This window comes from Thalassotalea euphylliae, assembly GCF_003390335.1.
In the GTDB taxonomy this organism is placed as follows: domain Bacteria; phylum Pseudomonadota; class Gammaproteobacteria; order Enterobacterales; family Alteromonadaceae; genus Thalassotalea_F; species Thalassotalea_F euphylliae_B.
The window spans coordinates 864,218-921,888 of sequence record NZ_QUOU01000001.1 but is presented as its reverse complement, the minus strand read 5'-3'; the positions used below and the strand labels follow the sequence as shown (position 1 = coordinate 921,888).

Genomic DNA, 57,671 nt, shown 5'->3' with positions numbered 1-57,671 from the left:
GAAAAGCTAACTGAAAAACCTAGCTGAAAAACATAAAAGCGTGGAAACCTTACGCACTTGCTTACAAGCTTCCACGTAAACTATTAATTTTCTTTAAAAACTGCTGCCAAGCATCATCATTGGGCATGTCGACGGCATATTTGCCGTGAAAGAGTAAAGTCACCACCACCTGATTAAACTCAAGATAGCAAGTGTAGCCATCGAAGTCGGCCCACGCAGCAAGCCCGTGCCAATGGCGCTTGCCATCGCTAATTTCTCCTTCGCTAATTTCTCCTTCGCTTAGCACCTTGTTAAACACAGACAAACAGTATTTAACGTCTAACTCGTTATGCATGGCAACCCCGCCCCAAATTGTTTGCTATTGTGACGATTACGAATTTAGCGAGAAACTGGCTCAATCGCTAAAAATGAACCATGGTTAATATAACTGCGTAATTTCTTTATAAACCAATCGCGCCTTTGGTTTAAGCAGTATCCACGATAACGACAACAAACGAGGGATATTATATGCCGACCAGTCAAACATCGACACAGCGTCCTGCGACTAATCGAGCTAGCGCTCGTGACCACCGCCAAAAGACGTTTGCCCGCACAATTGAAAGTAATAAAATCGCGACCTTAGCCTGCTTTCATTGGCTTAGCTTGGCATTAAAAGACTTTGCCAAAGCGCCGCTGATCAGCCTGATTTACGGGGTCATATTTAGCATTGTACCCGTTGCTATTTTTTACCTAGTTGCCAACACTGAAAATCATTTAATTATATTACCTGCGACAATTGCCTTCGCCTTAATTGGGCCAGCATTTGCGACCGGCTTGTATGACGTTGCATGGGAGCTTGAGAAAGGCCACCAGCCGACCATGAAGCACAGCTTGAAGTCGATGTTCAGAAATCCCGTCGGTGAATGGGGCTTTGCCATCCTATTAATGATTTGCATGATTGCATGGACACGTCTTGCCGCGCTGATTCATGCACTTTACCCCAACACCATTAACCCAACCTTTGAAGAGCTCGCCTTCTTTTTAGGGTTTGGTACTTTAGTTGGCGCCGCCATGGCGGCGGTCGTCTTTACCATTAGCGCGTTCACGCCACAAATTATGGTAGAGCGCAGAGTTGATATTATGACCGCTGTGGTCAGCTCAGCCAAAGCCGTCAACAATAACGTATTTGCGATGTTTGCTTGGGCAATTGTTATTCTGGGCTTTGTATTGCTAGGTTTTCTCACCCAAGGTTTCGGCTTTATCATCATAATGCCGCTGCTCAGCTATGCGAGCTGGCACGCATACATTGCCGTAATAAAAACCAAGCGCGAGCGAAATTACGAATAACCGAGTAGGTTCAACCTCAATACAACTGAAAACACTACCGACTACCAATCTAGTCGGTAGTAAACCACATCAACATCACCTAGCGGGTCTTTGTGAAGATAAGTTGAAGCATAGACTAGCCCCAGTTTTTTCATCACCCCGATAGACGCTGTATTATCTGGTAGCGCAATGGCTGAAATGCTTTTGGCGATGCCCAATGCCTTTACTGCAGTCATTACTTGCTTTGCCGCTTCGCTTGCATACCCTTTGCCCCAGCTAGCACGTTTGAATCGCCAACCAATCTCTAATTCATTCCATTTGGGTTGCTCGCCAAAAAAATCCATCGGCCGAATAAGGATCCAACCCACAAATGATTCGTCAGCCAATTTATTATCGGCTAGGTGGTCATGGCTAGCGTGCTCAAAAACACCCCATATCCCCCAGCCTTGCGATGGGTTCATGTACTTTTTTAGTCGCGGAATAAAAATTTGCTCAATGTCGTCCATGGTATTGGTTTTACCGTTACTAATGAATTTCATGACTTCGGGGTCTTGATCTAATTCGTACATCAGCTTGCCATCAGCTTGAGTCAGCAGACGATACGATAAACGCTTAGAGGGTGATACTTTCACAATGACATTCCTTTTTTGTCGAAATCAGCCGAAATAAGCAACGTAATATAGGTAAAAACAATAAAGCCCGCAAACGCAGGCTTTAAACTTTGTAATTGTTAATTTAGCACTTGATACCAAGTGATTGGCTTTGCACTAGTTAGTAACAGGGAAACCGCGATCGCGCATTAACGCATCAACCACAGCATCACGGCCACGGAAAGCGCGATAAGCTTCTGCTGGGTCAACCGCGTTACGCACGCTAAACAAGTGTTCAACTAACTTTGCTGCAACCGCTGGGTCGTAGTAACCACCTGGTGCTTCTTCAAATGCTTCTGAAGCGTCAGAGGTAAGTACTTCTGCCCACATGTAACCATAGTAAGCGGCAGAGTAACCTTCACCACTGAACACATGACCAAAGTGCGGGGTGCGATGGCGCATGACGATCTGCGATGGCATATTGAGTTTACCAAGCTCTTCACGCTCAAACTTATCAGGGTCAATACCAGCTGGGTCTGTTGTGTGAAGCTTCATATCAATAATGGCAGACGCTAAATACTCAGTGGTTTTGAAGCCTTCATTAAACGTTGCCGCTTGCTTAATTTTAGCCACGAGTGCTTTCGGCATTGGCTCGCCAGTTTTGTAGTGAACCAGGTAGTTATTGATCACTTCGTCTGTGGTTAACCAACGCTCTAACAGCTGTGACTGGAACTCAGTGTAGTCACGCACACCACCGTTTAGCGTTGGGTAATCAACGTTAGACGATAAGAAGTGTAACGCGTGGCCAAACTCGTGGAAGAACGTTTCGGCATCATCCCAAGAGATTAGCACGGGTTCACCTTCGTTGCCTTTAATAAAGTTCGAGTTGTTGGACGATAACACATTGGTTTTGCCGTCAATTGTGGTGTGGCTGCGATACGTGGTTGCCCATGCGCCACTGCGCTTACCTTTACGGGCATATGGGTCTAAGTAGAATAAACCAATATGCTCGCCTGATGTTTTATCTTTTACATCCCAAACGCGAACATCTTCATGGAAAACAGGCACTGAGCCGTCGGTGATTTCGCTAAAGCTGTAGTTGAATAAACGACCCGCGACATAGAACATCGCCTCTTGTAGTTTTTCAACTTGCAGGTATTTTTTCACTTCGCTTGAATCAAGCGAGTATTTGTCCATGCGCACTTTTTCGGCGTAATAACGATAATCCCAAGGCTCAAATGTTTTCACGCCGTCATGTTTAGCGATCTTCATCATATCAGCCACTTCTTCGTCAACACGGGCGATCGCGGCAGGCCACACTTTTTCCATTAAGGCGATCGCGTTTTCTGGCTTTTTCGCCATGCGATCTTCTAAACGCCATGAGGCATAGTTATCGTAGCCAAGTAAACCAACGCGCTCGTGACGGAGCGTTAAAATCTCTTTGATAATTTCGTTGTTATCAAATTCGTCGCCATTGTCACCGCGGTTGTAATAGGTTTCCCAAACTTGCTTACGCAGCTTACGCTCAGTTGAATACGTTAAAAACGGGTCCATAGACGAGCGGGTGTTAGTAAAGGCGTACTGGCCTTCTTGACCGCGCTCTGTCGCTGCTTTCGCTGCCGCAGCAATAATGGAGTCGGTTAAACCGCCAAGCTGGCTTTTATCAAGGTATAAAACGTAGTTTTCTTCATCCGCTAAGACATTATTGGCAAACTTAGTGTGCAACTGTGCCAAGCGCTGGTTGATTTCTGCATAGCGAGCCTTACTTTCGCCCGTTAAGGTTGCGCCATTGCGAGCAAAACCGTTGTAAACCAACCACACTAAACGCTGTTGTTGCTTGGTTAAGCTTTTCACTTCTTCACTGTTATAAACCGTTGAAATGCGTTGGAATAACTTGTCATTTTGGTTGATTTTTGAGAAAAATGCTGACAACTTTGGCGCCATTTCGCTCTGAATTTCTCTAAATTCAGCTGACGAGCGGTTAGCACTCCAAATGCCGTAGTAAGTGAAAATGCGGTCAAGCACTTTACCTGCTCGCTCCATTTCAACAATCGTATTCTCAAACGTTGCCGGTGCCGGGTTGTTGGCAATGGTCTCTATTTCCGCCAAATTCATTGCCATGGCTTGCGCTAGTGCAGGCTTTAAACCACTTAGCGAGACTTTGTCGAATGCTGGCACGCCTTGGAAAGGCCCAGTCCACTCGGCCATCAATAGCTCTGTTGCCGCTTTCACTTCTGCGCTGTTTTTCACAGCGGTTATTGCCGATGCTTCCGGTGATTGCGTCACGGCTTCTGTATTTTCAGTTGAATTACATCCTAAAAGCGCGCCAGACATCACCATGGCTGCGAATATTTTATTTAGTTTCATTCTTGGAATCTCTTTTTTATTGTTGTTGGTGAAGTTGGCTTCACCTTAACGTTGACGGCAATACTATACGAGTAGCGAAGCGAAAACGCCATTGCAACCATCGTAAAAATAATGTGAACTATCGAACTTGAGCGGTATTGCTAAGGTTATTTTTGGGTGAGCATGAACACAGTATTTCTTGATTTTGGCACTTTTGGCGGTACTTTGGGCGCTACTTCCGATGGTAACTTGCGGGGAGCATCAGGCACAGGACTTAACCCAAGCACACTTAACCTAGACTTAATCGAGCAGGCCGCTAGCTCATTAAGCGTATTTGATTTTACAGATCCATCGCAATTAATAGCACGTGCTCAACACGCCGATGTGATTATCACCAACAAAGTCATATTAAACGCTAAATCGCTCGCTCAGCTAACTAAGTTAAAACTCATTTGCGTGGCAGCGACAGGCACCAACAATATTGACCTAGTCGCAGCTAAACAGCACGGTATCACCGTTTGTCATGCGAAAGATTATGCAGGCCCAGCAGTCGCGCAATACATCTTCGCGCAACTGTTACAGCTTTTTCACAATATTCCTCACCACAACGCCAATACTCGTCAAAACCACTGGAGCCAGAGCCACTGGAGCCAAAGCCGAAGTTTTTGCCTACACAGCCAGCCAATTTATGAGCTGGCAGGGAAAACCATCGGCTTGATTGGTTATGGCCATATCGCCCAAGCGGTTGAGCACATCGCCAACGCATTCAACATGCGAGTGCTGATTGCTGAGCGCCCCAATCAATCACACATTCGCGGTGGTAGATTGCCTTTTGAACAGGTCTTGGCGCAAGCCGATGTGCTCACTTTACATTGCCCATTATCAGCCTCGACAGAGCACTTGTTCAACCGTGAGCGATTTAGCTTAATGAAGCCAAATGCGATATTAATTAATACGGCCCGTGGCGGGTTGATTGATGACAACGCATTGCTAGATGCCCTGACATCAGGCCAGCTCGCCCATGCCATTATTGATGTACTCGATCAAGAACCGCCACCAAGCAACCACCCTTTGCTTTCGAGCAAACTCGCCAATTTAACCATTACCGGTCACATTGCGTGGGCGAGCCAAGAGGCACAGCAACGCATTATTGATATCGTGGCTGCCAATATGACGGCTTTTGCCAACAACGTGCCGATCAATACGGTTGTTTCCGTATAATTAAGGCAGAAAATTCATAGACTTTTTATCAGTAGAATTTTATTCTTGAAAAAATTTTTTTACCTCCTTCTTTTCAACAGGGAACACGAATGAAAAAGTATTTCACGGCACTGCTTTTTGCGAGCCTTAGCCTACTCGTTGGTTGTAATGGCAGCTCGGGAGAAAACCCAACAGCTAGTGAAAACCAAACCGTTAATTCAATCACCCTCGCCATTCAAAATGCTTCAGGCCAAAATCAACAAAGCTTTCGGGCAAATGATGAAGTGCAGCTACTAGCAACTGTGCTAGACAGCAATGGCCAAGTTATTTCAGGCCGCAGCGTAGCGTTTGAAACGACGCTAGGCACGCTGACCGTTAATTCTCGTTTAACCGACAACAACGGTCAGGCAATGGTTACAGTCACTAATGTTGAACTTGCCGCAGGCGCAGGCACAGCAACAGCGACCATTAATGAAATTAGCGCCACAGGCGATTTCGAATTTTTACAAACGGCCGCGGTACAAGGCCCAAGCCTTGCCAGCCAACTACTTGTTGATGGCCGAGTGACAAGCCAATTTAGAGCAGATCAGCAAGCCCAAATAGTCGCCCGACTAACCAGTGACACTAACCAACCTATTGTTGGCGAAATCGTTTCGTTTACTGCCGATATTGGTAGCTTAAACACCGCGACGGCGTTAACCGATAGCCAAGGCGAAGCTAGGGTTACCCTAAGTAGTGGCGACCAAATTGGCGCAGGTGTGGTGGTGGCCTCGTTGGGAGAGAGCAGCGATGTTACGCCAAGCCAATTTAACTATGAAATTATTGCCGCTGATTCCGTGATTATCGATGAAGGGATCCGTATTGGTCATATTGACAGCAATGGTACCTTCAACGAAGGCGAGATTTTACTCGGCAGCCCTAATATTAGTGCCGGTGGTACACTGGGATTAACGGTTGATTTAGTCGACAGCCAAGGGAATCGTATTAATACCCCTACGCCGGTCAGCTTTTCGTCGAACTGTGTACAAAGCAGCGACGCAACAGTTGACGCATCAGTATTTACCATCAAAGGTACCGCTAATGCGACATTTGAAGACTTGAGTTGTGCCGGGAGTGCCGGCACCGATGATGCTATTGTCGCTTCCATCACAGTCAACGGTATCACTAGCATTGCTTCTGGTACGTTAAGTATTGCAGGCGAGCAACTAGGCTCAATTGAGTTTATTTCGGCAACACCTACTTCAATTGTGTTAAAAGGTACGGGTGGTCAAGGCCAACAAGAAACCTCAACTCTGACGTTTTCGGTAAAAAGTGCACTGGGTAACCCATTGGCACAACAAACAGTCGCATTTAGCCTAGACACTGAGGTTGGCGGTATGACGCTTAGCCCAGCATCTGGCCTGACTAATAGCCAAGGCATAGTCACCGTTAAAGTCACTGCGGGTACTGTGCCAACAGCCGTGCGTGTTTCTGCCAAGTCGACCATGGAAATTGACAGCGAAACGATCGAAGTTCAAACCCAGTCTGACTTATTATCAGTGAACACAGGTTTACCAGAGCAGCGCTCGTTAACGTTATCGACCGATATTCGCAACCCGGAAGCTAACAACATCAGCGGCGTTGAAGCGCGAATTACCGCCCGCTTAGCGGATAATTTCAACAACCCTGTACCCGATGGCACAACCGTTAACTTCACTACCGAGGGTGGTACAATTCAGCCGAGCTGTACAACAACTAACGGTGCGTGTTCGGTCACTTGGACGAGTTCAGAGCCGCGAGTTCCCGACCATCGCATTACGATTTTAGCGACGGCACTTGGTCATGAAACCTTCTTTGATACAAACGGTAACAACACCTTTGACGAAAATGACGGCACTGCAATTGTTAACGCAGCCGTTGCGTCAGGCTTTGGTCGCCAAGTCGCACAAGCCTCCGGCTTTGTCGATATGAGTGAAGCATGGCGTGATGATGATGAAGACAATCGCTATGACGCCGGCGAAGTGTTTTTAGATTTTAACAATGACAACAGTTTCACCAGCCAAGATGGCCTCTTTAATGGCCCGCAATGCCAAGGCGCCCGTTGTGCGGCAGAGGATAACAGAGCCATTCATGTGCGTAAATCAATCGTGATGATCATGGCCAGTTCGGGGGCATCATTTACGCTACGCGATGGAAATGACGATGACGAAATCTTCAGATCAAACATTGTAAACATTCGACAAAATGTTCCTCGAATTAGCGATGGTTTATCTCAGCCCTTTGAATTGTTTATTGCTGATACCGCTATGCAAGCTATGCCCCGTGATACCCAAGTGACGGTAACATCAACTGCAGGAGAGCTAGTTGGCCAAACGACATTTACTTTTGACGACAGATTAACACCTGTTACATTAGAATTTTTGATCAGTAATCCTGTTGGCGGCGATCCTCAAACAGGTGTATTGGAAGTCACCATCACAGCACCGTCTGGTGCAACAACCAGTATGCAGCCACTAACCATTAATCTTGATTAAACTGCTTGTTCGACGTTGATAAAAAAACCACGCAGCTGCGTGGTTTTTCTTTATTTACTTAGTGAAAACCTAAAAATACTTGTCTTTAACTTTCCCGTATTGGAAGTAACTCCATTGCCCTGCCCGCCTGAGTGGTGCAAAGGGAAATTTCGGTAAATGGCGATTAAAAATAGGGAGGTTTTGCAGTGAGCTTGGTAATGGCTGCTCTGCGACTTTTTCTGCTAAGCGTTTTCCCGCTTGCGCGGAAAACGATAGCCCTGCACCGCAATACCCCATCGCATAGAACACTTGTTGTTTTTCGTCGTGATAAATATGGGGAATATCGTCAAGCGACATGCAAATCCAACCTGCCCATGCGTAGTCATATTTGAGCTGTTCAAGCGCAGGGAAGCTCTGCTTTAAAACCGACAACAAGCGTTTGGGATAATAATCATGTTCTGCGCCTTTGCCCGTTATCGCACCACGTCCACCAAAGAGAATGCGATTATCAGGCAGCTTGCGGTAATAGTATTTAAGCGCTCGGGTATCCATTACCACGTTATTGGTTTGCCAATTACAAGCGTGAATTTGTGCCTCAGTCAGTGGCTCGGTAACAATAATTTGTGACAGCACAGGCAAGAAGCGGTTATTGACTAGCGGGTGAAAACCTTTCGGCGTATAGCCATTACTGGCCAGTACGACTTTTTTCGCTCGCACGGCTGCCTGTGGTGTAATGAGTAACTGAGTATTACGCTCGCCCCTCTGCTGCTGACATTCAACAACAGGCGTGCCAGTATAAATTTTAGCACCAGCCTCGCGTGCTAGGCGTTGATACCCCCACGCCAACTTGAGTGGGTTCAAGCCAAAGCCATCTTGATAGCGGATAGCGCCATACGCTTGTTGGTCATCCATATATTGCGCTCGCACTTGCTGCTTTGAGAGCACTTCAACCTGATAGCCAAACTGTTGACGCTGAATGTCAGCCAATGCAATGAGTTCGTTGAGTTTGCTGGGTTTGTGTGCCACTTTGATATAGCCCGGTGCTTGGCGATCACAATCAATCCCTTCGGCTATTAGGCTATTTACCGTGTCGACACCTGCCGCCATTTCCTGATAAATGCCGCGCATGACGTCTTCGCCCCAGTCACTCGCCATTTGAGTAAAAGATTTTCGACCAGAGCTTTTTAACACAAAACCGGCATTGCGCCCGCTACAGCCCCAAGCGGTTTGATTCGCCTCTAAGACAACAGCATTAATGCCATGAACTTTAGCAAGGTGATAGGCACAAGAAAGCCCAGTGTAACCAGCTCCAATGATTGCCACGTCAACGTCCAGATCATCACTAAGCTGACCATCTGTGGCTGGCGGCTGACCAGAAACATCGGCCCAATAACTGTTGGGATAGTGGAGGTTGATACCGGGAATGGCATCGTGCAGCGGATCGTACATAGGGCTATTACCAATGATGTGACAAAAAATAATATTAATGCAGTTAAATCAAAACAGTGGCAAACTATGCCATCATTTTAATTGGCGTGACAAGCAGTAATGACGACCATTAACTATCGGGCTTTAGCCCCAACAGACTTTGACAAAGTGATCACACTTGCTAACCATGTACATGGTGATGGCTATATGGATGAACATAACATTCAAGAATGGTATCAAAAAGGCTTTAAAAACGACATAAATGCGGGTTTCGTCGCCTACGACAACGACAAGCTCGTGGGCTTTCGCCTTACCTATGCCGCAGCTCAGTGGCATATCGACAAATGGTGTAGCCCCCAAAAATGGCGAGCTAACAAGGAGCAAGTCTGCTATTTCAAGTGCAATACGGTCGACGAACATTATCGCGGTTACGGTATTGGTAGCGAGTTACTCAAGCTGTCAATTAACGCGGCTCAAGCTCAAGGGGCCATTGCTGGCGTCAGCCATTTATGGAAGCAAAGCCCAGGTAACAGTGCCGTGAAGTACTTTACCAAGTGCGGTGGTGAATTAGTGCAATCGCACCCGGATAAATGGCGAGAAGAAGCGCTCAACGGCTACGATTGCATTATTTGTGGGTTTGACTGCCACTGTGAAGCGGCAGAAATGATCATTTACTTTGATGAGTAATGATTAGTTTGTGCCTACTGAGCTTACTTTAATAAGTAAGCTCGTAAAGCGTCAAAATCAGCGCCCATATCAACTGACAGTATTGTTTCACCAGCGCAATCTGCAAGCTCTTTAGGTAAAGCGATTGGCTGACCTAGTGTACTTTCGACAACCTCTTTAAACTTCGCTGGATGTGCCGTTCCCAAGAACACACCGAACTCGTTGTCAGCACAATGTGCTAACGCTTTGTATGCCACAGCGGCATGCGGCTCACTAATGTAGCCAAGTTTATTTAGCTGAAGCATTGTCGACTGTGTTTGCTCCTCATCGACCGAAATTGAGCTAACACACTCATCAACAATACCTGATTTCAGCATGTGTTCAACGCGCGGCCAGTTGTTTGGATTACTGACATCCATCGCATTAGAAATCGTCGCAACCGTAGGCTTGGGAGACCACTCACCGCTTGCTAAATAACGCGGCACTGTGTCATTGGCATTCGTCGCGGCAACAAAGCGTTTAACTGGCAACCCCATCGCTTTAGCAAACAAACCGGCAGTTAAGTTACCAAAGTTACCGCTCGGTACTGAGAAAACGATCTCATCTAACGGGCTGTTTTGGCGTTTTAACTGCGCAACTGCTTCAAAGTAGTAACATACTTGCGCTAACAAACGACTAATGTTGATCGAGTTCGCCGAATTAAGCCCAATCGCTTGTGCCAACGCTTTGTCATCAAACGATTGCTTAACCAATGCCTGACAATCGTCAAAACTGCCATCAACGGCAATGGTTTCAATATTGCCACCAAGGGTGGTGAACATTTTTTCTTGCAATAAGCTGATCTTACCTTTCGGGTACAAGATCACTACGCGAATATTGTCTAAGCCGTGGAAGGCATGTGCTACCGCCGCACCAGTATCACCGGATGTTGCCGTTAGTATCGTAATTTTCTGACCATTGGTGAATTTTTGTAGGCATTGCGCCATAAAGCGTGCGCCAAAGTCTTTAAAGGCAAGTGTTGGACCGTGAAACAGCTCTAATACTGAACGCTGCTCACCAACTGACTGAATTTGCGCGGGGAAGTTAAACGCCTTGGTAACGATTTCGGCCAGCTCATCTTTGTCTAGGTCACCCTCAACAAAAGGCGCTAAGACATGCACACTGCGCTCGACCAATGGCATTGCCAGTAGTTCATCTATATTGTCTAACGCTGGTACGTGCTCAGGAAAGAATAAGCCCTGATTTTTACCTAAACCTTGTTTAACTGCTTGAGCAAAACTCACTTGCTCCTGATTTTCTTTTAGATTGTAAAATTTCACCTTAACTTCCTTCCATTTACAGGCAGCGAGCGCCCTGAGTATCGGCTTTGCAGACATGCACAAAACCTAATTCTGTTGATAAATAGTTTGCGGTTAACCACTCTGCCGCTTGCTCGGCAAGCGCTTTGTCGTCGGTCACGGCAAATAATGTTGGGCCTGAGCCAGAAATGCCTACCGCCAGGCAGCCGGCTTGTTGCAAATGCACTTTCGCATCGCTAAAGCCGGGTAACAAGGCTTCGCGATAAGGCTCGGCTAGCACGTCTTTAAAATGACCAAAGGCTTGTTGTTTGTCTTGTCGATAACACGCATCGACAAAGCCTGCTAGGGTTTGACCGAATGCGATTGCATCAGCCTTTGAGTATTCGTTCGGTAGCACTTCTCGGGCAGCTTTAGTGGACACTTCAATGCCAGGGTAAGCCATAACAAAGTAGCAGTCATCAAAACTCGGCAAAGTACGGGTGATGATTTGCGGATCGGCAATCATTAATTGCAAACCACCGTAATAACATGGCGCGACATTATCATAGTGCAGGCTGCCGCTAATTTGCGCTTCCATCTCGCCCATCATCGCCAACATTTGTGCAGGCGAAAAGGGCTTATCGTAAAAGGCATTTAACGCCTCAAGTGCCGCAACAACAGAGCAAGCACTCGAACCTAACCCACTACCGACAGGCATTTTTTTATCAAGCGTTAGCTGAACCGTTTGTACTGGGTTTTCTTGGGCTGCCATTGATTTGTTATATAATTGATTAAGGGATTGATTAAACAGCTGCAAACAATGCCAAACAATGTTGTCAGTGGGCTCGCTTGGCAACTTATTGGCAAATTCGCCAATTACCGCCAAGCTGTCACTAGCACTTGCTTCAACCGTAACCACGTCGCCAAGTAAACTGCCGTCAATGGGTTGTACGGCAAGACCAAGCACATCAAAACCAACGGTCACGTTACCGATTGATGCCGGTGCAAAAACGGAAACGGCCATTAGTGTTGTTGCTCCCAGGCTAAGGTGCGTAATAAATCACCGAATACACCCGCTGCGGTTACCGCAGCACCAGCACCATAGCCACGTAACACAAATGGTAATGGCTGATAGTAACGGGAGTGAATTGCCAGTGCATTTTCCCCGTCTTTAATCACGTAAAGTGGATGGTCAGCAGCCACAGCTTGGATCGCGACTTTGCACTTACCCTCGTTGATTGTGCCAATGTAACGTAACACCTTACCTTCTGCCTTCGCCTTGGCAACTTGCTCAGCGACTTCACCGTCAAGTGTCGAAAGGTTACTCATAAACTCGCTAACATCGCCGCTAGCGTCGAAATTGTTGGGCAATACAGAGTCTACTTCGATGTCTTTTAGCTCTAGTGGCATGCCAGCTTCACGCGCCATGATCAGTAATTTACGAGCAACATCCATACCGCTTAAATCATCGCGTGGGTCTGGCTCTGTAAAGCCGTTTTCTTTGGCAATCGCTGTCGCTTGAGAAAGTGACATTCCCTCTTCTAACTTACCAAAGATGTAGGATAAAGAACCCGACAAAATCCCCTCAAAGCGCACCAACTCATCGCCTGCTTTAAGTAAATTTTGTAGTGTGTCAATAACCGGTAAACCCGCGCCCACGGTCGTTTCATATAAAAAGCGGCGATTAGTGCTTTGTGCAGCCTCGCGCAGCTTTTTGTAGTATTGCCAAGAATCCGTATTGGCTTTTTTGTTTGGTGTCACAACGTGGAAGCCTTCAGCCAAGTAGTCGGCGTATTCCAGTGCTAAAGCTTCATTAGAGGTGACATCAACTAACACCGGGTTGATCAGGTGATTGTCACGCGCAAAAGCTTTTAAATTATCAACCGTAAGTGGCTCTGGCGTGCCTGCAAGTGCACCTTGCCAGTTTGCTAACTCAATGCCCTCTTCATTAAATACCATGCCTTTTGAATTCGCTAAGCCATAAACTTTTAGCTCAATTTGCTGTGCTTTTAAGCTTGCTTGCTGCTTGGCGATTTGGCCTAGTAACTCACTACCAACCACACCACAACCAACGACAAACGCATCAATGGTTAATCTGTGTGAGAAGAAGTTCTGATGGCATACTTTTAATGCGTCGGTACATTTGCGCTGTTCAATGACCACAGAAATACTGCGCTCAGAAGAGTCTTGAGCAATAGCGACAACATTAACACGCGCCTGTGCGAGTGAAGAGAATAACTTAGCAGCAACGCCGCGTTGGTGATGCATACCGTCACCCACCAGCGAAACTATCGACAAGTTACTTTGCAGTTCAATGGGCTCTAACAAGCCATTTAATAGTTCTAATTCAAACTCTTGCTTTAAGCTTTGCTCAGCGCGGAAAGTATCAGCGGTGTGAATACAAAAACTAATACAATACTCACTTGAAGACTGACTGATCATGACCATCGAAATTTGTTCTCGACTGATAGCAGCAAACACACGGCTTGCCATGCCAACCATTCCCTTCATACCTGGGCCTGAAACATTTACCATGGTCAAGTTGTCAAGGTTTGAAATCGCCTTAACTTGTTGCTTGTCGTCGGTTTCGTTAGCGATGCGCGTGCCAGGTGCCGCAGGGTTACCTGTATTTTTAATTAAACAAGGAATGTGGAACTGCGCAATTGGGCCAATGGTTTTTGGGTGCAGGACTTTGGCGCCGAAGTAAGATAACTCCATGGCTTCTTGATACGATAAATAATCGAGCAACTTGGCATCTTTAATAATGCGTGGGTCAGCATTGTAAACGCCATCGACATCAGTCCAAATCTCGCAACATTCAGCCTGCGCGCAAACCGCGAGTACCGCAGCAGAGTAGTCAGAGCCGTTACGACCCAAGGTTGTGACTTCACCTTTACTGTTAACACCGATAAAGCCCGGCATGACGCTAATGCCAGACAGTGACGGGTAAGCGGTGCTGAATTTCTCTTTACAAAGCACGAGGTCGGCAACGGCGTTAAGTGACACGTCATTGGTTACTAAAAACTCTTCGGGAGCCAATGCAGTAGCTGTTTTGCCTTGAGCGGCAAGTACAGAGGAAAGAATCGCAACACTCAATCGTTCGCCTGTTGAAATGATGCGGGCACGGACATGGTCTGGGCAAAATTCAAGTAAGTGGGCACCTTGCATTAAGCGTGATAGCTGATGTTCCCAATCAGTTAACGCTTGCTCTGCATGATGTTTGTCAAAAGAAGAAATGCTCGCACCAAGGTCAGCAATAATGGTTTCGATGGCTTGCTTAAAATGAACGAGATCCTGTTGCATTTTCGCTTCATCGCCAATGTTTTCAGCCATCGCCACAAGGTGGTTGGTAACGCCTTGTGGCGCTGAGACGACAACGGCAACGCTTGATTCTTTTTCTTTGGCAAGAATGATATCTGCAACCGCTTTGAAACGCTCTGCCGATGCCAAGGATGACCCACCAAACTTTAATACCCGCATTTTTTCTTCCTCTAAAAACAAAAAAGCCCGTGACCTTGTTAGGTCACGGGCTTTGTAAAAATCTTTTTATATTTACACGTCAGCCAATGACCACCAACCCTCGAGGGTGGTAGTGGTAATAATGGTAATGATGTGGTTTTGAATATTTTTCATGGCTTAAACATGCCACTGTCATTTTAGAATGTCAACTCTAACAAGGTGAATAAAACCATCTAATTACGAATAAACTAATAGCTTTTGTGCATAATTAAGCAAAACGCTGATTTTTGTCGTTAATATCGCTAACACTCAACGCGAGTTAAGAGCATTCTGACAAGGTTGGTGTCACGCAAATTTTATCGCGTCCAGATGATTTCGCGCGATACAAAGCGCGGTCGGCATCAGCGATTAACGCTTCATAATTGCTCTGTTCACTGTTGAAAGAAGCGATCCCAATACTCGCGGAAAAATTGACTTCCTTGCCATTGTAAACCACAGGGCGAGCCGTTAACGCTTTCCTCACCCGCTCAGCGACTTCAACTGCGCCAAACTGATTCGTTTCCGTCAGGATCACCGCAAATTCTTCACCGCCGTAGCGACCAAAAATATCCGCATCACGAAGCAATGTTTTGACCCGTTTGGCAGCCTCGATTAAGACTAAGTCGCCGCATTGATGCCCGTAGCTATCGTTGATGCGCTTGAAGTGGTCAAGGTCAAACATCAATAAACTAATATCGCTTTGATAGCGCTTAGCTCGTGTAAATTCAAAAGCAAGAGACTCTTCCCAATGTTTGCGATTGTATATGCGCGTTAAACCGTCAATGCGAGTCGCCTGCTCCAGTTCTTGCATTGTCGCCTTGAGCATTGATTGGTAATGGCAAACGTCTGTCACATCCTCGATAAGAATCGACACACCTCTGAGTTCTCCAGCCTCAACATAAGGCAAAAACGTGCAGTTTTGTGCCATAAATTCCCTGTCAGTCGTGATCGGACGTGTATGTGGCAGTTCGAATAAATGATGCCGTTGTTCCCAACCACAATAACTGGGCGTTCCTAGCTGAATCACACTATTGAGTTTGCGCTCAAACCAACGCTTGGGTAATTCGGGAAAGACATTAAAAATAGATTGCCCAATCATGTCAGCTAATGGCTTATTGACGTGTACAGCGAAAAAACGATTCCAATGCAGTAACTGAAAATCGAGATCGACCAATAATACACCTGAGTTTAATTGGTCGATAATAGGACTATCTAATGCGCTTGTCATAATTAGAAGTCAGCCAGTATACGGTCAATGACGGCTTTAATATCGTCGATTGCCGCTTCCGGAATCAGCAAAATCATCTCACAATTAAAGGAGTAATCTGTGACTTGATAATTGATATTCACGGTAAGTGCAGTATCCCAATCGAACGACAACTGCGTCAGATGCGCCGCTAAGGTGCCTTGACTATCTGCCAGTAATTTGGGCGCGCTGTAAGACAATTGATTTTCGATTTGGCCAGCAAACACATTTAAAAAGGTGGTAGTTAATATCGAGCTGATATCAATTAATTGCTCTTCCACTGATAATTCATCAGGTTCATAGCCCAGTAAATCGCCGATGCGATCTGAGTCTTGGTGCTGATAAACTAATAGCGCTTCACCACGAATTCCTTCGTAGCCAAAAAAGCCTTGGCTGACTACCGTCATCGAGTGCTCATTGGCCACCAAATCATCACTGAGCTTTTGACCATTGACTAGCTCAATATCTGGCACGGTCAGATACACAAAGGTATCAAGATACCTTGCTAGCTGATCACTCGCTTGTCCCATGGCAACATTGATCAGTTCCTGCAAACAATCTTGTTGGTCTTCGTCTAATTCGTAGGCCATTAGATAAAACCGTTGTCTTGCAATGTCACTAACAAAGTGTCAGCACTGACGGGTTTGCGCAAAAATGCTTTTGCTCCCAACTCGAGCACCTTACTTTGCATTTCGGGTTGAATATCAGCAGAGATAACGAACACGTTTAAATCGATATTTTCTGCGTTGATTGCCTCAAGCACACCGACGCCATCTAACTCTGGCATGGTAAGGTCCAAGAACATCACGTCAACGGCAGAAGCTCGCAACACATCTAGGGCTTCAAGGCCGTTTTTAGCCAACTGGACATCGACATCCCAAGTTTTAGGTAAGCTTCTCAAGACTTGTTTTCGCGCGAGGTTTGAGTCATCACAAATAAGTACCGACGAACTCATAAATAGTTACTTCCTTTTGTTATTATTATTTTTGCTGCGTTAATCTAACGCAATTTTTGAGAATTGTTAATGGACAATACTTACTATTTGTAAGATTTTTAGACAGTTTTTTTAAAGATAAGCTGAAATGGGTGCTAAATACAGTGAAAAGCATAGACATTGCACCAACGTTGATGGTGCAAAAAATAGCGCTTGGCATAAATGCCTTTAAAACGGCAGCAGTAGCTTAATGAGCAACATTGAGACAATGGCTGATAGACAATATATCAGTATCATTTTGACAACATTTGTTGTTAGCTTCATAACGAGCCCTCATATTCACAACCTCGATTTACTGCATCCTTACCTCTATTTACTGCTTATGCATTCTTTGATCCAAAATTTGGCAAATAGTTCGAAATATTTAACGTTAAATTAACATCGCCTCATTGCTATATAACCGGGCGTTTGATAAAAAAATTGCAACTATGTACCAAAATGTACAAAAAAAATACGAATTGCTTCGCAATATCAAACAATGCGGTATGCCAATTAAGCCATTCAAACTCAGTCTGCTTTGTGAAGAGCAAATTCAGAGGGATTATTCGCAGGAGTTTTAGCGGCACTTCTACCTGAGTAAATGACACACTTATCATTAGCTCGTAAGCACATGGCGCAATGAGCAACATAGTTTACTCCCACAGAATGGCAGCTAAAAATGAAACTCTCGCTGATGCTGCTTGAGCCACTGTTTGGCCTGCGTCATATACGGGCAATATGAAGACACTAAGTGCCAAAATTGTCGGGAATGATTCAAATGAACCAAGTGGCAAAGCTCGTGAATAATCACATAATCAATGATCTCTGGCGGACACATCATTAATCGACTGTTTAAACTTAATACACCTCGACTAGTGCAGCTTCCCCAGCGTGCTTTGTATTTTTTGATCTGTATATCACAGGGGCTTAGGTTAGTCTCTGCTGACCAATGCGCGAGTTGCTGTGGCAGGTAGTGCTTGGCTTGGGTGAGCAACCAATCATCAAATAACTTGGTAAGTAGTTGATTAAGTTGTGGTGATGACAATGCTAGCTGGCGTTGCGTTAACTTAAAGGCCAGCGAGTGCTCTGCTAATTCGACAGCGGTCGTAAAGCCCGCGTGAACCTCAATGTGTCGCGCTTCACCTAAAAACAGTAACTGTCCGCCAGCTACTATCTGGAATCTGGGAGCTTGACCTTTAGATGCCTGTTGTTCTGCGACCTTTTGCTGTAGCCAATTGGCTTTACTCGCAACAAAGTGATCAACAAATGCTTTGTCGACAAACATCGGCGCTCGAACAATAATCTCCCCTTGTTTTACTTGTAAGCCAATGGTTTTTCGTTTGGCGCTGGGGATAAAAGTATAAGCTAACACCTCTTTTTCGGTGTTATGTAAATTACGCACGACTAGCTTGCTTGAGGCAGTGTCTCATCTTCGCTAGCGGCTGAGCTGCCAGCTTTCGCTTTACTCGTGGTTTTAGCTTTGCCTGATGCTTTTACAGGCGCTGCCTCATCGGTACTAGGCAAAGTTTTTCCCGCAGGCTTCGCTTTTTTAGCTTGTAGTGCAATTAACACTTCTTCTCGACGTTGCGCCAAGAAAATACTCAAATCTTCAATTAGCTGTTCAGAGAGTTCAATTGGTGCGTCTGATAACATGGCAGAAAGGTTATCAGCCATATCCAACATTTTGTCGTATTCATCAGCGGCTTTCTTATCCATAAACGTCTGCACCTCCACGCCATCTCTAATTACCACAAATCGACTTTCAACTGCCATGCGTTTCCCTCATTTACTTAACACTGTGAACACTTTCACAGCAAAACAAAAGACAATAAACTGTATAGATCAACAGTAACACAATTCATCATTTTCACCAACTATTTGTCAATTCCGTGGTACTTGTCATTTAGGCAGCGCCTAGCTTGGCGAGTGAATGTAACTAACTTTGTCAAAAATCACGATTCACATTTAACAATACTCATTTAATTTCAAAAGCTTAGCGATAGATACACTGGTTTTTGCGGTAAAGTTATTTACACCCCGTCGTTAACCATTAACAACTTTTCCAGCAAAAAGCGCCACTATTGAGTTGTACGAACCCAATAGTACAAACCAAGTTGTGCATTAATCATGACAACACATACTGAAAGCTTTTAATGATGACACCTAGGAGGTATCAAATGAGCACTAAAGTCAAAACAAGCGTAGTGGCGTTAGCAACGGGCCTATCGTTAATGTTGGCCAGTGGCGCAAGTAGCGCGATGGACAAACAAGTAGAGCGAGCATTAGTCAAAGTGTGTAAATCTGCGGCAAGCAATAAACCGATCCGCATGAAGGTCGCAATGGACGACTACAATTTAAAAGCACATGACGTGGCTTTAAAAGTGATGTGTAACGGCGATGATATTATCACCTTTGCAGAGAGTCGCGGTGCTTTTAAAACCGCTTCACGTTTGCAAAATAGCATTGGTGGTGTGGAAATAATTGATGTCGCGGCGACTGATAAAATCTACGTTAATTTCGTTGAATAAGTGACTCAAATCATGCCTCTGTTCAGCAAGCGGTGTGTTCAACACAATTCGATATCAATTGAACACACCGTTTCACTTTACTGAGTTACTGAGCAGAACTTTACCGACTCTGGCTAACTCAATTCAGCTTAGTTGCAACTAGTCAACATTAATGAGCACTTCACCTAGTATGTTAACTAAGATATTAAGTGATCAAATAGCTCAATGGTTACTGTTTCCCCTTGTTCTACCCTTCCTTGATCTTGTGCGAGCAAAATAAAACAATTGGCTTTGGCAATACTCGTTAAGATACCTGAGCCCTGCGCGCCCGTGCTTTCAACTTCTACCTCCCCGTTGTCGTTGAGTCGCCAAATACCGCGTTGAAAATCCATTCGACCAGGTGATTTTTTCAAAGTAGTTGCCACTTTCGCTGGCAGTTGAACGCGACTTGGTAGGTCGGCTTGCATCATTTTGTAAAGTGCAGGGACAACGAGCTGATAACAAGTCACCAATGCCGAAACGGGGTTACCCGGCAGCCCAAAGAAAGTACTGTTGGCAAGCTTGCCAAAGGCAAACGGCTTTCCTGGTTTCATGGCAATCTTCCAAAAACCAATTTGCCCAAGCTCTTGTAAAATCTCTTTCGTGTAGTCAGCCTCTCCAACCGACACACCGCCGCTGGAAATAATGATATCAGCCGTTAGATCCGCTTCGTTAAAGGCGGCTCGCAGCTTTTCTTTATCGTCAGGGATGACACCAAAATCAATCAATTTAACTGGTAACTTGCCTAGCATGGCATTCAGAAAGTAGCGGTTACTTTCAAAGATATCGCCATCACCTAGTGGCTCGCCCGGTTGCTTTAGTTCATCACCCGTGGCGATCAAAGCAATAGTCAATGGCTTAAAAACGGCGATTTTGGCGACGCCAATTGATGCCAAGGTGCCAATATCAGCGCTGGTAAGTTGATGACCTTGCGCAAACAACACTTGGTTGACCGCGATATCTTCACCACATCGACGGATATGTTGCCCTTGCCTCGTCGATTGTTTGAGTGTGATATGGCTCGCTTGTTTTTGCAGAGATTGTTCTTGTGGAGGTTGGACAGAGCCGCTTTGCTCAACGCCCGACTTTTCATCACGAGAAAGCTCAACATTTTCTTGCATTTCAACCGTATCACAGCCAGCAGGCACTTTGCCTCCTGTCATGATTCTTACAGCTTGACCGAGCTCAACTTTTCCTTGATAAGGCGCGCCCGCAAACGCGGTACCAGCCAGTGTCAAGGTATGATGTTGCTCAACACTTGCCTGAGCAAAGGCATAACCATCCATTGCTGAGTTGTCATGAGGCGGCACATTGACAGGGCTATGCACTTGCTGGGCGACAATTCGCCCAACCGCTAAAGCAATCGAGACTTCTTCTTGTTGAGAAATTGACGGAAGATTCTCAATGATAAGGGCTTTTGCACGCTCAAATGGCAATAACCCAGGTTGACTAAAACAATCAGTCATGACAAAACCTTATATAAATTTGCACTCATTCAATATACTGCCTTTTCCTTCGAGTTTGAAATCCAGCAGTTAATTGTTATGCTTAGGGGACAATTTAATTCGCCGAGCTTGTTCGCACTAAGTCCCGATTCTTTACTAAGTAAGTTGTTGAGCTTTTACTGAGTTATTTACTGAGTAAGCAGAGTTTAAGAGGATATGGCCAACAAGCCGTGGTTTACTTTTGATAAGCGCGTTTTGCACTTCGCTGTCAAGAAAAGTAAAACCACCAGGGTTAGTCAGGAAACGCGCTAGCCTCCCGCATTTGGAAAGGTGAGATGTTACAAGACTCATTTGGTCGTCGGTTTTATTATCTGCGACTATCAATCACTGACGTGTGCAACTTTCGTTGCCAATACTGTCTGCCCGATGGGTACACTTGCGAGCACGATCGCGACTTCTTAACGCTAGCTGAAATTGAGAAGCTCGCAGCGACTTTTGCTCAGCTGGGGACAGAAAAAATCCGTATCACAGGTGGTGAGCCTTCTCTGCGTAAAGATTTACCCGATATTATTCGCCGCTGTAAGCAAACACCGGGGATCAAGCAAGTTGCCATCACCACCAATGGGTTTAAGCTCCCTGAGCACTTACCCGCTTGGCTTGATGCGGGGCTAGATGCTATCAACATTAGTATCGACAGCCTTGATCCCAAGCAGTTTCAGTTGATCACGGGTCACAACAAATTGGCAACTATTTTAACCGGTATCGATCAAGCACTTGCAGCTCCTCACCTGACCGTAAAAGTGAACACAGTCTTGATGCGCGGTTTTAACGGCGATCACTTAGCGCAATTTTTGGCATGGGTAAAAGACAAACCTGTTTCGCTGCGCTTTATTGAATTAATGCAGACAGGCGACAATGCGACTTTTTTCGATCAACAGCACGTTAGCGGTGACACCATTAAACAAGCACTGCTCAATCAAGGCTGGATGCCAGCATTGAAAGACAAAACCGCAGGGCCTGCACAAGAGTTTTACCATCCAGAATATGCCGGTAAAATCGGGTTAATCATGCCCTATAGCAAAGATTTTTGCGCCAGCTGCAATCGCCTGCGCATCAGCTCATTAGGCAAGTTGCATTTGTGTTTATTTGCCGAGCAAGGCCATGAACTTCGCCATTTACTCGCCAATGAAACAGCAACAGCAATTGCTAGTGAAATCACCGCGTTAATGGCAGACAAAAAAGTGAGCCACTTTTTACAAGATAGGCTGACAGGCGCAACCAAGCACCTCGCTATGTTAGGCGGTTAATGATAATGCTGTTTACGGAGCTAACGAAACAACCCAAGTCAGCGGCACAGGTAAATGGTAATTCAGCCACTAATTTGCGTGACGGCCAGACAAAGTGTATTGGCATATTGCTCGCTGGTGGCCTGTCTTCACGCATGGGGACGAATAAAGCGCAGCTGGTGCGCCCAGCAATTAGCAATGAACATGGCACTAGGTCACAATCTTTCCAAGCACAGTCGATGTTAGCGTTTAGTGCACAGCTGCTGCTCGATGCTGGTGTTGATCAGCTAATCGTTAGTGCTAACGCCAGCCAAGCGGCTCAATTAACGAATGAAATTGGCCAGCTCTTTATTCGCCAGCACTCTATCATTCAAGCAGATACAAGCAGTCAAGCAGGCACAAGCCAAGTCGGAATGGGTGAACCCAAAGTTGTTACTGACTTAACCCCAAAGCTTGGCCCGCTAGGTGGTATTTATAGTGTACTTGAGCAAATCCCGTGTCAGGCGGCCCTGATTCTGCCTGTTGATCTACCCTTGATGACGTCAGATGCCTTGCGCACATTAAAGCAAGCTGGCGAGCTGAATCATCAAGCGACCATGTATCGCCACCACATGTTGCCACTCTATTTGCCCAACAATGGCTACACTGAATTGTTTTTTAAACAACACTTTCGTGCACTTGCCGCAAGCGCATCACAAGCGCCTGTAACTGACAATGGCAAGACAACAAGTCCAATCGAGAAAACCCAAGGGGCATCGATTAAAACCTTGTTATCTCAACTGCCACACCAAAGCATTGAGTGCACTGCCCCAAACCTATTAACGAATACCAATACCCCTGAAGACTGGCAACACGCGCAGTCTCAGCTGTTATCGCCACGCAGGAGTTTTTAATGGCAAAAGCAAGTTTACCTGAGTTTGTTCCACTCAATATCGCCGTATTAACCGTTTCCGATACCCGCACTCAAGAAACCGACACTTCTGGCACTGCGCTAGTTGAGCGCTTAACCTCGGCAGGTCACACACTAGCCGAAAAAGCCATCGTCAAAGATGATGTTTACCAGTTACGTGCTATTGTGTCGAAGTGGATTGCCAGCGACGATGTGCAAGTGGTGATTTCCACGGGCGGTACAGGTTTTACCTCACGTGACAATACACCGGAAGCGTTAATGCCGCTGTTTGATAAGCATATTGAAGGGTTTGGTGAAACTTTTCGTCATATCTCACTCGGCGAAATAGGCACATCAACCGTGCAATCACGAGCACTGGCAGGGATGGCAAATGGCACTGCTATTTTTTGCGTACCCGGTTCAACCAACGCCTGCAAAACTGCTTGGGACAAACTACTGGCAGAGCAATTAGACGCCTGCCACAAGCCGTGTAATTTTGCACCACACCTTAAAAATATCGACGTAAACTGCCATAGCCGAGGTTAATCAATGACAGGCGTTCTTACTCACCTTAACGCACAAGGTGAAGCCAACATGGTTGATGTTACTGATAAAGCCGTTACGCAGCGCCAAGCAACCGCGCAAGGTTATATCCGTATGTCGCCACAAACCTTGACGATGATAACTCAAGGTGAACACAAAAAAGGTGATGTTTTTGCGGTAGCGCGTATTGCGGGCATTCAAGCCGCCAAAAAGTGCGGTGAACTTATTCCACTGTGTCATCCGCTCATGCTCACCAAAGTACAAGTTGATTTTACGCCTGAGCCAGCGCATTCACGTGTCAAAGTAACGAGCTTGTGTAAACTCGCCGGGCAAACAGGCGTTGAAATGGAAGCCTTAACAGCTGTTTCTGTGGCTTGCCTTACGCTGTTTGATATGTGCAAAGCCATTGACCCCGAAATGACCATAGAAGGCATCGCGGTGCTGACAAAGTCAGGTGGGAAAACCGGTAATTGGGAGCGCGCGCAATCATGCTAACTGTGCTATTTTTTGCCCGCTTACGCGAGCAACTGGGGCAGTCACAAGTGACGCTACCACTCACCCAAGCAACTAGTGTCCGCCAAGTCGTTGAGCAGTTAATTGCTGAGCACCCACAATGGCAAAAGCCACTCGCGGCGGCTAATATCTTGGCCGCAGTTAACCAACAGGTGGTTACGCAAGATACGCTTGTGAACAATGGTGATGAACTTGCCTTTTTCCCACCAGTCACAGGAGGCTAGCCTTGAGTAAGCAAGCTAAGCAAGTAATGCAAGCACCGCCATTGACCACCAAAATACAAGTAAACGAAGCCGACTTTGATGCGGGTGATGAAATTGCCTTACTCCAAAGTGACAACCTCGATGATGGTGCAGTGGTAACCTTTACTGGCCGCGTGCGTAAACAAAACGAAGGCCAGCAGGTCACGGGTTTATTTTTAGAGCATTACCCTGCCATGACCGAACGCTCACTTGCCAATATTGTCGAGCAAGCACGTGCAAAATGGCAAATCAACAGAGTGACCGTTATTCACCGTGTTGGCCAGCTTAGTCTAGGCGATAACATTGTTTTTGTCGGCGTAACAAGTGCACATCGCACCGACGCCTTCCACGCCGCAGAGTTTATGATGGATTACCTGAAAGTTGAGGCACCATTTTGGAAAAAAGAAACCCGACACGACGGTGACGTCTGGATTGACGCTCGTCAAAGTGATCAAAAAAAAGCTATTGCTTGGTCTTAGCGCCAACTCTGGCGAGTTTCAACGCAATGGCAACTCTCTGCTTAGTGACAATTATCTGCGTAATGACAACGACCTGTGTAACGGAAAACAAGGCTTTATGGTGATCAAGGCTTTAATTAGTGCATTAGCTCACGCGTCAGCCTCGTTAAAAGCAACTCGTCCCAAACAGCGCACATTAAGTACTAAGCCAACAGCTAGTTTACTGCCAGCAACCGTGCTTGGCGTGATACTACCTTTACTAACGGTATTTGTTGCCACTCACGCCACTGCTCAAACGGTACTCAGGGCTGCGGTTGCCAGTAACTTTACCGCTAGCGCACAACAACTCGCGAAGCCTTTTGAACAAACACACAAGGTAAAAATTCACTGGATAAGTGGCGCCAGCGGCGGCTTGTATCAACAAATTCGCCATGGCGCACCGTTTGATGTTTTCTTCTCTGCCGATAAAGAGCGGCCAGCCAGGTTAGTTAATGAAGGCTTTGTTGATGCGGCCACGTTAGCCCCCTACGCGATAGGTCAATTAGCCATATACAGTGCCAACAACGCGAGTTTGACCGCCAATGATTTAGCAACAAGTGATGTATTATCCAAACCATTTGCAGCCAAACGTATTGCGCTTGCCAACCCTGATACGGCACCTTATGGCAAAGCAGCAAAATCATGGCTGGAAAAACAGGGGCTTTGGCAACATTACCGCACCAAAGTCATTGTTGGCAGCAATGTTAGCCAAACCTTTCAACAAACCCATTCCGGTGCCGTAGATTTTGGTTTTGTTGCCGTTAGCCAACTTATTGCGCACAATATAACAGCAAGCAAAATAACACTTGATGATCAGTATATGCTGAGCCAGTACGCTGGCGTTGTCACTCGTAGTAAGCAACAGGCCCTAGCAAAACAACTCATTGCTTATTTCCGAGCACCTGCGCAACAAAGCAAACTAGAGGCATTAGGCTACTTGCCAGTCACTTTAACTGCTAAAACCTTGCCTGCCCAAACTTTACCTGCTCAGCAAAACAAAGCCAGCACATGGAATTCAACAAAGGAGTTGCCCTAGCGTGAGTGAATACGATTGGCTCGCCACCTACACCACCATCAAACTGGCTGGTATCACCACACTTATCCTGCTGTTAATCGGCACGCCACTAGCTTGGTGGTTAAGTCAATGGCAATCGCGCTGGCGAGCACTCGTTGAAGCCTTGGTGGCACTACCTTTGGTGTTGCCCCCTACGGTTATCGGTTTTTACTTGTTAATCGCCTTTGCCCCAGATGCCCTACCGGGCAAACTTTGGCAAACAATAACAGGCCAGCAACTCGCTTTTAGCTTTTCTGCCATCGTTATCGGCTCTGTTTTTTATTCATTGCCATTTGTGGTACAGCCATTGCAAAAAGCGTTTGAACAAATTGACCCGCATATTCTTGCCAAGGCACGGATGTTAGGCGCTGCTAAACTCGATTTATTCGTTAACGTGATTTTTCCGATCACTAAGGCCAGCTTTATTACCGCCGCAACGCTGGGGTTTGCCCACACCGTCGGGGAATTTGGCGTGGTGTTAATGATAGGTGGCAATATTCCCGATGAAACAAGGGTTTTGTCGATTGCCTTATTTGATCATGTCGAGGCATTTAATTATCAACAAGCGCATTTGCTCGCCTCAGGGCTACTTATCGCCTCGCTGCTAACACTCGCGCTTGTCTATCTGCTCAACAACTACCACGAGCAAAATCAGCAACAAACTAGGAGCAGGAAGTCGGCGCAATGACAGCATTTAAACAGCATAGCACTTGCCATAAATGGGCTAGCTATGAGCGAGCTAGCGATGAATGATTTGCCTGTAACTAAATCGGCACCCAATAATCTAGCGACAAATGAACTAGTCATCAATATTCATGCGCCACTAGCCGAGTTTAACCTTGAGATTAACGAGGTATGGCCACTGTCGGGTGTGATTGGCTTGTTTGGTCATTCTGGCGCAGGCAAATCAACCTTATTGAAAGCCATCGCTGGTTTAGCAACGCCTGCAAGTGGTCGCATAACGTTAGCAGGTAAGCCTTTACTCGACAGTGCCAATGCACTTAATTTACCGAGTGCACAGCGCCGTATTGTGGGGGTATTTCAGCACGATGCCTTGCTGCCACATTTAAGTGTTGAAAAAAACCTTTATTTTGGCCGAAAGCGCTTGTCCTCTGCCACACTCGACGCTAAGCAAATTATTTCACAAGCAGGTTTATTACCGCTGCTTGGGCGAAGCATTAGCCAACTGTCGGGCGGTGAGCGACAAAAAGTCGCGTTAGCGCAAGCGATACTGGCTGAGCCGAGCTTATTGATATTAGATGAACCGGTAACGGCACTCGACCGACAAAACAAACTCAGTATTCTTGGCCTGATCAAATCATTACAACAAAGAACGGGGATGCCAATGCTCTTTGTTAGCCACAGTATTAGTGAACATGAATTTCTATGTGACCAAGTTTATGTGATGGCAAAAGGCGAGATCACGGCCAGTGGCAGCATCAATGACGTCGTCACTAAGCTGACCCAAGATCACGTAATTATTCCCCAAACCGTGCTCACATTAACGCGCACAGAGAAACCACCGCAAAATGGTTTGATCGAACTGACTAGCCCCTCGGGCATTACCCTGTACACCTTAGCTAATCGCTTGGTATTCGAGCAAGGCATTGCTGTTTGCAGTATTCTGGCGAGCGATATCAGTATTTGTACGCTCGCCCCAGATCACAGTTCCATCGTCAATAAGCTGTCTGGCGTGATAACTGATATTCAAGTTAATGAGCAGCAAGCGCTACTCACGGTCAACTGCCAAGGGCAAGATTTTTTTTCGGCGATCACTAGCTATTCACTATTGCAACTGGGCTTAACCGTTAACCAAAGCGTTTATCTACAATTTAAAGCAAGTGCGCTGGTGCAACTTGCACAACAAGGAGACTAATTTGCTATCCCCCGAAGAACACATACGTTATGGCCGCCAAATTATGCTCGAGAGTATTGGCGAGCAAGGGCAGCTGGCATTACAACGCGCCACAGTATTAATTGTCGGTATGGGCGGCTTGGGCTGTCCAGTCAGTCTTTACCTTGCCAGCGCAGGGGTTGGTAAGTTGTTACTATGCGATGGCGATCACATTGAAGCCTCAAATCTGCAGCGCCAAGTGCTCTACACGCCAGCCGATATTAGCAAAAACAAAGCTGAAATTGCCGCAGACAAGCTAGCAGCGCAAAATCCGCTGATAGACGTTGAAGCATTCGATGAAATGTACACGCCAGCATTGGCCGACGAACTGCTGCCTGAAGTTGATCTTGTTATTGACTGTACCGATAGTCTAACAACAAGGTATCTGCTCAATGCCAGTTGCCACAAACACAATATACCTTTGGTAATTGGTGCTGCGACAGGTTTTGACGGCCAAACCATGCTGATTAATCCACCACAAAACAGCGCCTGCTATCAATGTGTTTTTCCGCGAAATACATCTGGTGAGAGCGCCAATAACGAACCGCAAAATTGCCAGACACTGGGCATTTTGGGGCCTGTATTGGCAATAGTGGCGGGGATGCAAAGTTTAACGGCCATTAAGTACCTTACGGGTTTATCAGTCAATACCAACGAACTTGCCCTTTTTGATGGCCAACGCCAGCAATGGCAACACTTTACAGTACAGCCACAAGCCAGCTGTCCGGTATGTCAGCAATAGTGGTTGTACACGCGATGCAAGTTTAAGAGAGCACAGTAAATACGAAAAAAGCCGCGTAAAGCGGCTTTTTTCTGGAATCCTTGTTTTCCATGTTCTCTTGAATCCTATTGATAAGATCCGATGATGGAGTTTTGTAATTAGCGTACTACTTACTCTTTAAAAGCTATTTTAAAAGTGTTGTGTAAACAAAGGGAAGTGTTATTTGAATAACCCCATATTGCGGTCATTCACTGCGGCTCGCCAGCCGCCGAGCCATTCTGATTTGGCATCGATACTTTGGTAAGGACAATTGTCTCGGGGTTTACCACTCAAACCTGCTTGGTAACCATTTGCATGCGCTCTATCTAAACGATCTCGTTTTTGTCTTCTCATAGATCAGTCTCCGTAACTTATTAAAAGTGTTGTGGTTTTATTGACTTTAAAGTGACTAAGCGGTCGGCATTGAAGTTCAGCCGACGTTTCATTTAAGAACAATTATTTGAGGAATGCAATAACAAAAAGTTCATAAAAATGTCACTTTTACTAACTTATCGGAACAAGCCGTTTGCTATGGGATTTCAACAAGTTTAAAAACATTTAATAAAACAATTGCTTAATTCTTAACATTAGCCTTATCACCGCGACTCCCTCGCGTTTAATTTTTTAGCCGGTTTCGTTTACTCGACAATCAGGTATTAATGGATGTGAAAAAATTCATCAAAATGCCATTGCTAATCTCGAACGCTTGCGCTAAAAAACGATCGTCACCTTTATTTTTATTTTTTGAGTATGTTTATGAATGCTACTAGCGTCCCAAAAGATAGCTTTAAAGCTAACCGCAAATTTTACGACGACCGAAATTATCCACGAGGCATGAGTAGAAGTGGCGATTACACGCTACAAGAAGTGCAGATACTAGAAAATCACGGCATTGCATTGCGTGAATTAGCCGATGGTTCCAGAGCACCGGTTTCGGAGGCTGAACAACGTTTTATCGACGTTTGCCAAGGCCAAGCCAGCCCAGAAAGCAAAATCGAGAAGGCTTGGCTTAAATACCAAAACAAGGTGCTATCCCCTAAGCAATTTCACACCTTATTCGGTCGCACTAAGGTCGAGGCCAGTGACGAAAGCACAGAAACGGAGTCAATTGACTTAGACGGTGACTAACCTCAGGTTTGGATAATAAATAGTGAATAATAAACTAATTCAAATACTTATGTTTTTCGTTATCTTCTAGCGAGAAATTTTTGCTGATATCAAGGCAAATTTGCGCGTCAATAGCTAGCCTATTGCAAGTAAATTTAACGCTGGTAGCAGTAAAAATAGCCGCTAGAAGCCATTAGTTATCCAAAGCTGAGGTTGAAGCGTGTTAAAGTCACTCACTGGTTAACAGTGGCTTTAACATGCCCTCTAAGCCATTGAGCTTAATTTCGTAAACCAATGCCAGTTGCTCACCTAACTTCCCTTCTGGAAAACCATTGGCTTTAAACCACACTAAATACGGTTCAGGTAGTTGCAGTAACTTACGCCCAGCATACTTACCAAACGGCATCACTTGATTGATGGCACTGATTAACGCCTGCTTGTCATCTAACATATCGCGAGTACCTACCTTTACGCTGCTGCTTTTTACTCAATGCCAAGTTCCATTACCAAGTGTCATTGGCTTCCAGTAATTATTGATTAGCGGCAAGTTTACGCCCTCCCATTCTTGGATGCTAGCATTCTAGTTTGCATTTGGCGTGTCACAAAAAATTCACGAAGTTACGCAACTACTTGTATTGACGCCAGTAAGTACCTATCAGACCACTTTCAACTGGTTAACCATGCAATAAAAGTGTCATCTGCGCTTTCTATACTCGCCTCGACTTCAGTATTTACATGTTCAAGGAATTTATATGTCAATTATTCGCAAGCGGAGTGCAGCGCACAAAGCCTATATCCCGACAAATGCTAGAAACAATCATTACTTGCTTGCAGAATTTCCCCTGACTGACCGCATTGTCAACGCATTTTGCAGTCAGCCAAGTCAATCAGACAGCCCTTACGAGACTTTGTATCAATCACTGAGTAATAAACTCTTTGAGCTAAGCCAGTCATTCGAGATCAATAACTGCTTGTTGATTGCCAACGACAAATTAGCACGCGTGCGCTACTCACAAGAAATGCATCAATGGCAAACCAACCAACAAATCTTGTTTTATTACAATCCCAGTTATCATCAATTACAGAAATCATTTTTTGATGCCAACTACCGCGCGGAAAAAATAACCTTATTGTTTTTAGCGACAGGCACTGAGCTGCGCGTTAACGCCGCCAGCTTTCACGCTAAGGTCAGCCAGTTACTGCAAGAATTTAAACGAAGTTTAGGTCAAGGCTTGGATATAGGAACATTCAATTTTCGACTGCGCGATCATCAGCATTTGACCTACGATTTATTTGCGCGACAAAAAACGGGCAACGACTCTAAGGCTCATAAATTGCGGACGATCAAAGTGCGCTATGCCAGCCAGAATGTTGAATTGCCATCGTCACAGCGACAAATGACCTACGCAACGATTAATATCCCCGTCAAGCCTGACTTGGTCAGCTTAGCGGAGATTGACCACAGTTCTGACGATCCGTACAACCCACTTTATACGTTAGTCACCGATGCTTTCTCAAGAGCAGCCAAACGCTTTAATCTGAACAACGGTGCGCTAATCGCCAACGGCCTGATCCCAATAGTGAGACACAATGAACACGAAACCGTTTCTCGTATTGGAGAGCTGCAAATGCTCGGTTACAACCCTGAGCAATCACCTTGCGGCTTGATCAGTAAATGGGATGCCCGCCACCTTGTCGACAATATTCAATTGGTGTTGGTCGCCACTAAAGACAACCAAACCGATTCAGCACACGCAAAATTTCTCAACCAGATTGAGCAAGCCATTAAGCAAATGGCACAAGAGCTGTCGCTAACTCCTGAGCAAGACGAGGTGATCGTGCGCTTCCATCAGCACATTGCCTACAACCTAACGGCTGAGCTAAGTTGAATTGAGTTGTTATAAATCGCGCAGGCAGTCAGCACAAGCAAAAAAACATCTAGACGTCTAAACATCTGTAGTGTATCTTAGCGATATCTTTAGGTGTTTAGGACGTTAATCGTGACGACAAACTTTCAACAAACCACATTAGCCGGTGGTTGCTTTTGGTGTATTGAAGCAGCTTTCAATCAACTAGTAGGTATTGAGCAAGCAGTATCTGGCTACATGGGCGGCACGGAAGCAACAGCCGATTACAAAACTGTCTGTGAAGGTCATACCGATCATGCAGAAGTTGTACAACTCACCTTTGACCCTGAGTTAATTAGCTATCGTGAAATTTTAGAAATTTTCTTTGCGCTGCACGATCCAACGCAATTGAATCGTCAAGGAAACGATATCGGTCGCCAATACCGATCAGCCATTTTTTATCACAACGATGAGCAGCAACAAGCGGCGCAGGCGATTATTGACGAAATTAATGAAGATGCGATTTGGCCTGATCCTGTGGTCACAGAAGTCAACGCACAAATGCCGTTTTACAGCGGTGAGGCATATCATCAGGGCTACTTTAATGCCAACCCTGAAAATCAATACTGCCAAGCGGTTGTCTCGCCTAAGCTGGCTAAGTTTAAAAAGACATTTGCCAGTAAATTAAAGTAACGCCCGTTATTGCGAGTAGCCACAGCATTGGCTTATTAATGTAATGAGTCAACATGGCAAAGCACAGCGCTTATTTAAAGTGCTTACTTAGTGTGACAAGTCAGGAAAACAAAAGCCCCAGTGCGTTATAGACACTGGGGCTTTTTAGGATTTAGCTGCTAATTTTTTAAGTTAGCTGTTATCTTGCTCTGGCTCACCAATAATATCTTGCGTACGCAATTCAAAATCACTGGCATCGTGGCGCTCGTGAAGCTGCTCGTTAGGCTCCCCCCAAGCGCGGTTAACCATTCGGCCACGCTGCACTGCTGGTCGCTCAGCAACTTGGTTTGCCCAGCGCACCACATGGCGGTAGGCATTCACATCTAAAAACTCAGCAGCTTCATAGAGGCCACCTTGCACCAATACACCATACCAAGGCCAAATTGCCATATCTGCAATCGTGTATTGCTCACCGCAAATATAGGTGTTGTCAGCCAAGCGCTTATCTAACACGTCAAGCTGGCGTTTCACTTCCATGGTAAAGCGGTTGATCGGGTACTCAAACTTCTCAGGGGCATACGCATAGAAATGACCAAAGCCGCCACCTAAATACGGTGCGCTGCCCATTTGCCACATTAGCCAAGAAAAACACTCGGCACGAACTGACGGCTCAGTGGGAATAAATGCACCAAATTTTTCAGCGAGGTAGACTAAAATAGCACCCGACTCAAATACTGGTACTGGCGTATCGCCAGAGTTATCGTAAAGCGCCGGAATTTTTGAATTTGGGTTAATATCGACAAAACCAGAGCTAAATTGCTCACCTTCCATAATGTTAATCATGTAAGCATCGTATTCAGCACCAGTAATACCTGCAGCCAATAGCTCCTCCAGCATAATCGTCACTTTTACGCCATTTGGTGTCGCTAGTGAATGTAGTTGCAGAGGATGCTGGCCAACAGGCAGTGCTTGTTCATGTGTCGCACCAGAAATAGGACGGTTGATATTGGCAAATTTACCACCGCTTTCGCTATCCCAAGTCCAAACCTTAGGGGGTTCATAAGGTTTATCTGACATTGTCTAACTCCTGAATTTGTATTTTTTACTGATTGGTATGGTTTAAACCCTATTTAACCATAAGTTGCTAGCCAAGTGGCAATGTTAAATGACGTTGCTCCGATTAAGCTAAAAACAAACCCGATTGCGACCTGTGCGTTTGGCCTGATATAAGCACACATCGGCACGGTCAATAAACTGCGAGACCTGCTCGTGACCGCGAGCTTGCGCAACGCCTGCACTGACAGTGCGGTTTTTAATACAGGCAATGGGGGCCAACGCGATTGCTTTTCTGATTTTTTCCGCCACTTGTATTGCTCCCGTCATATCTGTTTCCGGACAAATAACTAAGAATTCTTCCCCGCCCCAACGCCCAGCGATATCCACTTCGCGAATATGAGTGGCAATAAGTTCAGCCAGAGCTTGTAAAACCTTATCGCCCGCTTGATGACCGAGTTCATCGTTGATTTCTTTAAAGTGATCTACGTCAATCATGATAATACTGCTACATTTTTGATATCGGCGAACACGGGTTAGTTCGCTGTCTATCGCTTCATTTAGCTTAAAGCGATTATACAACCCCGTTAATGGATCGGTTATTGCCCTGCGCTCTTGTTGCAATCGTTTAGCCGTTTCTTCTTGTACTTGTTGCTCTAACTGGTATCGCAATTTCGACAACTCTGTCACATCAGTAGAAAAGCCGATGTAACGATTCACCTCTTGGTTATCGTCAAAAAGTGGAATTTTAGTTGACCAGTAATACCTATCATCACCTTGGTCATCGACAATGTGCTCTTCACCCACTTGCTTTTCACCAGTAGCAAACAATTGGGCGTCCATGTGATTAAAGTTTGATGCTTGATCTGCAGGCAATAGATCTTCGACACGACAACCAATAAGCTCGCCCATGCTTTTGCTGAAGAGTTCGAGTGTCTTTGCGTTGGCATAGAGAAAGCGATAGTCAGTGTCTTTCATATAAACGAATGCATCGATATTAGACAATATACTGTCAAGCAACTTGTTGTTTTGCTGCACTTCCAACTCCATGAGCTTGCGCTCAGTGATATCCGTTGCAACACCGTACATACCAATGATGTTTCCCGAGGCATCTTTTAACGGCTTTTTAACCGAAAGATAAAAGCGCACATCACCCGTATCAGCGATAACGTTTCGCTCTTCAGCTGCAATCGTTTTTCCGTGCTCGAGCACTTGTTCATCGTTTTTCCTAATATCGTCTGACTGCTCAAGCGAAAAAAGGTGATGGTCATCGTAGCCAACAATTTCATCAACAGGCCGCTGAAACATGTCACAAACCAATTGATTAACATAGGTGTAGCAACCGTTAATGTCTTTAATAAAGACATAGGCGCCGATATTGTCGAGCACCAATTTCATTACATCGAGCTGCACAAGCGGATGCTGTGCGCTGGAGTCTACTTTGCTATCCATAAAGACCAATACCTTTAATTGTCGCAACATTGCGTCGCTTTATTATTATCAAATCAGGTGGTGGCTAGCGGCTGTACAATAACCGCGCTTCATTAGCACAATATTAACTATAGGCGAGATCTAACGATTGCTACAATTAAGCGATTGTCGGCCGATACTGTTTTACACTTTAGCTGTTTAGCTTTCAATTAGAGTCATTTAGTGCTCAATTTTTAGTGTTCAAGTAAACTTGCATAAAGCAACAATCGTTTCTGCGCTTGGCCGAATACTTCACGAGTGTCTTGCCATTGCGTCCCATTACCGGCGTAAGTAAAGGGGTAGCAGGTAATCAACACCAACCCAAGTTGATCTGGCCGAATGTTCAAGACACTGTGCTGCGGCACAATGTCATGTGCACTCACGCGATACCTAAGTTCATTACCATTTGCTGTGCTCAGCAATATTTCATCCCCCAACTGGACATCGGCAAGTAAAGCAAAGTGGCTGTCTTGATGACCCGCGATGGCGATAAGTGATGTGCTTTCGAGCCGATTAAAAGGGGCGACAGCGGCAGCGGAAAATGCCAGTGCAGTATTGTCGGCATGGCTTAGTACCGTTACTTTTTGCTCTAAACGCGTAAAATGTAATTGCGCAACTGCCGAGGTATCAGCCCAAGGCCATGGCTTTAAAGCTTGCCCCGTCGCCCGGTAATGTTGCCAGCTATAAGTAATTAGTTCGTGTGCTAGCCAAGCTTTCACAGGCAGCCAAAGTGCGCACATTGCCATCACGACGCTAGCAATCAGTGCACTCATGCTCAAGCCCTTGAGCAATTGCTGAACAGATAAATGATATTTTTTCACTTATCTGTGCTCGGCTTGTCTGTGCTCGACTTACCCATGTTCGGCTTGTCTGAGAGTCGCTCATCAATTGCCAGCTGGCTGTCACTATCAATATGGCTAACTCGCTGACGACCAACGGCAATGCGCTTTAATATCACAGCGCCGGACGATAGATAAGTTAACACAACACCTATTGCGGCAAGCGCTGCTGCCAACCAGAGTTGCTGAGCCCAGCCCAGTGATGTTTGCGGCAACATGAGTTGTAGGCTTTCTTGTGCCATCGTATTGCTTTTTGCCAGTCTGTCTATCAGACCATCTTTACCAGCGAGTTCAGGCGTTGAAAGCGGCTCGGGCGGTGATTTTTCGACAGCGATCAAACTGGTATAAGGAGATAAAATCTGATGCGCGAGTGAGGTGCTTGTCACCGCTTGTTTAACACTTGCTTGGGACTCGCCGGTAGCCAGGCCGTCAAGTAAGTCCGCTATTTTTCTGCGCGCCCAAAGCTTGGCTGCGCCATAGGTGTTGTCAGTATTTGATTGTACATCGTGATCAACAACCACAGAGCGATACCAGTTTGTCGTGGCCATTTTACCGCTGATTTCAAAACTGTTAATTGGCAATGAAGACTTGATCGCCACTTGCAGCGGCTGCTCAGCATGAAGGTCTGGTAAACGTTTGGGGTACATCTCAATATCAGATTGGACAGCGTTATCAAAGGACAAGCGCAAATTCGTTAACTGAGGTTTACTGATGCTATCCAATAGCGCCGTCATTTTTGTTAGCACATCTTGCTGTCGTTGTATAAAGATATAATGGCCTCGCCCAAACTGCGCCGCCTTTTTCATAAAATAACCATTGGGAGCGGCGCCAATACCCACCGTGTACAAGCGATAATTTTGCTGACTTTGCGCCAAGAGCTGCATTAACTGCAACTCATTAGTGACCGCGCCATCGGTGATAAACACAATCTGCCTAATCGCATCAACCTGCTGGGCGCTACTGCGGCGCATCACCAATGCTTGACTTAGCGGCTGATACATTTCAGTTCCGCCATCGGCACTCAGTTGACGCACAAAGTGTTGCGCTTTCGCTATATTACTTGCACTGGCCATCTCTGTTTGGCTAAACAAACGGCTGACGTTGCTGTCGAAGGCCAGCACATTGAAGCTATCGTCAGCATTAAGCTCAAGTAATGCATGCGCCAAGCTTTTCTTGGCTTGAGCCATGGAAGGCCCTTGCATTGAGCCGGAAGTGTCAATGATAAAAATCATATCGCGAGCAAGCTGCTGAATCGGTTTGCTGTTTTCGGCATGAATATGCTCTTGAGCATTTCGTTCAGCATTGGGCGGGTACAGCGTGAGTAAGGTGTAATAGTCCTCCCCGAGTTGTTCATGATAGCTCGCCAATTGCGGTGTGCTCGCATTGGCAATTTGCCACTGCAACTGAAAACTGCGATCGGCGGGGACATTACCGTCGGTTAATTTCACTTGATATTGCCCATGCGCGAATTGCCGGGTCGAAATTTGGTGACTTTCACTGGTAACATGGCTAAGCGTTACCCCAGCATCTAACAAGACGTCGATAGTTAATTTACTGTCAATTTGCCCACTCGCCTCCTGTGTGGGCTGCGTTAACTGATGTGCCTTTTCATTTGCTGATGATGATGCTGAACATGCAGGCTCACCATTGCACAAAACTGCTAGCGGTTGGTATCGCTTTGTCATCGCACTCGGTAGCCGTAAGCTGTAGCGCTGATTGTGAACCGTTACCGGCATCATTAACCGCACGGTAATAACCACCGCTGCGCCCGCAGGCACATTTGCCAACTCGTTAGTAAATAAATTCGGGCGCTTTTGATTGACCAAGCTCACCTTTTTTCCCGAAGCCTTTGCTTGATTAAACAATTTACGCGCTTGCGGCTTGGCCATAATTTTGCCCTCAATTTCTCGCGCGCCAACCTGCATATGCAAGTAGTGAATAGCCCCCTCTTCTGGCAATGGAAACTGATATTGGCCATCCAAGGTAACACTGTGAGGGTTAATAAATAACTGACGATACTCTGCATAGGCAATAAGCCCTTGCACTTTGACTTTGATACTCGTATCGACGGGCGTTGCAAAACGCAACTGAGGATCTGGATGATTGAAAACCAAAGTCGGGCTCAACAAGTACGGATTTACTGTCGATCTTGTCTTCGATCCTATATTCGAGCTTAAACTTGACTCAGCGGCCATCGACTGACGGGCATAGAGGATAGCCAAGAAAGTAACAACAGCGATTACCGTCGCTATAAACAGCTGCTTTAAGCGTTTTTTTCTGCGCTGTCGCCGCGCATTCGCATAAAAAAAAGAGGCATTGGGTTGTATGTAATCTCTTGATTTACCAGTAAACACAGGCTTTCACTCCACGTTGAACGTTATCCCCTCAGTTCAACACAGTAATCTGGGGAGCGAGTTGCCAAATTCTGGCAATGTTGCGATCAACTATGGCAATAAAATGGCAAACTGGCTCAAGGCAAAAATGGGAAATAGATAAAACCCAAGCTTGCGCTTTCCAAATCAATTACTTAACGTAAATTACAGACAAAACACAAAGGCAAAAAAGAAAAATAAAAGGACAGTAAATGGCAAGTATCAGGACAGTAGTACAAACCGACAGTGCGGCAATTGCCAAAATTTATAATCACTATATTGCAAACTCTACAGCGACATTTGAAGAAACGTCAATTAGTACTGCTCAGCTAGGCCAGCGAATAGCAAAAGTACTACACGTAAAATTGCCTTGGCTAATTATCGAAAATGATCAACAACAGCTAATGGGTTATGCCTACGCAAGTAAATGGCGAGGGCGCAGTGCTTATCGCTTTTCAAGTGAGGTTTCGGTTTATATCTCGCCTCAATATTTGGGTCATGGCTATGGTCAACAGCTCTATGAAGCCTTGTTTGAACAACTGCGGGCGTTAGGCATTCATCAAGCCATTGGTGGAATTACCCTACCAAATCCTGCGAGTATCGGGCTACACGAAAAGTTAGGGATGAAAAAAGTCGCCCATTTTGACAAGGTCGGCCTTAAATTTGGCCAATGGTTAGATGTGGGTTACTGGCAAATCGACTTGCAGCAAGCCGACACTCAATCGGAGTAATACCAATTGAACTGCTGATTAGACACGACGCTATCTACTAGAGACTATTGATTAGAGAGAAAGACACGAATTCGCTATAATCACGCACTTTAGCGATCACCCTCTTAAATCACAATGTCACTAAACACCAAACCAATCCACCAAGAAATCGCCACCATTGCCCTTGTCGTGAATGACTACGACGAGGCCATCGAATTCTATACTCAGAAACTCAATTTTACACTCGTTGAAGACACTCACCTCAGCGACAGTAAACGCTGGGTCGTGGTTAAGCCACAAAACGCGCAAGGCACCAGTTTACTACTCGCCAAAGCCACTGGCGACCAGCAGCTTTCAGCGGTTGGTAACCAAGCTGGTGGCCGCGTAATGTTATTTCTCAATACCAATGATTTTTGGCGAGACTACGACTACATGTGTGCCAATGGTGTGAAATTTCTTGAGCAGCCGCGTGAGGAAAGCTATGGCAATGTCGCCGTATTTGAAGATCTGTACGGCAACAAATGGGATTTACTTGAACGTTTTTAGAGCGAATTTTTTAGTTCTTGCTCATTTTTTGGGGTAATTGTTTTAGGCTTATTAATGTCACTACTTTAATGTGACTACTCTTTTGAGTACTTAGGCCTTGTTAATGGGAGCTGTAACACAAAGCTGGCACCGCCAAGCGGTGCCTCGACGATACTCACGCTGCCTTGATGTAGCTCAATATAGCGTTTGACAATAGCTAAGCCTAAACCAATACCACCTGATTTATGATCCTTGTGCTGATCTAACCTGACAAAAGGTTCAAACAGCGACGCTCTATCAGCTTCGGGAACACCCGGGCCATCATCTTGTACCGCTAATCTCAAGTGTTGCTGATCGCGTGAAACAGCAATATTAATAGTTGATCTCGCGTAGCGCACAGCATTGCGCACCAAATTGTCTATCACCCGAATCATCGCTTCTTTATCAACGAAGCAAACCATCGCCTCGTGTGGCCCCCCAGTTTGGTAAGACTTCCCATTTAATAGAAAGTTGATGTTTGGCTCAGTCAATGCAAAGCGATGACAAATATCATAGGCAAGCGTGTTGAGATCGGTTGAACTCAGCGCGAGTGTTGGCTCTTCGCGATCAAAACGCGCGTAAACCAATAGCTCGTCCACTAGGCCATCTAGTTCTTCAATGCTTTCATCCATGGTATCTATGTATTGATTGACAAGCGCCTTGTCTTCTTCGTCACGGATAATCTCCATGGCAAAACGAATGCGTGCTATCGGCGTACGCAGCTCATGTGACACGGCATGAGAAAGCTCTTGATGTGATTTGATCAAGCGCTGAATTCGCTCGGCCATGGCATTAAACCGCAGTACTAAAAGTTTTAGCGGCTTGGCGACATTAGCGTTTGCCCGCACGCTAAAATCACCACGACCAAAGACAGTCGCTGCTTTCGTTAACGACATCAGGCCGCGTGAAAGTGGCCACACCCAAACAAATACCACGAGTGCTAAGCCAATAAAGAATATTAAGGTATAAGCGGCGTCGCTCTGCGCTGCATTTTCAGTCAAAATAGGGCCTAGGGCGATAATTTGCGCTGCGCTGTTGACAAGGTTATCACGCGTTTCCGATACCGTTATCGGCGCTGGCGTTAACGCTTTAAAAAACCAGCTTTCACCTTCAATGTCGTCATATAAGGTCAGAATGCCACCCGCACTGAGGTAGGCTAATTGCGCTTGGCTCAAATCGGTTTGCGCATCGTTAAAATATTGGCGCAGTTGGTCACTATCAACCAATGAAGCTGGGTAGCCGAACGATGTGGTAATCGCAGTTAAGTGTTGTTGGCGCATTGGCTCAGGTTGGCGTTTAAGCTCGGTATCGAGCAGAAAAAATGTGCCTTTGTGCAGTTCAATATCGGAAGTTAGCTGCCGCTCTGCGACCACAGCTTTATTCAAGGTAGCGTTGTAGAGTATATCAATGCTCCACCCCAGCCCGACAAGCGTGAGTATCAGAAATAGGTATAGCCGAATAAACAGGTTTTTCATTAGTGCCCTAATACTCCACTAGCATTCCACGACCATGACCAGTAGACATGACTACTAAATAACTACTGCCAAGCGTCTGCGACAAACAGATAACCCTTTTTCCAGACCGTTTTAATCTTGGTTGGCTTAGTCGAATTATCACCAAGCTTTTTACGCAAGCGAGAAACCAACATATCGACCGTGCGATCTAACCCATCGTAACCAAAGCCCCGCAGGGTATTGAGTAAGTCATCACGGGAAAGAATTTGATCGGCATGGGCCGCAAATTGATACAACAGTTCGAGCTCATTGGTGGTTAACTCGATGGCTTGATCGGCCAAAAACACTTCTTGCTTGTTTTTGTTAACGGTTAGTGCGCCGCACTTGATAACCCCTGGCGCAGTCACTTGTGATGGCGCGGGCACAGCTTCCTCTGCCGATGTTTGGCTAGCAATTTTGGCTTCGCGGCGCAGCGTTGCATTAACCTTTGCCAACAGTAATCGAGGTTTTACGGGTTTACACAAGTAATCATCTGCACCGACTTCTAGGCCAACGATTTGGTCAATATCATCAGTACGCGCGGTCAGCATTAAGATGGGCGTATCGAGCTGTGGCCTAAGCTCTCGGCAAATGTCTAAACCGTTTTTACCCGGCAGCATAATATCGAGAATGATTAAATCAGGCTTAGCAGCAAGAATTCGCGCTATGGCTTTGTCACCTTGCCCTTCAACTGAGACGGTAAAGCCTTGGCGTTGGAAATAGTCTTTAACTAGCTCAGCCAAGCTGGCATCATCCTCGACTAAAAAAACATGTCCTTGATTTATGTCCATTGGGATTACCTCACTCCTTCTTTTTAGCTAGGGCTAGGTCTACTTCATCGCGCTTTCGGAAAATCCATTGACCAAGCAGCTAATCAATTTAGCTGCTTTTACTTGCTTATCATATAACTAAAAGCGGTAGGTATAATACACACCAGCGGCTTTTTCAAAAACATCCTTTGCTTGATAACCATTTGCTTGAGCATCAAAATCTGAGTATGTCGCAAATACGCCAATGTCCGACTGCTTTGACAGGGTGTAATTTAATCCAAGCGTACCAGCGTGGCTGTTATCTTCAACGAAGTCGTGCAGATCGCTGTAAGTGTATTGTCCAAACATACTCAGCTGCCCGTAAACACGCTGCTCAAAGCCAAGCGATAAAGCGACTTCAGCGCGGTTATCACGTTCGTCTTCTTGCCAGTGAATATACGCGGCGCCAAAGGTTAACGCCGTATCTGTTGATAACACGTATTTACCGCTAAGATCTAAACCGACGCCGTAAGAGTCGTCTGCTTGTGCCACTTCTCTGACATCCGATAAGCCCAAACCTAGGGTCATTTCCAATCCGGTTTTATCTTGCTGGCGCTCCATAAACTGATAACGAACGCCACCAAAGCCAATGGTGACAGTATCAGTCAAGCCGTATCCCAAAACAGGTAACAAACGCCACTTATCATCACCATCGGTTTGTTCGCCGTAAAACGCAGCACCACCGATTGCCACTTCGCCATCTTTTAGCACGAGCGGCCGCTCGACTAAATTACTTGGGCTAAGTGCTTGAGCACTTGCTGCCCCAGTGCAGATTGCCAATAAAAGACTTGGTAATAGTAAATGAGTTGCGGTTAATTTTTTCATCATTAGTTCCCTTAGTTGTGTTGATGACTAACTGCGAGAAATAATAAAAGCGAGGCCTGTATGTTTCTTTAATGGAGATGTCGAGAAGTGTCGCACACTTGTAAAAAGGCGTGCGAATTGTCAAAAACTGTATTACAGCAGATGCTAGAAAATACGTAAAAAGCGGCGACGGCGCTTAGCGCGAATGCGCTGCTCTAACGTACCGATGACATTGATATTAGCTTGTACGATAACATCGCCAAGTAAGTTGGCCGATTGGTAAGCCCTTAATACATAAGTCACGGGCTTGTCCGATTGAAACGTCATTACATGGCTACCGGACCAGTGACTTGGCCAACATTTTAGTGGTTGCAACTCATCTTGCTCGTACAAACAATAATGCCCCGTTTGTGGCATTTCCCAAATAAGCGCGGCTTTCATTTCACAGAGGTAAGTACCTTCTGACAGCTCGCAAATATTTGGGCTAGCGATAAGCATCGGTGATTTCCCCGCGTCAGGCTGGCTTTGCTGCTCCGGTTCAAGCAGTTGACCGACCTGACCAGTGCTGCTCAATTCACTGCTCTCTTGGTGAGCAGCTTGACTCGCAACAGTTTGCGAAAGCGCTGGGCGAGACACCATCACACTAGCCGCCATCAATAGACCGCCACCGGCCAGTGTTAAAAGTCGCTTGCTCGGCATGACGTTTAAAAAGTCCATAATGCGCCAATACTCAAGCTGTAAACGGCATCTCGACCACTGACTAGCGGGCTATTACGAATATTGTCGCTGAATAAGGAAACACTGGCTGCGGCGATAATTGACCAATCATCTGTCATTGGTCTTTCGACATATAAACGCGCTCGACCAACCCAGGATGCACCGGGGCGGTATAATGGCCGAAAATCAGTTACCTCCTCAGCACTGACACCATAGTAATAATCGGTCGCGTTGTCGTCGTATACCGACACGCTAATCCCCGGTAAGAACATTAAATGGCGGGTAAAATACGGACGCGATACATCTAAACTGGCCACTGTGCCGTGATGCCTTGAGAGTGCATCGTGCACTACCGCCAAGCGCACATCAAATTTGCGAAAGATGCCAAAGTATTCGAATCCAATTTCTGTTGATATTTCACGCTTCTCGATGCCATCGAGCAAATTACCTCGTTCTTGATCGTCTTCTGATAATTCAAAAAACAGAGATTCAGCAATGAGGCTCAATTGGCGCGTTTCGCTTTTGTGAAGAATATGACCTAAGGTAAATGGCCGCCCAGACAAAGGCGCGACTTCTGCGAAAAAGTTGTTAACGTAAAAACCGCCAGAAATGACAGCATCAAGCTCTACGGTGCCGTCAAATTCATCAATGCTATCAATTAAGGTATTGCGATAGGTAGCGACCAAACCAAGGTCTAGCTCCCAGTATGCTTTTGACTCCTCAGTGGCAGCACTTAGTTGCTTACTATCTTCCTGCTGGCGATCATTACTTTTCTGCTGGAGCTCAATACTTGTATCAACCGATTGCGCCTCAGCCACTTGGTTTTGTGCAGCGGCATAACGGCAACCAAGCAGTAATAGCCAAACGAAAAGGAGAAGTTGTTTAATCATGATGTTATAAGTATTGAGCCTGTGCTCGGCAAGTCGATGCGAATAGCTAGCCGCCCAAATTAGCAACAGGTAGCAATAGCTAGTTCATGTTCAGAAGTGCCGACAACGCTAATATCTTGTAATTGTTGTTTTATTTCCTGTGGCTCAAGTGTACGATGCAAGCAATAACCATGCTAGTGATTTATTTCCCCACTACTATCTAACCCCGCACAAAACCAATAGCCCACGTAAAACCCCCGCGCTCACATTGCAGTTAACGAGTCAGCTAGCCGTACGCCTCTCAAACCCGGCAACCCTGTTAATATTTTCATTGGCTGGCAGAACAAGCAGAATTGATTACACTTAATTTTAGGGCACACAGTTGAATAACTCACAGGGCAAAAGGCGATGGAGCAAAGCTTTACCTCCAGTTTTTGTATCGCAGCGAAACCTGCAAGCATATACAGCGCATTAACCTTAGATATCTGCAAATGGTGGACGGAAAACGCCACCTGTGCTTGTAAAATAGGCGATCTACTCAGTGTACATTTCGAAAATAATACCCATTGGGTGATGACAGTCGCCGAAGCCACCCCATGCCATTCATTAGTTTGGCATGTTACTGAGGCCTTTCATGACCTTACCAGCCTAGCGCAAAAAGACGAATGGTTAGGCACTAACATTATTTGGCAATTAGAAGAGCAAAAGAACGCCACCAAAGTTACTGTGACTCACAATGGTCTAGTACCATCTTTGTACTGTTACCAAGTCTGCCAGTCTGGTTGGCAGCACTATTTAGCCAGTTTGCAAGCCTACTTGGAGTCTGGGCAAGGTAACCCATACCACTAGCCAATCAACCCAATAATAATCGCCCCACTAGAGAAAAAATTTATTTACAATTGCGCTATGTCAAAGCGCGACGAGAAGTCATACAGTAAGAAAAGACGATGTGACGAATTTAGCTGCGGCAACTCATGCAACTAAATGAACTAAAGCAAATGGGACAACAACAACTGTGAATCTTAATCAAATCACCATACCCGCTTACGACATGCCGGCCTCTACTGAATTTTACCGTGCGATGGGCTTTACCCAAATTGTCGATACTGATCATTATGCTCGATTTGAATGCCCTGAGGGCGATGCCACTTTCTCACTGTCACTGAGTGAAGAAATTGAAGAACGCAAAAAAGGCGAAAAAAGTCCCCGCAACGCAAGTGTTATCTACTTTGAATGCGCGGATCTAGACAGCAAAGTAACTACCTTAGTCGCCCAAGGATTTGAGTTTGAGCAATTACCGACAGATCAACGTTATTTGTGGCGAGAAGCCATACTGCACGACCCGAGTGACAACAAAATTAAACTCTATTGGGCTGGTGATAACCGTAAAAACCCACCGTGGCGAGTAGAGCTAACCAGTGCTGCTAACTCGCAGCGCTAATGTTTTATACACTAGCATTCGTTTAACGCGTGAGCACAGGATAAGGCAAGGCAAGATACTAATTTTGCCAGTGACTCCCACTCACCTTAATCATTCAAGTAACTATGACGACGGATCAAGTACTGGCCAGTTTACAAGAGTTAAGTAATCCAGCAATTGCTGAGCATTCTGCGCGCTTTTTTAAAACGGGCAAAGGCCAATATGGCGAAGGTGATAAGTTCCTCGGCATTCGCGTTCCGCAGGTTAGAGCAGTGGTAAAACAGTACAAGTCACTGCCACTACCTGAGATCAGCACACTTTTGCATAATGAGTATCACGAAGTTCGGCTATGTGCCTTGCTGATGCTGGTCACTCGATTTAAACGCAAACACTCATCTGAGCAGCAAGCAATTTTCGACTGCTACATGGAAAACTTGGACCAAGTAAACAACTGGGATCTGGTGGATAGCTCAGCCCACCCTATCCTTGGTGGTCACTTATTTGATAAGGACCGGCAGCTGCTTTATCACTTAGTGCAATCCCGTAATTTATGGCACCGCCGAATTGCCATCATCACGACTTACTACTTTATCAAATGCGGCGACTTCACTGATACCCTAGCACTCAGTAAAACGCTACTGGCTGATCACCATGATCTGATTCACAAAGCGGTAGGTTGGATGCTAAGAGAAGTCGGCAAAAAAGATCACGATGTTGAATATCAGTTTTTAAAGCAACATTACAAAGCGATGCCTCGCACTATGTTGCGTTATGCCATAGAAAAGTTCCCTGCTGAAACCAGAGCGCAGTTTTTAGCAGGCACATTGTGAGTTGCCAGGCCACTACCTAGGAAGCGATGTGATGAGTTACCTGGGTTGTTATTACCAAATTTGCATTGTTGTGTTATTCACATTAATTTAAATAAAGACGGTAATGGAAAGCTTGAAAGTGAGCAGACTGTAACAAGCACACAGTGTGTGCGTAGCGGTATTATACCAATTGAAATAAATACTTAATCATTCAGCGAGAATTAAAAGGCTTAGAGGCAAAGCATTGATTGCAGAGCATGGTCGTTCCCCTTTTTTGCATGGAAAGCAAAATCAATAACGCCGCATATGAGCCTTTTAAACTCGCCCTTTGGGCTGAGGGATCCCCATTTATCATACAATGATTATCTTGTTGTAGTCGTTAATGAAATTTAACCAACTCCTTTTGATAAACCTCTTTGTTAACTGGTGAGGGCATTGTTTGACAATATTTTTGGCGAGTGACAGAAATGAAAGCACGCGCCGCTTTCTCACGGTATTTGCTTGGAACCTAAAGTGCCATTTTCTTCTTTCTGCTTCAAAGCCAATAAGCCAGAGTACCAAGCTTGCTACACAAGCGATAAGGCACAGTATGCTCATCCGTTTAATGCCCATCGTTCGACTAAACCGCCAAGAAAAACCATACTGCTCACTTTTGTCATCTCTAAAGTTTTGCTCTATTTGCATACGTTTAGCGTACAAATTGATTACTTCGCGACTTGTTAGCTCGGCATCAGATGTCGCGATGAGCCAAGGTTCATGAGCAAGGTTGCGGTACATTTTATCATCCTTAGTAAAGCGGCTTTTCCCGCGTCGGCCTCTGTGCTCACCTTGATAAAGGTGCAGGCTCGCTTGGCACCCCGTTTTGCTGTGTTGCGTTAACCTTGCGCTCCCTAAATTTTTAGGTGTACAACTGGCGTCCTTTCTTAACTGCGCTAAGGTTTGCCATTGCGTTGGCTGCTGTTTCAATTGGCACTTCATTGTACCTCGCAGTCGACCAATAAAATCCCATCCGTGGGCAAGTACTTCGGCATACCAAGGTGTTAAAAAGCCGCCGTCAGATGTGATATACACTTTCGCATGCCCCGCCAATATGTGACTTAATCGTGAGAGAAACAATTGATGAGTGGTACGGGTTTCCTTATCCTTTTCTTCAACAACCATGTTGTAGAGCGTCATTGAGCGACCATCGACCAATAAACTAGCGCGTAACAAATGATAATTTGAGCCACAGCACCCACTCCAGTCGACAGCAATGACTAGGTATGGCAATTGGCTTATAACGGGCTTGGCAAGCGCACGGTAAATGTCAATAAGCTCTCGTTGTAAGTGGTCATTGTTTAAAAATCTGTCGATTCGTTTAATTTTGTTTTTACTGAACGCTTTTCCTTCGAGGTGTCGACCTATATCAGTGAGAGTTAACCGATTCGAGTCAATTAACGCATCGGCACTGAGCATTAAGGTTTTCATGCGTGCGCGATTGAAGGAAGATAGCGTATTTTTAAAGTAGTTGTGGCATAGTGATTTTACAGGCATAACAGTTGTCCTTATTGTGTTTGGCGATTCAATAAGATCACAAATTGTTATGCCTGTCACTTTTTGGGGATTCCTCAGCCCTTTGGGAGCGTGTCAGCGTCGCGATAACTTCGCCAAATTGATGGGATGTAGAACGACTATATCAACAAAAATTTGGCTTGTTCTCCCACCGCTGACAGCGCTCTGAATTGATCAATTAATTAATTCAATTGGTATTAACTATCAACAGTTAAGGACGTCACACTTGCCACATTTTATCCGCAAACTGATCATTAGCTGCCTGCTACTGCTTGGCTCAGCTGTGTCTCACGCCAAAACGCTAAACTACTGCGTTGACCCCAATTGGGCGCCTTACGAGTACCTAGAGGAAGGTCAACACGCGGGGATATCGGCATTTTATTTTGAAAAGATTGCAAAACTAGCAGGGCTGCAAATAGCGCTAAAACCCACAGTGAATTGGCAAGAGACCATGGATGCCTTAGCCGCTGGCGAGTGTGATATTACCCCGCTGCTTAATTTTTCAGATAGTCGCGCTGAGTACTTAACCTTCTCCGTGCCCTACTTTCAAGGACCCAATGTGATCTTTGCTCATTACCAGCAAAAGCTTATTGGCGGCTTGGCACAAGTGACCAATGAGCGAATTGGCGTGGTCAAAAGCTATCGATTGGAAAGCTACCTTAACAAATTTTATCCAAACGTGGCGCAAGTTTCGGTAAACAGCGAACTCGAAGGTCTAAAAAAGGTAAACAACAAAGAGATAGATTTATTTGTCAGCTCCTATTACGGCGCGAACTTTCTGATTCACCAGCACAACTTAGCCAATATTCGTATCATTGGTTTAGCTGACCTCAAAGATCAACTGCGCATCGGCGTCAGGCACGAACACCGCGACATTATGCCGCGTATCAATCAAGCCATATTAAAACTCAGTGAAGAAGATCACCGCCACGCGTTTAGCCTGCTAGAGCCAGTAAAAGTGATTTCGCAAATTAACTACACCTTAGCCTGGCAAATTGGTGCCATTGGCGCCCTACTCTCGATGATGATGGGGCTTAGGTACTATTATTCGCTGCAACAAAAACAGGCGTTGGCGAATAAGAACGCCGCGCTTGAGTGTTTACATGCGGTCTTAGAAAATAAAAATAAACAGTTAGAACAGCTCGCGGTAACTGATCACTTGACCCAACTACACAATCGCGGTTATCTGACGGAAAAAGTGGTCGAATGTATTAATCGCAAAAAACGCTACCAGTCTGAATGTTGCTTGATATTATGTAATGTCGACAACTTTAAGGTGTTTAACGATACCTATGGCCACCAAGTAGGTGACGAAGTACTGGTCACGCTAGCCAATACCATTCGCAGCTGCGCCCGAGAAACCGACTATACCGCTCGCTGGGGTGGGGAAGAGTTTGTGATTATTTGCCCTGAAACTAATTTGAACGAAGGTCTAAGTTTAGCGAATCGGATTCGCCAGCAGTTAGCGAAAGAGAGCCGCTCAATGCCCAGCCCCATCACATGCAGTATCGGCATTGCGCAACTTGGCAGTAAAGACACCCAAGAAACTTGGTTTGGCAGTGCCGATAGAGCACTGTATTTCGCCAAGGAAGCGGGTAAAGACAAAATCGAAGTCGCGATAAATTAAACCTTTAGATAAAAGCGTTTAAGTAAATTCAGTTAAATTTACCTGTACACTTCACCATAAAAAAAACGCTACTTCAAAGCAGCGTTTTTCGACTCAGTAACCACTTATGATTCAGCGGTTATCGGGGCGTTATCCAACGATGAGCTGATTATTGCCCTTTCACTTCAGATAAACCGTTAAATACTGCTTTTTCACCTAAGAATTCTTCAATGCGAAGTAACTGGTTGTACTTAGCAACACGGTCTGAGCGACACAGTGAACCTGTTTTAATTTGACCTGCGGCAGTACCAACTGCAAGGTCTGCAATAGTCGCATCTTCCGTTTCACCAGAGCGATGTGAAATCACGGCTGTAAAGCCTGCGTCTTTCGCCATTTTGATCGCCGCTAAAGTTTCCGTTAACGAGCCGATTTGGTTAAATTTGATCAAGATAGAGTTACCAATACCTTGCTCAATACCACGCGCTAAAATCTTAGTGTTGGTCACGAATAAATCATCACCAACGATTTGCACTTTATCACCGAGTAAATCTGTTTGGTATTTAAAGCCATCCCAATCAGACTCATCTAAGCCATCTTCAATCGAAACAATTGGGTACTCAGCACACAAGGCAGCTAAGAAGTCAGAAAATTCGTTGGCTGTGTATTGCTTACCTTCGCCCGTTAAGTCGTAAATGCCTTCGTCTTTGTTGTAGAACTCAGAAGCCGCACAATCTAGCGCTAAGGTGATGTCTTTACCTAATTCGTAACCCGCCGCCGCTGTCGCTTCTTTAATTACCGCTAAAGCATCAGCGTTAGACTCTAGGTTAGGGGCAAACCCACCTTCATCACCAACGGCGGTATTCATGCCTTTGGCAGCTAATACTTTTTTCAACGCGTGGAATATTTCAGCGCCCATACGCAACGCTTCTTTGAAGTTAGCTGCACCGACAGGCTGGATCATGAACTCTTGAATATCCACGTTATTATCAGCGTGCTCACCACCGTTAAGGATGTTCATCATCGGTAGTGGTAACGAGTATTGACCCGGTGTGCCGTTTAAGTCCGCAATGTGTTCAAACAATTGCATACCTTTTGCCATTGCGGCTGCTTTTGCCGTCGCCAACGACACCGCTAAAATAGCGTTTGCGCCGAAGTTTTCTTTGTTTTCGGTACCGTCCAAATCAATCATAATCTGGTCCACTTTCGCTTGTTCTAGCGCCGACTGACCCACCAATGCTGGGGCGATCTTGTCATTCACTGCTGCTACAGCGTTAAGTACACCTTTACCTAAGTAACGTGACTTATCACCATCTCGTAATTCAAGTGCTTCACGAGAGCCTGTTGATGCGCCAGATGGTGCACAAGCGCGTCCCCAAACGCCAGACTCTAGATAAACGTCGGCCTCAACAGTTGGGTTACCGCGAGAGTCCATTACCTCGCGTGCGATGATTTTAGCAATGTTTGACATTTTTATTCCTCTACAGCTCTATCCGAGCTTGTTTTAGCTAATAATTGTTTGTTGAAATAATATTTTGGCAAAAGTTTTAAACAAAAAACCGTAGCTAGGCTACGGTTTTTTTAGACATTAAGCTTCTTGCTTATGAAAGTTAAATGCGGCCGCAATAAAACCTTCAAACAGTGGGTGTCCATCGCGCGGTGTTGAATTAAACTCCGGATGGAACTGACCCGCAATAAACCATGGGTGATCTTTGTTTTCGATCACCTCAACCAACTTCTTGTCCGCCGATAGCCCCGAAAACACTAAGCCAGCTTCGCTTAATTGCTCGCGGTAGTTATTGTTTACCTCATAACGGTGGCGGTGTCTCTCATAAATGGTTTCACTACCGTATACGTCGCAGGTCTTGGTGCCTTTCACTAAGTGACACAGTTGTGAACCCAAGCGCATGGTACCGCCTAAGTCTGACGCTTCGCTGCGCGTTTCCACTTGGCCGTCTTCATCTAACCATTCACTGATCAAACCAACCACAGGATGAGGCGTTTCAGCATTGAATTCGGTTGAATGGGCGCCTTCTAAACCGGCAACATTACGGGCAAACTCAATAAGGGCAACTTGCATACCTAAACAAATACCCAAGTAAGGTACTTTGTGTTCACGTGCATATTGTGCTGCAAGAATTTTACCTTCAACGCCGCGCTCACCAAAGCCGCCCGGTACCAAAATCGCATCTAAGTGCTCGAGTAACTCAGTACCCTTAACTTCCAAGTCTTGCGAGTCAATGTATTCGATTTTCACTTTCACTTGGTTTTTCAAACCCGCGTGTTTAAGCGCTTCGTTTACCGACTTGTAGGCATCAGCTAATTCAATGTACTTACCCACCATCCCAATCGTCAGTTCAGCAACAGGGTTTGCTTCTTGATAAAGCACTTGTTCCCACTCAGACAAATCCGCTTCCGGCACATCTAAGCCAAAGCGCTGACAAACCAACTCATCAGCACCTTGCGATTTAAGTAATGCAGGGATTTTGTAGATGCTATCGACATCACGCATTGAGATAACAGCACGCTCTTCGACATTACAGAATAACGCGATCTTGGCACGCTCATTGGCAGGAATAACGTCTTCACTACGACAAACCAATAAATCAGGGAAAATACCAATTGAACGTAGCTCTTTTACCGAGTGCTGCGTTGGCTTAGTTTTGATCTCACCAGAAGCCGCTAAGTACGGCACTAAAGTTAAGTGCATAAACATCGCGCGTTCACGGCCAAGCTCAGTGCCAAGCTGGCGAATCGCTTCAAGGAAAGGTTGCGACTCAATGTCACCCACCGTACCGCCAATTTCAACCATAGCGACGTCGTAGCCTTCCGCCCCTTCAATCACTCGGCGTTTAATGTCGTTAGTGATATGAGGAATAACCTGAATGGTGGCACCAAGGAATTCACCTTTGCGCTCGCGCGCTAAAATATCTTGGTAAATTCGACCCGTCGTAAAGTTGTTGCGCTTGGTCATTTTGGTGCGAATAAAACGCTCGTAGTGACCTAAATCTAAATCTGTTTCGGCGCCATCTTCAGTCACGAATACTTCACCGTGCTGAATTGGGCTCATCGTTCCCGGGTCAACATTAATATAAGGGTCAAGCTTCAACATGGTTACCTTCAAACCACGCGCTTCCAGAATCGCAGCCAAAGACGCTGCAGCAATTCCTTTACCTAACGACGACACAACACCGCCCGTTACAAAAATATATCTTGTAGTCATGTTTAACCCAGAAAATAAGGAAGTTTGGAAATTGGCCAAACTCGGATCTTTGATGCAAGATTCAAGTATAGCAAGACGGGGCGGCATTATACCCAAAGCCCCTAGCAACGACAAGCGAGCAGGCAATAAAATTACTCATTTCCAAGCGGGTGTTGGCAATGCCTAAAAACTCAGTATGATGGTGCCTAATGAGAAGGAAATATCACCATGAGTTCAACACTTGAGCAAGTTATCGACGCTATTGACGCGATCAATCAACAAGATCCTAACGTTGAAAATGTCGACGGCAAAGAGCAACCCAAAGAGCTTGTTTATGGTCAGCGCATGTCACAGTGCCTTCACGCTTTTTGGCCTAACAGCAGCGAGCATTTGCAAATTGCCGTGCGAGCACAGCACGTTAAACGTTGGGCGATTGCCCGCAGTGAATACCCTGAGGGTAAAGCTGGCTATTTAACATGGCGTAAGTCACTTGGTCAACTGCACGCCGAAACAGCGAGTGAGTTAATGCGCCTCAATGGTTATAACCAAGCAGATGCCGAGCGCACAGCTAGCATTATTCGCAAAGAAAAACTCAAATCGAACCCAGAAAGCCAAATTTTAGAAGATGTCGCATGTCTCGTCTTTTTGAGCTATTATTTCGCGCCTTTTGCAGCAAAACACAGTGACGAAAAAATCATTAGTATTTTGCAAAAAACATGGCGAAAAATGTCAGAAACAGCGCAGCAGATCGCGTTAAAAGCCGAGCTACCAGAGCACTTAGCGGTACTGGTAAAACACGCCTTGGCTGAACTTTAGCCGCAATTCGGTGATTTTTTACTGAGTTCATTCGCGCCATTTGATATCATTTTGTTATTCATACTGTTTTGAACGATTGTTGGAACGACTAGCATGTTTTTCAATCGCTACGCCAATAACCCCAAGTTCTCAACAAGAAGTCATTGTTTTAGGATTAAATAACCGTTTAAGCCATGAGTAGTCCAGATTTACAATCGCTCAAGCGCACCAACACGGAACTCAAGCGAGCGATTAAATACTTTATCGAAATAGCTCCTAGTTCCGGTCCGTTAGCCGTGCAAGTAAACAATATCAAAGAAGCACTGAAATCAAACGAAGCAACCTTTACCTTTGCCGCGTTGGTTGAACAGTTCGCTAAGATGAAAAAGAACTTTGATAACGTTGATTATCAAAACCAAAAAAGAGACGTCGCTAAGTTTAAATCTACCATTAGAAAATCTGGCACGCGTAACTTGTCTTCTAATCAGCTGGAAAAAGTAGAAGATATTCTTAGCGAACTCAATGCCAGCCAACCGCCACATGCGTTGCTGGTTAGCGCGGGTCATGCATTAGATTATTTCGCTGCTGATTTAAGTAATCTGCGCGAATCGTCAAATGTTGTCGTGAAGGCAGAAGATGTCGTGACTCAAGAAACCGGCGTTGTGGCGGCTGACGTACACCTCGCCAGCAAGCGATTGCTCAAAGACGTGGTGGTAGTGACGAAACAACTCAGTAAAACCTACCCTAACGACGACTTTATTCGCGGTATTTTAAACGAAGCGTTAAACGTGAAAGAAGGTAAAGGCACTTTCTTTACGGCAATTAACTTGCTCGAGCGCACAACCACATACCTCACCTTACTGATTCAACAAGAACGCTGTGCAACAGAAGAAATGCTCAACGACATTCACGCGAATCTTGTCACTGCCATCAGCCAAACGAGTGTGATTAAAAAGTTAGTTGAATCCACGCAAGGCAACTGTGACGAAGTCAGTAAGTCGATGGTCTTGGAATTGCAAAACATGGAAGCAAAAGCCCAAAAAATTGACTCCCTTGAGGGCATGCAACAACACATTAAACACAGTGTCAGTTTAATTGCCAAGCTAATGAATAGTTATGCCGATGAACAAAAAGAAATTCATCGCACCAACGAAGCCACTATTCTAGATTTGACCAACAAAATTGAAAGCACCTCAAATTTTGTCGATAAGTTAGAGAAGCAACTCAACGTCGCCGAAGAAACCAGCTTAATTGATGAGCTAACCACCATAGGAAACCGCAAAGGCTACGTATTGCGCATTAATGACGAGCGCAGGCACTGGCAAAAAACCAAGCAACCGCTGTCGCTAATGGTGATCGACGTCGATAACTTTAAGCGCATCAACGACACTTATGGCCATAGCATTGGCGATCAAGTATTGAAATGCTTAGGCCAAACGTTGAAAAAGCACATTCGTAATTCTGACTACGTTGCCCGCTTCGGTGGTGAAGAGTTTGTGATTATATTGCCTGCGACTGATGCTGATCGCGCGGTGCAAATTGCGCAAAAAATTCAAGGTGTGGTCAACAGCTTGAAATTTGAGTTGCGCAAAAAGAGTACGACATTAAAAATGACGTGTTCGTTCGGCATTGCAAACTTTAGCTCAGCGCTCAGCAATAGTACGGATGTCTTCAATTTAGCCGATAGCGCACTATACCAAGCCAAAGAAAATGGCCGTGACTGTATTGTGGTTGCCAAAGGCGACAAGCTTGTGAAAGTTGAACCCGCGCAGGCTACCGCCTAAAAAGCGACAAGTCTGCCGTGCTTTCGATACCGTCGTCAGTACTTTAAGTGCAGTCGCCACTACTTAGCGTTAGCGCATAAACTACACCCAATAAAAAACGAGCGCTAGGCTCGTTTTTTTATATCTTGTAACAATGTCTTGTAACAGCTCGCTTGAGATAAATTCAACGGCTAATCGTGAATATCGAGGTTTTCGGTAATTGGCAAACGCCAAATAAAAATAAATGGTCCAGCAATTAAGCCGATCACTAATGCCCCCCAAAAGTAACTTTGCAGCACGTGGCAAGACCAAGCACAGGCAAGTACCATTGACACTAAAGCAATACGCTTACCCCGTTTGGGAATACTGCGATGAGTTTGCCAGTCGCGAATCAGCGGCCCGAAAACTCGGTTAGCCAGTAACATTTGGTGCAAGCGCGGCGAAGACTTGGCAAAACAGCCAGCCGCGACGATTAAAAAGGGGGTTGTCGGTAAGACAGGTAACGCCGCACCTAGCACGCCAAGGCCAACAAACAGCAAGCCTATCGCAGTATAGGCAATCCGGCTTATGTGCATCTACTCAACCTTTCCAATAGCGGTATTTGACGAAAAAGTACTTTTGGCCGTGTTACTTTTCAAGCGCCTTCGCCTGTTGCCAAAACTGCTCGAGCGCATCAAGACTATGCTCTGTCATCGCCTTGCCGGATTCACTCGCTTGCTGTTCAACATGCTTGAAACGCTTGGTAAACTTTTCATTGGCTGCTCTAAGCAAAGCTTCAGGGTCTTGCTTAGCGTGTCGGCATACATTGACGACGGCAAATAACAGATCACCTAATTCTTCGCCAAGGCGTGCTTGTTGCTCATGATTATCTAAATTAGATGATAATTCTGCCTTTACTTCAGCCACTTCTTCTTCGACCTTGTCAAAACACTGGTGAATATTGTCCCAGTCAAAACCAACGTGTGCGCAGCGTTTTTGTATCTTATTGGCACGAGATAAAGCAGGCAGCGCTTGTGGGATATCGGCAAGTATACTCAACTGGCTAGTCGATGACTTTGCTTGACGCTCTTTCGCTTTTTCGTTCTCCCAATTCGCTTTAATCTCAGCCTCACTGTGCAACGCCTTATCGCCAAAGACATGAGGGTGGCGACGCATCAGTTTCTCGCAAATCGCGGCGACAACCGAGTCAAAATCAAAGCGCTGTTGCTCTTGCCCAAGCTGGCTGTAGAACACCACTTGGAACAGTAAATCACCAAGCTCTTTCTCTAGTTCACTAAAGTCTTGCTGGTTGATTGCTTCCGCCACTTCATAGGCTTCTTCAATGGTGTGTGGCACGATAGAGGCAAAGTCTTGCTTGATATCCCACGGACAGCCCGTTTCTGGGTCACGAAGCTGCGCCATGATCCAGCGCAGTTTCTCCATTGATGCTGGCGCATCTTTCATCATTAATCTCTTTCCTACTTGGTTCACTGTCTAATGCGAAAGGCGTTTCACATCAATAATATCATCAAGCTGACGAAGCTTAGTGACGATGCGGTTAAGCATGCTGCTGTTAGCAATTTCTACCGTAAAGCTCATCCGCGTGCTTTGTTTAAACTTGTCTGAATGGCTTGCCATGCCAGTAATAAGTACACGCTCATTAGCAATAATGGTCGAAATATCGCGCAATAAGCCGTGGCGATCACTGGCGGTGACTTGTAAGGTTGCCTGATAACTCTTTTGCTGCTCTTGCCCCCACTGCACTTCAATTTCGCGTTCAGGATGTTGCGCTAAAGCATTCGCTAATTGCTCACAATCACTGCGGTGCACTGAAATACCGCGACCTTGCGTAATAAAGCCCAAAATCTCATCCCCTGGAACAGGTAAACAGCACTTGGCCATATGCGTCATCAAATTGCCTACACCGGAGACGATCACCCCATCGTTTTTGGCGGGCTTTTTATTGGCTGCCTGTTGATTGACGATCGATTGTGGGTCAAGCTCGGGTTCGGGCAAGTCTTTCGTTGCTTGCTGCACTAAGTAGTTCACAACCTGCTGCAAACGGGCATTACCCGAGCCAATTGCCGCATAAAGATCTTCCACAGTGCCGACATTAAAGCGCTTGGCAGCCCCCATTAAATCAGCATCACTCAATTGCGATTTAGCCAACTCTGTTTCCAGCGTTTGCTTACCCAACTCAATATACTTGTCGCGGTCGAGCAGCTTAAAGAAATGTTGCACTTTCGCGCGTGCACGCGTCGAATGAATGTAACCTAAACTGGGATTTAACCAATCACGGCTAGGGTTTGGCTGCTTGCTGGTCAGTATTTCTACCTGCTCACCGGTTTGCAGTTGGTACGTAAATGGTACGATGCGGCCAAATACTTTCGCGCCAATACAACAGTGGCCAACATTCGAGTGAATGTAATAGGCGAAATCAAGTGGCGTTGAACCAACGGGCAAGTCAATGACATCGCCATTTGGCGTAAACGCGTAGATGCGATCTTCAAACACTTGGCTGCGTAGCTCATCA

56 protein-coding genes and 1 riboswitch (1 of these 57 cut by a window edge) are annotated in these 57,671 nt (G+C 45.6%); of the genes, 26 read left to right on the top strand and 30 right to left on the bottom strand.

The genetic code is table 11. The features are described 5' to 3' along the window. Positions 1 to 61: 61 nt before the first annotated feature. On the bottom strand, positions 62 to 334 hold the full coding sequence (locus DXX93_RS04095; protein WP_116006948.1) for a DUF3081 family protein: 273 nt from the start codon (positions 332 to 334) through the stop codon (positions 62 to 64). 173 nt (positions 335 to 507) lie between these two features. Between DXX93_RS04095 and DXX93_RS04090 the strand changes: the two genes are divergently transcribed. Then, the gene (locus tag DXX93_RS04090; protein ID WP_116006947.1) at positions 508 to 1,326 is read left to right on the top strand and encodes a DUF2189 domain-containing protein; all 819 of its coding nucleotides are present in this window, start codon (positions 508 to 510) and stop codon (positions 1,324 to 1,326) included. Positions 1,327 to 1,367: 41 nt separating this feature from the next. Here the strand turns inward: DXX93_RS04090 and DXX93_RS04085 are convergent, their stop codons facing one another. Both DXX93_RS04085 and DXX93_RS04080 read right to left on the bottom strand, forming a co-directional pair. Beyond that, complete coding sequence (locus DXX93_RS04085) at positions 1,368 to 1,937, bottom strand: GNAT family N-acetyltransferase (protein WP_116006946.1); 570 nt, start codon at positions 1,935 to 1,937, stop codon at positions 1,368 to 1,370. Between the two features lie 135 nt (positions 1,938 to 2,072). Continuing rightward, positions 2,073 to 4,262, bottom strand: coding sequence for a M3 family metallopeptidase (locus tag DXX93_RS04080; RefSeq protein WP_116006945.1), 2,190 nt, complete (start codon positions 4,260 to 4,262; stop codon positions 2,073 to 2,075). Between the two features lie 162 nt (positions 4,263 to 4,424). Here DXX93_RS04080 and DXX93_RS04075 point away from each other — a divergent pair, with 162 nt between their 5' ends. Both DXX93_RS04075 and DXX93_RS04070 read left to right on the top strand, forming a co-directional pair. Next, positions 4,425 to 5,462, top strand: coding sequence for a D-2-hydroxyacid dehydrogenase (locus DXX93_RS04075; protein WP_116006944.1), 1,038 nt, complete (start codon positions 4,425 to 4,427; stop codon positions 5,460 to 5,462). Positions 5,463 to 5,551: 89 nt separating this feature from the next. Beyond that, complete coding sequence (locus tag DXX93_RS04070) at positions 5,552 to 7,954, top strand: Ig-like domain-containing protein (RefSeq protein WP_116006943.1); 2,403 nt, start codon at positions 5,552 to 5,554, stop codon at positions 7,952 to 7,954. 69 nt (positions 7,955 to 8,023) lie between these two features. On the opposite strand, the gene DXX93_RS04065 is transcribed toward DXX93_RS04070, so the two are convergent. Continuing rightward, the gene (locus DXX93_RS04065) at positions 8,024 to 9,382 is read right to left on the bottom strand and encodes an NAD(P)/FAD-dependent oxidoreductase (RefSeq protein WP_116006942.1); all 1,359 of its coding nucleotides are present in this window, start codon (positions 9,380 to 9,382) and stop codon (positions 8,024 to 8,026) included. Positions 9,383 to 9,481: 99 nt separating this feature from the next. Between DXX93_RS04065 and DXX93_RS04060 the strand changes: the two genes are divergently transcribed. Further along, the gene (locus DXX93_RS04060; protein ID WP_116006941.1) at positions 9,482 to 10,048 is read left to right on the top strand and encodes a GNAT family N-acetyltransferase; all 567 of its coding nucleotides are present in this window, start codon (positions 9,482 to 9,484) and stop codon (positions 10,046 to 10,048) included. Between the two features lie 23 nt (positions 10,049 to 10,071). Here DXX93_RS04060 and thrC read toward each other — a convergent pair whose 3' ends face one another. The 8 genes from thrC to DXX93_RS04015 all read right to left on the bottom strand — a co-directional run bounded on the left by thrC (position 10,072) and on the right by DXX93_RS04015 (position 18,794). Continuing rightward, entirely contained in the window at positions 10,072 to 11,346 is a 1,275-nt protein-coding gene (gene thrC, locus DXX93_RS04055; RefSeq protein ID WP_116006940.1) for a threonine synthase, read from the bottom strand. A gap of 16 nt (positions 11,347 to 11,362) precedes the next feature. Next, positions 11,363 to 12,328: a homoserine kinase gene (gene thrB, locus DXX93_RS04050; protein ID WP_116006939.1), complete on the bottom strand. Its 966-nt coding sequence runs from the start codon at positions 12,326 to 12,328 to the stop codon at positions 11,363 to 11,365. Next, entirely contained in the window at positions 12,328 to 14,784 is a 2,457-nt protein-coding gene (gene thrA / locus DXX93_RS04045) for a bifunctional aspartate kinase/homoserine dehydrogenase I (protein ID WP_116006938.1), read from the bottom strand. The genes thrB and thrA overlap by 1 nt, the downstream gene beginning before the upstream one ends. A gap of 298 nt (positions 14,785 to 15,082) precedes the next feature. After that, positions 15,083 to 16,030 (bottom strand): sensor domain-containing diguanylate cyclase, encoded by a 948-nt coding sequence (locus tag DXX93_RS04040; protein WP_116006937.1) that lies wholly within the window; start codon positions 16,028 to 16,030, stop codon positions 15,083 to 15,085. Between the two features lie 2 nt (positions 16,031 to 16,032). Further along, entirely contained in the window at positions 16,033 to 16,638 is a 606-nt protein-coding gene (locus DXX93_RS04035) for a chemotaxis protein (protein ID WP_116006936.1), read from the bottom strand. After that, positions 16,638 to 17,003: a response regulator gene (locus DXX93_RS04030; RefSeq protein ID WP_116006935.1), complete on the bottom strand. Its 366-nt coding sequence runs from the start codon at positions 17,001 to 17,003 to the stop codon at positions 16,638 to 16,640. The genes DXX93_RS04035 and DXX93_RS04030 overlap by 1 nt, the downstream gene beginning before the upstream one ends. Before the next feature lie 691 nt (positions 17,004 to 17,694). Next, positions 17,695 to 18,423, bottom strand: coding sequence for a M48 family metallopeptidase (locus DXX93_RS04020; protein ID WP_116006933.1), 729 nt, complete (start codon positions 18,421 to 18,423; stop codon positions 17,695 to 17,697). Between the two features lie 2 nt (positions 18,424 to 18,425). Next, the gene (locus tag DXX93_RS04015; RefSeq protein WP_116006932.1) at positions 18,426 to 18,794 is read right to left on the bottom strand and encodes a YebG family protein; all 369 of its coding nucleotides are present in this window, start codon (positions 18,792 to 18,794) and stop codon (positions 18,426 to 18,428) included. Positions 18,795 to 19,198: 404 nt separating this feature from the next. Here DXX93_RS04015 and DXX93_RS04010 point away from each other — a divergent pair, with 404 nt between their 5' ends. Further along, positions 19,199 to 19,549, top strand: a complete 351-nt coding sequence (locus DXX93_RS04010; protein ID WP_116006931.1) for a DUF3718 domain-containing protein — start codon at positions 19,199 to 19,201, stop codon at positions 19,547 to 19,549. Positions 19,550 to 19,725: 176 nt separating this feature from the next. On the opposite strand, the gene moeA is transcribed toward DXX93_RS04010, so the two are convergent. Continuing rightward, positions 19,726 to 21,033 (bottom strand): molybdopterin molybdotransferase MoeA, encoded by a 1,308-nt coding sequence (gene moeA / locus DXX93_RS04005; RefSeq protein WP_116006930.1) that lies wholly within the window; start codon positions 21,031 to 21,033, stop codon positions 19,726 to 19,728. Between the two features lie 88 nt (positions 21,034 to 21,121). After that, a riboswitch (molybdenum cofactor riboswitch) is annotated at positions 21,122 to 21,361 on the top strand. Here moeA and moaA point away from each other — a divergent pair. The 10 genes from moaA to DXX93_RS03955 all read left to right on the top strand — a co-directional run bounded on the left by moaA (position 21,348) and on the right by DXX93_RS03955 (position 28,672). Continuing rightward, the gene (moaA, locus tag DXX93_RS04000; RefSeq protein WP_116006929.1) at positions 21,348 to 22,319 is read left to right on the top strand and encodes a GTP 3',8-cyclase MoaA; all 972 of its coding nucleotides are present in this window, start codon (positions 21,348 to 21,350) and stop codon (positions 22,317 to 22,319) included. Its footprint overlaps the riboswitch before it by 14 nt. Then, entirely contained in the window at positions 22,319 to 23,191 is an 873-nt protein-coding gene (gene mobA, locus DXX93_RS03995; RefSeq protein WP_116006928.1) for a molybdenum cofactor guanylyltransferase, read from the top strand. The genes moaA and mobA overlap by 1 nt, the downstream gene beginning before the upstream one ends. Next, positions 23,191 to 23,733 carry a molybdenum cofactor biosynthesis protein B gene (gene moaB / locus DXX93_RS03990; RefSeq protein ID WP_116006927.1) on the top strand — a complete coding sequence of 181 codons (543 nt, stop codon included), beginning with the start codon at positions 23,191 to 23,193 and terminating at the stop codon, positions 23,731 to 23,733. The genes mobA and moaB overlap by 1 nt, the downstream gene beginning before the upstream one ends. Before the next feature lie 3 nt (positions 23,734 to 23,736). Further along, complete coding sequence (moaC, locus tag DXX93_RS03985; protein WP_116006926.1) at positions 23,737 to 24,225, top strand: cyclic pyranopterin monophosphate synthase MoaC; 489 nt, start codon at positions 23,737 to 23,739, stop codon at positions 24,223 to 24,225. Then, a complete protein-coding gene (gene moaD, locus DXX93_RS03980) occupies positions 24,219 to 24,467 on the top strand; it encodes a molybdopterin converting factor subunit 1 (RefSeq protein ID WP_116006925.1) in 249 nt (82 codons plus the stop codon). Before moaC ends, moaD begins: the two co-directional genes overlap by 7 nt. Before the next feature lie 26 nt (positions 24,468 to 24,493). After that, entirely contained in the window at positions 24,494 to 24,964 is a 471-nt protein-coding gene (gene moaE, locus DXX93_RS03975) for a molybdopterin synthase catalytic subunit MoaE (RefSeq protein WP_116009825.1), read from the top strand. Further along, positions 24,918 to 26,018: a molybdate ABC transporter substrate-binding protein gene (modA, locus tag DXX93_RS03970; protein ID WP_116006924.1), complete on the top strand. Its 1,101-nt coding sequence runs from the start codon at positions 24,918 to 24,920 to the stop codon at positions 26,016 to 26,018. Before moaE ends, modA begins: the two co-directional genes overlap by 47 nt. A 1-nt stretch (position 26,019) precedes the next feature. Then, positions 26,020 to 26,724: a molybdate ABC transporter permease subunit gene (modB, locus tag DXX93_RS03965; RefSeq protein WP_116006923.1), complete on the top strand. Its 705-nt coding sequence runs from the start codon at positions 26,020 to 26,022 to the stop codon at positions 26,722 to 26,724. 42 nt (positions 26,725 to 26,766) lie between these two features. Continuing rightward, positions 26,767 to 27,912, top strand: coding sequence for a molybdenum ABC transporter ATP-binding protein (locus DXX93_RS03960; protein WP_116006922.1), 1,146 nt, complete (start codon positions 26,767 to 26,769; stop codon positions 27,910 to 27,912). Position 27,913: 1 nt separating this feature from the next. Then, the gene (locus DXX93_RS03955) at positions 27,914 to 28,672 is read left to right on the top strand and encodes a HesA/MoeB/ThiF family protein (protein WP_116006921.1); all 759 of its coding nucleotides are present in this window, start codon (positions 27,914 to 27,916) and stop codon (positions 28,670 to 28,672) included. A 198-nt stretch (positions 28,673 to 28,870) separates the two neighbouring features. Here DXX93_RS03955 and rmf read toward each other — a convergent pair whose 3' ends face one another. Beyond that, entirely contained in the window at positions 28,871 to 29,044 is a 174-nt protein-coding gene (rmf, locus tag DXX93_RS03950; RefSeq protein WP_116006920.1) for a ribosome modulation factor, read from the bottom strand. Positions 29,045 to 29,446: 402 nt separating this feature from the next. Here rmf and maoP point away from each other — a divergent pair, with 402 nt between their 5' ends. Beyond that, on the top strand, positions 29,447 to 29,818 hold the full coding sequence (maoP, locus tag DXX93_RS03945; RefSeq protein ID WP_181902134.1) for a DUF413 domain-containing protein: 372 nt from the start codon (positions 29,447 to 29,449) through the stop codon (positions 29,816 to 29,818). Between the two features lie 208 nt (positions 29,819 to 30,026). On the opposite strand, the gene DXX93_RS03940 is transcribed toward maoP, so the two are convergent. Further along, positions 30,027 to 30,248, bottom strand: coding sequence for a DUF3820 family protein (locus DXX93_RS03940; protein ID WP_116006918.1), 222 nt, complete (start codon positions 30,246 to 30,248; stop codon positions 30,027 to 30,029). Positions 30,249 to 30,549: 301 nt separating this feature from the next. Between DXX93_RS03940 and DXX93_RS03935 the strand changes: the two genes are divergently transcribed. Both DXX93_RS03935 and msrA read left to right on the top strand, forming a co-directional pair. Further along, positions 30,550 to 31,686 carry a DUF3083 family protein gene (locus tag DXX93_RS03935; RefSeq protein WP_116006917.1) on the top strand — a complete coding sequence of 379 codons (1,137 nt, stop codon included), beginning with the start codon at positions 30,550 to 30,552 and terminating at the stop codon, positions 31,684 to 31,686. 111 nt (positions 31,687 to 31,797) lie between these two features. Next, positions 31,798 to 32,337, top strand: a complete 540-nt coding sequence (gene msrA, locus DXX93_RS03930) for a peptide-methionine (S)-S-oxide reductase MsrA (RefSeq protein ID WP_116006916.1) — start codon at positions 31,798 to 31,800, stop codon at positions 32,335 to 32,337. 171 nt (positions 32,338 to 32,508) lie between these two features. Here the strand turns inward: msrA and yghU are convergent, their stop codons facing one another. The 4 genes from yghU to DXX93_RS03910 all read right to left on the bottom strand — a co-directional run bounded on the left by yghU (position 32,509) and on the right by DXX93_RS03910 (position 38,032). Further along, on the bottom strand, positions 32,509 to 33,393 hold the full coding sequence (gene yghU / locus DXX93_RS03925; RefSeq protein WP_116006915.1) for a glutathione-dependent disulfide-bond oxidoreductase: 885 nt from the start codon (positions 33,391 to 33,393) through the stop codon (positions 32,509 to 32,511). 108 nt (positions 33,394 to 33,501) lie between these two features. Continuing rightward, positions 33,502 to 34,821 carry a sensor domain-containing diguanylate cyclase gene (locus DXX93_RS03920; RefSeq protein WP_181902133.1) on the bottom strand — a complete coding sequence of 440 codons (1,320 nt, stop codon included), beginning with the start codon at positions 34,819 to 34,821 and terminating at the stop codon, positions 33,502 to 33,504. A gap of 212 nt (positions 34,822 to 35,033) precedes the next feature. Continuing rightward, positions 35,034 to 35,660: a sortase domain-containing protein gene (locus DXX93_RS03915; RefSeq protein ID WP_116006913.1), complete on the bottom strand. Its 627-nt coding sequence runs from the start codon at positions 35,658 to 35,660 to the stop codon at positions 35,034 to 35,036. Next, positions 35,657 to 38,032 (bottom strand): marine proteobacterial sortase target protein, encoded by a 2,376-nt coding sequence (locus DXX93_RS03910; RefSeq protein ID WP_116006912.1) that lies wholly within the window; start codon positions 38,030 to 38,032, stop codon positions 35,657 to 35,659. The genes DXX93_RS03915 and DXX93_RS03910 overlap by 4 nt, the downstream gene beginning before the upstream one ends. Before the next feature lie 230 nt (positions 38,033 to 38,262). Between DXX93_RS03910 and DXX93_RS03905 the strand changes: the two genes are divergently transcribed. Continuing rightward, on the top strand, positions 38,263 to 38,781 hold the full coding sequence (locus DXX93_RS03905; protein WP_116006911.1) for a GNAT family N-acetyltransferase: 519 nt from the start codon (positions 38,263 to 38,265) through the stop codon (positions 38,779 to 38,781). A gap of 114 nt (positions 38,782 to 38,895) precedes the next feature. Beyond that, the gene (locus tag DXX93_RS03900) at positions 38,896 to 39,306 is read left to right on the top strand and encodes a VOC family protein (RefSeq protein WP_116006910.1); all 411 of its coding nucleotides are present in this window, start codon (positions 38,896 to 38,898) and stop codon (positions 39,304 to 39,306) included. 74 nt (positions 39,307 to 39,380) lie between these two features. On the opposite strand, the gene DXX93_RS03895 is transcribed toward DXX93_RS03900, so the two are convergent. The 5 genes from DXX93_RS03895 to DXX93_RS03875 all read right to left on the bottom strand — a co-directional run bounded on the left by DXX93_RS03895 (position 39,381) and on the right by DXX93_RS03875 (position 44,037). After that, on the bottom strand, positions 39,381 to 40,799 hold the full coding sequence (locus DXX93_RS03895; protein ID WP_116006909.1) for an ATP-binding protein: 1,419 nt from the start codon (positions 40,797 to 40,799) through the stop codon (positions 39,381 to 39,383). A 62-nt stretch (positions 40,800 to 40,861) separates the two neighbouring features. Beyond that, positions 40,862 to 41,608 carry a response regulator gene (locus DXX93_RS03890; RefSeq protein WP_116006908.1) on the bottom strand — a complete coding sequence of 249 codons (747 nt, stop codon included), beginning with the start codon at positions 41,606 to 41,608 and terminating at the stop codon, positions 40,862 to 40,864. A 117-nt stretch (positions 41,609 to 41,725) separates the two neighbouring features. After that, positions 41,726 to 42,454, bottom strand: a complete 729-nt coding sequence (locus DXX93_RS03885; protein WP_116006907.1) for an outer membrane beta-barrel protein — start codon at positions 42,452 to 42,454, stop codon at positions 41,726 to 41,728. Between the two features lie 141 nt (positions 42,455 to 42,595). Next, the gene (locus tag DXX93_RS03880) at positions 42,596 to 43,147 is read right to left on the bottom strand and encodes a DUF3019 domain-containing protein (RefSeq protein WP_116006906.1); all 552 of its coding nucleotides are present in this window, start codon (positions 43,145 to 43,147) and stop codon (positions 42,596 to 42,598) included. After that, the gene (locus tag DXX93_RS03875; protein ID WP_116006905.1) at positions 43,135 to 44,037 is read right to left on the bottom strand and encodes a MipA/OmpV family protein; all 903 of its coding nucleotides are present in this window, start codon (positions 44,035 to 44,037) and stop codon (positions 43,135 to 43,137) included. The genes DXX93_RS03880 and DXX93_RS03875 overlap by 13 nt, the downstream gene beginning before the upstream one ends. Before the next feature lie 387 nt (positions 44,038 to 44,424). Between DXX93_RS03875 and DXX93_RS03870 the strand changes: the two genes are divergently transcribed. The 3 genes from DXX93_RS03870 (at position 44,425) to DXX93_RS03860 (ending at position 46,266) form a co-directional block, all read left to right on the top strand. After that, the gene (locus DXX93_RS03870; protein ID WP_116006904.1) at positions 44,425 to 44,865 is read left to right on the top strand and encodes an SRPBCC family protein; all 441 of its coding nucleotides are present in this window, start codon (positions 44,425 to 44,427) and stop codon (positions 44,863 to 44,865) included. 166 nt (positions 44,866 to 45,031) lie between these two features. Continuing rightward, positions 45,032 to 45,457: a VOC family protein gene (locus DXX93_RS03865; RefSeq protein WP_116006903.1), complete on the top strand. Its 426-nt coding sequence runs from the start codon at positions 45,032 to 45,034 to the stop codon at positions 45,455 to 45,457. 104 nt (positions 45,458 to 45,561) lie between these two features. Beyond that, positions 45,562 to 46,266 carry a DNA alkylation repair protein gene (locus tag DXX93_RS03860; protein ID WP_116006902.1) on the top strand — a complete coding sequence of 235 codons (705 nt, stop codon included), beginning with the start codon at positions 45,562 to 45,564 and terminating at the stop codon, positions 46,264 to 46,266. A gap of 330 nt (positions 46,267 to 46,596) precedes the next feature. On the opposite strand, the gene DXX93_RS03855 is transcribed toward DXX93_RS03860, so the two are convergent. After that, positions 46,597 to 47,778, bottom strand: coding sequence for an IS4 family transposase (locus DXX93_RS03855; RefSeq protein ID WP_116006901.1), 1,182 nt, complete (start codon positions 47,776 to 47,778; stop codon positions 46,597 to 46,599). A gap of 244 nt (positions 47,779 to 48,022) precedes the next feature. Between DXX93_RS03855 and DXX93_RS03850 the strand changes: the two genes are divergently transcribed. Then, positions 48,023 to 49,423: a transporter substrate-binding domain-containing diguanylate cyclase gene (locus tag DXX93_RS03850; protein ID WP_116006900.1), complete on the top strand. Its 1,401-nt coding sequence runs from the start codon at positions 48,023 to 48,025 to the stop codon at positions 49,421 to 49,423. Between the two features lie 148 nt (positions 49,424 to 49,571). Here DXX93_RS03850 and eno read toward each other — a convergent pair whose 3' ends face one another. Next, complete coding sequence (gene eno / locus DXX93_RS03845; RefSeq protein ID WP_116006899.1) at positions 49,572 to 50,870, bottom strand: phosphopyruvate hydratase; 1,299 nt, start codon at positions 50,868 to 50,870, stop codon at positions 49,572 to 49,574. 117 nt (positions 50,871 to 50,987) lie between these two features. Continuing rightward, positions 50,988 to 52,622, bottom strand: a complete 1,635-nt coding sequence (locus DXX93_RS03840; protein WP_116006898.1) for a CTP synthase — start codon at positions 52,620 to 52,622, stop codon at positions 50,988 to 50,990. A 207-nt stretch (positions 52,623 to 52,829) separates the two neighbouring features. Here DXX93_RS03840 and DXX93_RS03835 point away from each other — a divergent pair, with 207 nt between their 5' ends. Together DXX93_RS03835 and DXX93_RS03830 are read left to right on the top strand one after the other, a co-directional pair. Next, positions 52,830 to 53,417 carry a DUF4202 domain-containing protein gene (locus DXX93_RS03835; RefSeq protein ID WP_116006897.1) on the top strand — a complete coding sequence of 196 codons (588 nt, stop codon included), beginning with the start codon at positions 52,830 to 52,832 and terminating at the stop codon, positions 53,415 to 53,417. A gap of 173 nt (positions 53,418 to 53,590) precedes the next feature. After that, the gene (locus tag DXX93_RS03830) at positions 53,591 to 55,180 is read left to right on the top strand and encodes a GGDEF domain-containing protein (protein WP_116006896.1); all 1,590 of its coding nucleotides are present in this window, start codon (positions 53,591 to 53,593) and stop codon (positions 55,178 to 55,180) included. Between the two features lie 170 nt (positions 55,181 to 55,350). Here the strand turns inward: DXX93_RS03830 and DXX93_RS03825 are convergent, their stop codons facing one another. The 3 genes in view from DXX93_RS03825 to relA are tightly spaced (at most 52 nt apart) and all read right to left on the bottom strand, a layout consistent with a single transcriptional unit that may run on beyond the window. Continuing rightward, complete coding sequence (locus DXX93_RS03825) at positions 55,351 to 55,734, bottom strand: YbaN family protein (RefSeq protein WP_116006895.1); 384 nt, start codon at positions 55,732 to 55,734, stop codon at positions 55,351 to 55,353. 52 nt (positions 55,735 to 55,786) lie between these two features. Next, complete coding sequence (mazG, locus tag DXX93_RS03820; RefSeq protein ID WP_309545393.1) at positions 55,787 to 56,605, bottom strand: nucleoside triphosphate pyrophosphohydrolase; 819 nt, start codon at positions 56,603 to 56,605, stop codon at positions 55,787 to 55,789. A 27-nt stretch (positions 56,606 to 56,632) separates the two neighbouring features. Next, positions 56,633 to 57,671, bottom strand: partial view of a GTP diphosphokinase gene (gene relA, locus DXX93_RS03815; protein WP_116006894.1) — the final stretch only. It continues 1,160 nt past the right edge of the window; only the last 1,039 of its 2,199 coding nucleotides appear in the window; the start codon falls outside the window, past its right edge; the stop codon is at positions 56,633 to 56,635.

Coding starts and splice junctions, on each gene's coding strand:
- moaB (WP_116006927.1), top strand. CDS start 23,191: ATGGCAAAAGCAAGTTTACCTGAGTTTGTTCCACTCAATATCGCCGTA.
- DXX93_RS04010 (WP_116006931.1), top strand. CDS start 19,199: ATGAGCACTAAAGTCAAAACAAGCGTAGTGGCGTTAGCAACGGGCCTA.
- DXX93_RS03940 (WP_116006918.1), bottom strand. CDS start 30,248: ATGTTAGATGACAAGCAGGCGTTAATCAGTGCCATCAATCAAGTGATG.
- DXX93_RS03870 (WP_116006904.1), top strand. CDS start 44,425: ATGGAGCAAAGCTTTACCTCCAGTTTTTGTATCGCAGCGAAACCTGCA.
- DXX93_RS04030 (WP_116006935.1), bottom strand. CDS start 17,003: ATGAGTTCGTCGGTACTTATTTGTGATGACTCAAACCTCGCGCGAAAA.
- DXX93_RS04035 (WP_116006936.1), bottom strand. CDS start 16,638: ATGGCCTACGAATTAGACGAAGACCAACAAGATTGTTTGCAGGAACTG.
- moaD (WP_116006925.1), top strand. CDS start 24,219: ATGCTAACTGTGCTATTTTTTGCCCGCTTACGCGAGCAACTGGGGCAG.
- thrA (WP_116006938.1), bottom strand. CDS start 14,784: ATGCGGGTATTAAAGTTTGGTGGGTCATCCTTGGCATCGGCAGAGCGT.
- DXX93_RS03935 (WP_116006917.1), top strand. CDS start 30,550: ATGTCAATTATTCGCAAGCGGAGTGCAGCGCACAAAGCCTATATCCCG.
- DXX93_RS04015 (WP_116006932.1), bottom strand. CDS start 18,794: ATGGCAGTTGAAAGTCGATTTGTGGTAATTAGAGATGGCGTGGAGGTG.
- DXX93_RS03960 (WP_116006922.1), top strand. CDS start 26,767: ATGAGCGAGCTAGCGATGAATGATTTGCCTGTAACTAAATCGGCACCC.
- moeA (WP_116006930.1), bottom strand. CDS start 21,033: ATGACTGATTGTTTTAGTCAACCTGGGTTATTGCCATTTGAGCGTGCA.
- DXX93_RS03855 (WP_116006901.1), bottom strand. CDS start 47,778: ATGCCTGTAAAATCACTATGCCACAACTACTTTAAAAATACGCTATCT.
- DXX93_RS03900 (WP_116006910.1), top strand. CDS start 38,896: ATGTCACTAAACACCAAACCAATCCACCAAGAAATCGCCACCATTGCC.
- mobA (WP_116006928.1), top strand. CDS start 22,319: ATGATAATGCTGTTTACGGAGCTAACGAAACAACCCAAGTCAGCGGCA.
- DXX93_RS04065 (WP_116006942.1), bottom strand. CDS start 9,382: ATGTACGATCCGCTGCACGATGCCATTCCCGGTATCAACCTCCACTAT.
- DXX93_RS03905 (WP_116006911.1), top strand. CDS start 38,263: ATGGCAAGTATCAGGACAGTAGTACAAACCGACAGTGCGGCAATTGCC.
- moaA (WP_116006929.1), top strand. CDS start 21,348: ATGTTACAAGACTCATTTGGTCGTCGGTTTTATTATCTGCGACTATCA.
- DXX93_RS03895 (WP_116006909.1), bottom strand. CDS start 40,799: ATGAAAAACCTGTTTATTCGGCTATACCTATTTCTGATACTCACGCTT.
- DXX93_RS04075 (WP_116006944.1), top strand. CDS start 4,425: ATGAACACAGTATTTCTTGATTTTGGCACTTTTGGCGGTACTTTGGGC.
- DXX93_RS04070 (WP_116006943.1), top strand. CDS start 5,552: ATGAAAAAGTATTTCACGGCACTGCTTTTTGCGAGCCTTAGCCTACTC.
- DXX93_RS03840 (WP_116006898.1), bottom strand. CDS start 52,622: ATGACTACAAGATATATTTTTGTAACGGGCGGTGTTGTGTCGTCGTTA.
- DXX93_RS04090 (WP_116006947.1), top strand. CDS start 508: ATGCCGACCAGTCAAACATCGACACAGCGTCCTGCGACTAATCGAGCT.
- DXX93_RS04060 (WP_116006941.1), top strand. CDS start 9,482: ATGACGACCATTAACTATCGGGCTTTAGCCCCAACAGACTTTGACAAA.
- DXX93_RS03885 (WP_116006907.1), bottom strand. CDS start 42,454: ATGATGAAAAAATTAACCGCAACTCATTTACTATTACCAAGTCTTTTA.
- DXX93_RS03920 (WP_181902133.1), bottom strand. CDS start 34,821: ATGGATAGCAAAGTAGACTCCAGCGCACAGCATCCGCTTGTGCAGCTC.
- yghU (WP_116006915.1), bottom strand. CDS start 33,393: ATGTCAGATAAACCTTATGAACCCCCTAAGGTTTGGACTTGGGATAGC.
- mazG (WP_309545393.1), bottom strand. CDS start 56,605: ATGATGAAAGATGCGCCAGCATCAATGGAGAAACTGCGCTGGATCATG.
- DXX93_RS04040 (WP_116006937.1), bottom strand. CDS start 16,030: ATGACAAGCGCATTAGATAGTCCTATTATCGACCAATTAAACTCAGGT.
- DXX93_RS04095 (WP_116006948.1), bottom strand. CDS start 334: ATGCATAACGAGTTAGACGTTAAATACTGTTTGTCTGTGTTTAACAAG.
- DXX93_RS03835 (WP_116006897.1), top strand. CDS start 52,830: ATGAGTTCAACACTTGAGCAAGTTATCGACGCTATTGACGCGATCAAT.
- moaC (WP_116006926.1), top strand. CDS start 23,737: ATGACAGGCGTTCTTACTCACCTTAACGCACAAGGTGAAGCCAACATG.
- DXX93_RS03880 (WP_116006906.1), bottom strand. CDS start 43,147: ATGGACTTTTTAAACGTCATGCCGAGCAAGCGACTTTTAACACTGGCC.
- DXX93_RS03825 (WP_116006895.1), bottom strand. CDS start 55,734: ATGCACATAAGCCGGATTGCCTATACTGCGATAGGCTTGCTGTTTGTT.
- DXX93_RS03860 (WP_116006902.1), top strand. CDS start 45,562: ATGACGACGGATCAAGTACTGGCCAGTTTACAAGAGTTAAGTAATCCA.
- DXX93_RS04080 (WP_116006945.1), bottom strand. CDS start 4,262: ATGAAACTAAATAAAATATTCGCAGCCATGGTGATGTCTGGCGCGCTT.
- DXX93_RS03875 (WP_116006905.1), bottom strand. CDS start 44,037: ATGATTAAACAACTTCTCCTTTTCGTTTGGCTATTACTGCTTGGTTGC.
- DXX93_RS03830 (WP_116006896.1), top strand. CDS start 53,591: ATGAGTAGTCCAGATTTACAATCGCTCAAGCGCACCAACACGGAACTC.
- moaE (WP_116009825.1), top strand. CDS start 24,494: ATGCAAGCACCGCCATTGACCACCAAAATACAAGTAAACGAAGCCGAC.
- eno (WP_116006899.1), bottom strand. CDS start 50,870: ATGTCAAACATTGCTAAAATCATCGCACGCGAGGTAATGGACTCTCGC.
- maoP (WP_181902134.1), top strand. CDS start 29,447: ATGAATGCTACTAGCGTCCCAAAAGATAGCTTTAAAGCTAACCGCAAA.
- thrB (WP_116006939.1), bottom strand. CDS start 12,328: ATGGCCGTTTCCGTTTTTGCACCGGCATCAATCGGTAACGTGACCGTT.
- DXX93_RS03890 (WP_116006908.1), bottom strand. CDS start 41,608: ATGGACATAAATCAAGGACATGTTTTTTTAGTCGAGGATGATGCCAGC.
- rmf (WP_116006920.1), bottom strand. CDS start 29,044: ATGAGAAGACAAAAACGAGATCGTTTAGATAGAGCGCATGCAAATGGT.